The 54,631-nt window shown below is 72.2% G+C and carries 59 protein-coding genes (1 of these 59 running past the window's edge); 19 read left to right on the top strand and 40 right to left on the bottom strand.

Features of this window, described 5'->3' with window-relative positions; translation table 11 throughout:
- The 10 genes from ACF09C_RS12340 to ACF09C_RS12295 all read right to left on the bottom strand — a co-directional run.
- Positions 1–275 carry the 5' portion of an Lsr2 family protein gene (locus ACF09C_RS12340; protein WP_362015693.1) on the bottom strand. The gene continues 61 nt to the left of window position 1, outside the view, so only the first 275 of its 336 coding nucleotides appear in the window; the start codon lies at positions 273–275; its stop codon lies off the left edge, out of view.
- A gap of 202 nt (positions 276–477) precedes the next feature.
- The gene (locus ACF09C_RS12335) at positions 478–1,005 is read right to left on the bottom strand and encodes an amino-acid N-acetyltransferase (protein ID WP_392091322.1); all 528 of its coding nucleotides are present in this window, start codon (positions 1,003–1,005) and stop codon (positions 478–480) included.
- Between the two features lie 9 nt (positions 1,006–1,014).
- On the bottom strand, positions 1,015–1,497 hold the full coding sequence (locus tag ACF09C_RS12330; RefSeq protein ID WP_392091321.1) for a BlaI/MecI/CopY family transcriptional regulator: 483 nt from the start codon (positions 1,495–1,497) through the stop codon (positions 1,015–1,017).
- Positions 1,498–1,650: 153 nt separating this feature from the next.
- The gene (locus ACF09C_RS12325) at positions 1,651–1,827 is read right to left on the bottom strand and encodes a hypothetical protein (RefSeq protein WP_362414199.1); all 177 of its coding nucleotides are present in this window, start codon (positions 1,825–1,827) and stop codon (positions 1,651–1,653) included.
- Between the two features lie 14 nt (positions 1,828–1,841).
- Complete coding sequence (locus ACF09C_RS12320) at positions 1,842–2,465, bottom strand: hypothetical protein (protein WP_392091426.1); 624 nt, start codon at positions 2,463–2,465, stop codon at positions 1,842–1,844.
- A gap of 120 nt (positions 2,466–2,585) precedes the next feature.
- Complete coding sequence (locus tag ACF09C_RS12315) at positions 2,586–3,392, bottom strand: type III pantothenate kinase (protein WP_362015704.1); 807 nt, start codon at positions 3,390–3,392, stop codon at positions 2,586–2,588.
- Positions 3,392–4,405, bottom strand: coding sequence for a carboxylating nicotinate-nucleotide diphosphorylase (gene nadC / locus ACF09C_RS12310; protein ID WP_392091320.1), 1,014 nt, complete (start codon positions 4,403–4,405; stop codon positions 3,392–3,394). Before nadC ends, ACF09C_RS12315 begins: the two co-directional genes overlap by 1 nt.
- Positions 4,402–6,096: an L-aspartate oxidase gene (locus tag ACF09C_RS12305; RefSeq protein ID WP_392091319.1), complete on the bottom strand. Its 1,695-nt coding sequence runs from the start codon at positions 6,094–6,096 to the stop codon at positions 4,402–4,404. The genes nadC and ACF09C_RS12305 overlap by 4 nt, the downstream gene beginning before the upstream one ends.
- A complete protein-coding gene (gene panC / locus ACF09C_RS12300) occupies positions 6,093–7,139 on the bottom strand; it encodes a pantoate--beta-alanine ligase (protein ID WP_392091317.1) in 1,047 nt (348 codons plus the stop codon). Before panC ends, ACF09C_RS12305 begins: the two co-directional genes overlap by 4 nt.
- Positions 7,136–8,062 (bottom strand): Rossmann-like and DUF2520 domain-containing protein, encoded by a 927-nt coding sequence (locus ACF09C_RS12295; protein ID WP_392091316.1) that lies wholly within the window; start codon positions 8,060–8,062, stop codon positions 7,136–7,138. The genes panC and ACF09C_RS12295 overlap by 4 nt, the downstream gene beginning before the upstream one ends.
- 124 nt (positions 8,063–8,186) lie before the next feature.
- Here ACF09C_RS12295 and ACF09C_RS12290 point away from each other — a divergent pair, with 124 nt between their 5' ends.
- The gene (locus ACF09C_RS12290) at positions 8,187–9,428 is read left to right on the top strand and encodes a threonine aldolase family protein (protein WP_392091315.1); all 1,242 of its coding nucleotides are present in this window, start codon (positions 8,187–8,189) and stop codon (positions 9,426–9,428) included.
- A 36-nt stretch (positions 9,429–9,464) separates the two neighbouring features.
- Here ACF09C_RS12290 and ACF09C_RS12285 read toward each other — a convergent pair whose 3' ends face one another.
- Positions 9,465–9,683 (bottom strand): hypothetical protein, encoded by a 219-nt coding sequence (locus ACF09C_RS12285; RefSeq protein WP_392091314.1) that lies wholly within the window; start codon positions 9,681–9,683, stop codon positions 9,465–9,467.
- Positions 9,684–9,783: 100 nt separating this feature from the next.
- Between ACF09C_RS12285 and ACF09C_RS12280 the strand changes: the two genes are divergently transcribed.
- Positions 9,784–10,872, top strand: coding sequence for a DUF5937 family protein (locus ACF09C_RS12280; protein WP_392091312.1), 1,089 nt, complete (start codon positions 9,784–9,786; stop codon positions 10,870–10,872).
- 184 nt (positions 10,873–11,056) lie between these two features.
- Here the strand turns inward: ACF09C_RS12280 and ACF09C_RS12275 are convergent, their stop codons facing one another.
- Both ACF09C_RS12275 and ACF09C_RS12270 read right to left on the bottom strand, forming a co-directional pair.
- A complete protein-coding gene (locus tag ACF09C_RS12275) occupies positions 11,057–11,731 on the bottom strand; it encodes a response regulator (protein WP_392091311.1) in 675 nt (224 codons plus the stop codon).
- A gap of 18 nt (positions 11,732–11,749) precedes the next feature.
- Entirely contained in the window at positions 11,750–12,955 is a 1,206-nt protein-coding gene (locus tag ACF09C_RS12270) for a sensor histidine kinase (RefSeq protein ID WP_392091309.1), read from the bottom strand.
- 97 nt (positions 12,956–13,052) lie between these two features.
- Between ACF09C_RS12270 and ACF09C_RS12265 the strand changes: the two genes are divergently transcribed.
- Both ACF09C_RS12265 and ACF09C_RS12260 read left to right on the top strand, forming a co-directional pair.
- Positions 13,053–14,063 (top strand): SAM-dependent methyltransferase, encoded by a 1,011-nt coding sequence (locus tag ACF09C_RS12265; RefSeq protein WP_392091308.1) that lies wholly within the window; start codon positions 13,053–13,055, stop codon positions 14,061–14,063.
- Positions 14,064–14,124: 61 nt separating this feature from the next.
- Positions 14,125–15,267 (top strand): NADH-quinone oxidoreductase subunit D, encoded by a 1,143-nt coding sequence (locus tag ACF09C_RS12260; protein ID WP_392091306.1) that lies wholly within the window; start codon positions 14,125–14,127, stop codon positions 15,265–15,267.
- Between the two features lie 66 nt (positions 15,268–15,333).
- On the opposite strand, the gene ACF09C_RS12255 is transcribed toward ACF09C_RS12260, so the two are convergent.
- From ACF09C_RS12255 to ACF09C_RS12235, 5 genes are all read right to left on the bottom strand, one after another.
- On the bottom strand, positions 15,334–15,822 hold the full coding sequence (locus ACF09C_RS12255) for a GNAT family N-acetyltransferase (protein WP_392091305.1): 489 nt from the start codon (positions 15,820–15,822) through the stop codon (positions 15,334–15,336).
- Positions 15,819–16,868: a hypothetical protein gene (locus ACF09C_RS12250; RefSeq protein WP_392091304.1), complete on the bottom strand. Its 1,050-nt coding sequence runs from the start codon at positions 16,866–16,868 to the stop codon at positions 15,819–15,821. The genes ACF09C_RS12255 and ACF09C_RS12250 overlap by 4 nt, the downstream gene beginning before the upstream one ends.
- A 120-nt stretch (positions 16,869–16,988) precedes the next feature.
- A complete protein-coding gene (locus tag ACF09C_RS12245; RefSeq protein ID WP_392091302.1) occupies positions 16,989–17,966 on the bottom strand; it encodes an ABC transporter substrate-binding protein in 978 nt (325 codons plus the stop codon).
- A gap of 74 nt (positions 17,967–18,040) precedes the next feature.
- Positions 18,041–18,700 carry an ABC transporter permease gene (locus tag ACF09C_RS12240; RefSeq protein ID WP_392091300.1) on the bottom strand — a complete coding sequence of 220 codons (660 nt, stop codon included), beginning with the start codon at positions 18,698–18,700 and terminating at the stop codon, positions 18,041–18,043.
- A gap of 2 nt (positions 18,701–18,702) precedes the next feature.
- Positions 18,703–19,389 carry an ABC transporter permease gene (locus ACF09C_RS12235; RefSeq protein ID WP_392091299.1) on the bottom strand — a complete coding sequence of 229 codons (687 nt, stop codon included), beginning with the start codon at positions 19,387–19,389 and terminating at the stop codon, positions 18,703–18,705.
- Positions 19,390–19,532: 143 nt separating this feature from the next.
- Between ACF09C_RS12235 and ACF09C_RS12230 the strand changes: the two genes are divergently transcribed.
- Complete coding sequence (locus tag ACF09C_RS12230; protein WP_392091297.1) at positions 19,533–20,672, top strand: ABC transporter ATP-binding protein; 1,140 nt, start codon at positions 19,533–19,535, stop codon at positions 20,670–20,672.
- Here ACF09C_RS12230 and ACF09C_RS12225 read toward each other — a convergent pair.
- Entirely contained in the window at positions 20,659–21,771 is a 1,113-nt protein-coding gene (locus tag ACF09C_RS12225; RefSeq protein WP_392091295.1) for an alpha/beta hydrolase, read from the bottom strand. The two genes, ACF09C_RS12230 and ACF09C_RS12225, sit on opposite strands and share 14 nt — an antisense overlap.
- A 169-nt stretch (positions 21,772–21,940) precedes the next feature.
- On the opposite strand from ACF09C_RS12225, the gene ACF09C_RS12220 reads away from it, so the two are divergent.
- The 6 genes from ACF09C_RS12220 to ACF09C_RS12195 all read left to right on the top strand — a co-directional run bounded on the left by ACF09C_RS12220 (position 21,941) and on the right by ACF09C_RS12195 (position 26,890).
- Positions 21,941–23,782, top strand: coding sequence for a phosphatidylglycerol lysyltransferase domain-containing protein (locus tag ACF09C_RS12220; protein WP_392091294.1), 1,842 nt, complete (start codon positions 21,941–21,943; stop codon positions 23,780–23,782).
- Between the two features lie 88 nt (positions 23,783–23,870).
- Complete coding sequence (gene folP / locus ACF09C_RS12215; protein ID WP_392091293.1) at positions 23,871–24,734, top strand: dihydropteroate synthase; 864 nt, start codon at positions 23,871–23,873, stop codon at positions 24,732–24,734.
- On the top strand, positions 24,731–25,189 hold the full coding sequence (locus ACF09C_RS12210; protein WP_392091291.1) for a nuclear transport factor 2 family protein: 459 nt from the start codon (positions 24,731–24,733) through the stop codon (positions 25,187–25,189). Before folP ends, ACF09C_RS12210 begins: the two co-directional genes overlap by 4 nt.
- A gap of 201 nt (positions 25,190–25,390) precedes the next feature.
- The gene (gene folB / locus ACF09C_RS12205; RefSeq protein ID WP_361676937.1) at positions 25,391–25,750 is read left to right on the top strand and encodes a dihydroneopterin aldolase; all 360 of its coding nucleotides are present in this window, start codon (positions 25,391–25,393) and stop codon (positions 25,748–25,750) included.
- Complete coding sequence (gene folK / locus ACF09C_RS12200; protein WP_362414247.1) at positions 25,747–26,346, top strand: 2-amino-4-hydroxy-6-hydroxymethyldihydropteridine diphosphokinase; 600 nt, start codon at positions 25,747–25,749, stop codon at positions 26,344–26,346. The genes folB and folK overlap by 4 nt, the downstream gene beginning before the upstream one ends.
- A 52-nt stretch (positions 26,347–26,398) precedes the next feature.
- Positions 26,399–26,890, top strand: coding sequence for a DUF3180 domain-containing protein (locus ACF09C_RS12195; RefSeq protein ID WP_392091289.1), 492 nt, complete (start codon positions 26,399–26,401; stop codon positions 26,888–26,890).
- A gap of 3 nt (positions 26,891–26,893) precedes the next feature.
- Here the strand turns inward: ACF09C_RS12195 and ACF09C_RS12190 are convergent, their stop codons facing one another.
- The 7 genes from ACF09C_RS12190 to dacB all read right to left on the bottom strand — a co-directional run bounded on the left by ACF09C_RS12190 (position 26,894) and on the right by dacB (position 34,736).
- The gene (locus ACF09C_RS12190) at positions 26,894–27,424 is read right to left on the bottom strand and encodes an SMI1/KNR4 family protein (RefSeq protein ID WP_392091288.1); all 531 of its coding nucleotides are present in this window, start codon (positions 27,422–27,424) and stop codon (positions 26,894–26,896) included.
- Positions 27,425–27,458: 34 nt separating this feature from the next.
- The gene (folE, locus tag ACF09C_RS12185) at positions 27,459–28,064 is read right to left on the bottom strand and encodes a GTP cyclohydrolase I FolE (protein ID WP_362015758.1); all 606 of its coding nucleotides are present in this window, start codon (positions 28,062–28,064) and stop codon (positions 27,459–27,461) included.
- Positions 28,065–28,163: 99 nt separating this feature from the next.
- Positions 28,164–30,185 carry an ATP-dependent zinc metalloprotease FtsH gene (ftsH, locus tag ACF09C_RS12180; RefSeq protein ID WP_362414255.1) on the bottom strand — a complete coding sequence of 674 codons (2,022 nt, stop codon included), beginning with the start codon at positions 30,183–30,185 and terminating at the stop codon, positions 28,164–28,166.
- A gap of 164 nt (positions 30,186–30,349) precedes the next feature.
- Positions 30,350–30,889, bottom strand: coding sequence for a hypoxanthine phosphoribosyltransferase (gene hpt, locus ACF09C_RS12175; RefSeq protein ID WP_362015860.1), 540 nt, complete (start codon positions 30,887–30,889; stop codon positions 30,350–30,352).
- Positions 30,890–30,930: 41 nt separating this feature from the next.
- A complete protein-coding gene (gene tilS, locus ACF09C_RS12170) occupies positions 30,931–31,947 on the bottom strand; it encodes a tRNA lysidine(34) synthetase TilS (protein ID WP_392091286.1) in 1,017 nt (338 codons plus the stop codon).
- Positions 31,948–32,143: 196 nt separating this feature from the next.
- Positions 32,144–33,274, bottom strand: coding sequence for a zinc-dependent metalloprotease (locus tag ACF09C_RS12165; RefSeq protein ID WP_392091285.1), 1,131 nt, complete (start codon positions 33,272–33,274; stop codon positions 32,144–32,146).
- Positions 33,275–33,302: 28 nt separating this feature from the next.
- Positions 33,303–34,736: a D-alanyl-D-alanine carboxypeptidase/D-alanyl-D-alanine-endopeptidase gene (dacB, locus tag ACF09C_RS12160; RefSeq protein WP_392091283.1), complete on the bottom strand. Its 1,434-nt coding sequence runs from the start codon at positions 34,734–34,736 to the stop codon at positions 33,303–33,305.
- Positions 34,737–34,838: 102 nt separating this feature from the next.
- Here dacB and ACF09C_RS12155 point away from each other — a divergent pair, with 102 nt between their 5' ends.
- Both ACF09C_RS12155 and ACF09C_RS12150 read left to right on the top strand, forming a co-directional pair.
- The gene (locus ACF09C_RS12155) at positions 34,839–35,333 is read left to right on the top strand and encodes an inorganic diphosphatase (protein WP_003968257.1); all 495 of its coding nucleotides are present in this window, start codon (positions 34,839–34,841) and stop codon (positions 35,331–35,333) included.
- Between the two features lie 150 nt (positions 35,334–35,483).
- Positions 35,484–37,130 carry a threonine/serine exporter ThrE family protein gene (locus ACF09C_RS12150; protein WP_392091424.1) on the top strand — a complete coding sequence of 549 codons (1,647 nt, stop codon included), beginning with the start codon at positions 35,484–35,486 and terminating at the stop codon, positions 37,128–37,130.
- A gap of 112 nt (positions 37,131–37,242) precedes the next feature.
- Here the strand turns inward: ACF09C_RS12150 and ACF09C_RS12145 are convergent, their stop codons facing one another.
- Positions 37,243–37,950, bottom strand: a complete 708-nt coding sequence (locus tag ACF09C_RS12145; protein WP_392091281.1) for a DedA family protein — start codon at positions 37,948–37,950, stop codon at positions 37,243–37,245.
- Positions 37,951–38,110: 160 nt separating this feature from the next.
- On the opposite strand from ACF09C_RS12145, the gene ACF09C_RS12140 reads away from it, so the two are divergent.
- From ACF09C_RS12140 to ACF09C_RS12130, 3 genes are all read left to right on the top strand, one after another.
- Positions 38,111–38,479, top strand: a complete 369-nt coding sequence (locus ACF09C_RS12140) for a YbjQ family protein (protein WP_392091280.1) — start codon at positions 38,111–38,113, stop codon at positions 38,477–38,479.
- A gap of 94 nt (positions 38,480–38,573) precedes the next feature.
- On the top strand, positions 38,574–39,863 hold the full coding sequence (locus tag ACF09C_RS12135) for an ion channel protein (RefSeq protein WP_392091278.1): 1,290 nt from the start codon (positions 38,574–38,576) through the stop codon (positions 39,861–39,863).
- A gap of 20 nt (positions 39,864–39,883) precedes the next feature.
- Complete coding sequence (locus ACF09C_RS12130) at positions 39,884–41,302, top strand: glutamate decarboxylase (RefSeq protein ID WP_392091277.1); 1,419 nt, start codon at positions 39,884–39,886, stop codon at positions 41,300–41,302.
- A 23-nt stretch (positions 41,303–41,325) separates the two neighbouring features.
- Here the strand turns inward: ACF09C_RS12130 and ACF09C_RS12125 are convergent, their stop codons facing one another.
- From ACF09C_RS12125 to ACF09C_RS12095, 7 genes are all read right to left on the bottom strand, one after another.
- On the bottom strand, positions 41,326–42,387 hold the full coding sequence (locus ACF09C_RS12125) for a WD40/YVTN/BNR-like repeat-containing protein (RefSeq protein WP_392091276.1): 1,062 nt from the start codon (positions 42,385–42,387) through the stop codon (positions 41,326–41,328).
- 458 nt (positions 42,388–42,845) lie between these two features.
- Complete coding sequence (locus tag ACF09C_RS12120) at positions 42,846–43,610, bottom strand: ABC transporter permease (RefSeq protein ID WP_392091274.1); 765 nt, start codon at positions 43,608–43,610, stop codon at positions 42,846–42,848.
- A complete protein-coding gene (locus tag ACF09C_RS12115) occupies positions 43,607–44,593 on the bottom strand; it encodes an ATP-binding cassette domain-containing protein (RefSeq protein WP_392091272.1) in 987 nt (328 codons plus the stop codon). The genes ACF09C_RS12120 and ACF09C_RS12115 overlap by 4 nt, the downstream gene beginning before the upstream one ends.
- A gap of 78 nt (positions 44,594–44,671) precedes the next feature.
- The gene (locus ACF09C_RS12110; RefSeq protein WP_392091271.1) at positions 44,672–45,349 is read right to left on the bottom strand and encodes a PadR family transcriptional regulator; all 678 of its coding nucleotides are present in this window, start codon (positions 45,347–45,349) and stop codon (positions 44,672–44,674) included.
- Between the two features lie 72 nt (positions 45,350–45,421).
- Positions 45,422–45,976: a DinB family protein gene (locus ACF09C_RS12105; RefSeq protein ID WP_392091270.1), complete on the bottom strand. Its 555-nt coding sequence runs from the start codon at positions 45,974–45,976 to the stop codon at positions 45,422–45,424.
- Between the two features lie 110 nt (positions 45,977–46,086).
- On the bottom strand, positions 46,087–47,544 hold the full coding sequence (locus ACF09C_RS12100) for an aldehyde dehydrogenase family protein (RefSeq protein WP_392091268.1): 1,458 nt from the start codon (positions 47,542–47,544) through the stop codon (positions 46,087–46,089).
- A gap of 123 nt (positions 47,545–47,667) precedes the next feature.
- On the bottom strand, positions 47,668–48,540 hold the full coding sequence (locus tag ACF09C_RS12095) for a helix-turn-helix transcriptional regulator (protein WP_362414285.1): 873 nt from the start codon (positions 48,538–48,540) through the stop codon (positions 47,668–47,670).
- A gap of 287 nt (positions 48,541–48,827) precedes the next feature.
- Between ACF09C_RS12095 and ACF09C_RS12090 the strand changes: the two genes are divergently transcribed.
- Positions 48,828–49,328 carry an ATP-binding protein gene (locus ACF09C_RS12090; protein WP_392091267.1) on the top strand — a complete coding sequence of 167 codons (501 nt, stop codon included), beginning with the start codon at positions 48,828–48,830 and terminating at the stop codon, positions 49,326–49,328.
- 87 nt (positions 49,329–49,415) lie between these two features.
- On the opposite strand, the gene ACF09C_RS12085 is transcribed toward ACF09C_RS12090, so the two are convergent.
- From ACF09C_RS12085 to rpmG, 5 genes are all read right to left on the bottom strand, one after another.
- The gene (locus ACF09C_RS12085) at positions 49,416–49,628 is read right to left on the bottom strand and encodes a DUF397 domain-containing protein (RefSeq protein WP_315892628.1); all 213 of its coding nucleotides are present in this window, start codon (positions 49,626–49,628) and stop codon (positions 49,416–49,418) included.
- A 174-nt stretch (positions 49,629–49,802) separates the two neighbouring features.
- On the bottom strand, positions 49,803–50,042 hold the full coding sequence (gene rpsR, locus ACF09C_RS12080; protein WP_392091266.1) for a 30S ribosomal protein S18: 240 nt from the start codon (positions 50,040–50,042) through the stop codon (positions 49,803–49,805).
- A 4-nt stretch (positions 50,043–50,046) separates the two neighbouring features.
- Positions 50,047–51,234: a CobW family GTP-binding protein gene (locus ACF09C_RS12075; protein WP_392091265.1), complete on the bottom strand. Its 1,188-nt coding sequence runs from the start codon at positions 51,232–51,234 to the stop codon at positions 50,047–50,049.
- Positions 51,234–51,500, bottom strand: a complete 267-nt coding sequence (locus ACF09C_RS12070; protein WP_392091264.1) for a type B 50S ribosomal protein L31 — start codon at positions 51,498–51,500, stop codon at positions 51,234–51,236. The genes ACF09C_RS12075 and ACF09C_RS12070 overlap by 1 nt, the downstream gene beginning before the upstream one ends.
- Before the next feature lie 6 nt (positions 51,501–51,506).
- On the bottom strand, positions 51,507–51,671 hold the full coding sequence (rpmG, locus tag ACF09C_RS12065; protein ID WP_019888385.1) for a 50S ribosomal protein L33: 165 nt from the start codon (positions 51,669–51,671) through the stop codon (positions 51,507–51,509).
- Positions 51,672–51,744: 73 nt separating this feature from the next.
- On the opposite strand from rpmG, the gene rpmB reads away from it, so the two are divergent.
- Both rpmB and rpsN read left to right on the top strand, forming a co-directional pair.
- Complete coding sequence (gene rpmB, locus ACF09C_RS12060; RefSeq protein ID WP_361855885.1) at positions 51,745–51,981, top strand: 50S ribosomal protein L28; 237 nt, start codon at positions 51,745–51,747, stop codon at positions 51,979–51,981.
- Positions 51,981–52,286, top strand: a complete 306-nt coding sequence (gene rpsN, locus ACF09C_RS12055) for a 30S ribosomal protein S14 (RefSeq protein WP_392091263.1) — start codon at positions 51,981–51,983, stop codon at positions 52,284–52,286. The genes rpmB and rpsN overlap by 1 nt, the downstream gene beginning before the upstream one ends.
- Before the next feature lie 65 nt (positions 52,287–52,351).
- On the opposite strand, the gene ACF09C_RS12050 is transcribed toward rpsN, so the two are convergent.
- A complete protein-coding gene (locus tag ACF09C_RS12050) occupies positions 52,352–54,430 on the bottom strand; it encodes an FUSC family protein (RefSeq protein ID WP_392091262.1) in 2,079 nt (692 codons plus the stop codon).
- Between the last annotated feature and the right edge of the window lie 201 nt (positions 54,431–54,631).

Genomic DNA, 54,631 nt, shown 5'->3' with positions numbered 1-54,631 from the left:
ACCGGGTAGCCGTTCTCCTTGGCCCACGCACGGATCTTCGCGGTGTCCGGGCCCGCACCGGGCGCCACCCGGCCCTTGCCGCGCGTACCGGCGCTGCGGCCACCGGTGCGACGGCCGCTCTTGGTGTACGGCTCAAGGAGGCCGCGGAGCTTCTCCGCGTTGGCGGTGGTGAGGTCGATCTCGTAGGTCTTGCCGTCCAGCGCGAACGTCACGGTCTCGTCCGCCTCGACACCGTCGAGGTCGTCGACAAGAAGGACCTGAACCTTCTGTGCCACCGGATTTCCTTTCATCGAAAATGCAGTACGCGGAAAGGAAACCGCTTTTCCCGGAAAAACACAAACCCCTGGGAGAGGTTCAGAAGCCCGGCAACGCGGGAAACGTGCGCGATTCGGACATAGAGGTTCCGAGTGGGTTCCGACGGGGTTCCGTGACGGTTCCGCGCAGGTTCCGGAGCCGGTATCAGAGCGATCGTTACGATCAGAGGTGCAGAAGCATCCGGCTGTTGCCCAAGGTGTTCGGCTTCACTCGTTCGAGACCGAGGAACTCCGCGACACCCTCGTCATAGGAACGCAGGAGCTCGCTGTACACATCTCCGTCGACCGGAGTCTCACCGATCTCCACGAAGCCGTGCTTCGCGAAGAAGTCGACTTCGAAGGTCAGGCAGAATACCCGGCGTACCCCGAGCCAACGCGCGGTGTGCAGCAACTTCTCGAGCACGTGATGTCCGACACCGGCGCCCTTGAACTCGGGATCGACGGCGAGAGTACGGACTTCGGCGAGGTCTTCCCACATGACGTGGAGTGCGCCGCAGCCGACCACGACGGCGTCCTCGTCGCGTTCGGCGACCCAGAACTCCTGGATGGCCTCGTAAAGCGTCACGGTCGCTTTGTCGAGCAGGATGCCCCGGCTGACGTACGGATCGACGAGGCGGCGTACGGCGGCGACATCACTGGTGCGGGCGCGACGAACGGTGACGGCTTTTGCGGCGGCTTGGGACGACGGCATGGGGGGACGTTATCGCCCGGCGTCGTCCGGGCCGTCGGCAGCCTCGCCGCCGGCCTCCTCCGCGGCCGCGGGGGCGGTCGCCGGCGGGCTCGCGGGGGGTTCCTCCGCAGGTGGGGCGGGGGGCTCGGGGGCGTTGTACCCGACGACGCGGATCGCGTCGCCGAGGGCCTCGCGCTGCTCGCTGGACATCATGCCGAAGAACGCGACAAGGGCCGCCGCGGGGTTGTCGCTCTGGGCCCAGGCCTCGTTCATCAGTGCGGCCGAGTAGGCGGCGCGGGTGGAGACCGCCGTATATCGATAGGCGCGCCCGTCGACTTCCCTGCGCACCCAGCCCTTCTGATGGAGATTGTCCATTACGGTCATGACGGTGGTGTAGGCGATGGACCGTTCCTGCTGGAGATCCTCCAGGACTTCCCTGACGGTCACCGGGCGGTTCCATTGCCAGACGCGTGTCATGACGGCGTCTTCCAGCTCTCCCAATTGTCGGGGCACACCGCCACCATAGTCCGCGAACCGGTAATGGCCGGTTATTGACGGAGGAAACGCAACAAAAAGGACGTACGACCGGAAAGTGGTCGTACGTCCTTCGGGTGTCGCTCGGTTGTTCTTCGGGCGTCCTCCCGCCGCGGGCGGGGGCCGCGCGGGCTACGAGGCCGCGCCGTCCGCCTGACGGGTGGCCTCGGCGCGGGCGAGGGCGGCGTCCACGGCGGCGTCCTCCTTGGCCTTGTTGGGGCCGCCCTGGCTCTTCACGATCGTGACGACGAGCGCGGTGAAGAACACGGCCATCACGACGGGGGGCAGGAGCGCGGATACGTAGTCCATGGCCACCAGGGTAGCTATCCGGCGGCGCGTTCCTCGGGCGGGGGCGGAGGTACGGGGCGTCGGCACGGCGGGAACACCTCGGAGGGCTTGGGCGCGGGGCGCTTGGCCGGGGCGGGCGTCGCGGGCGGCTTCGGGGTGGCGGGGCGCTTGGGTTCGTCGGCGGCCCGGCCGCCGGGGAGGGCGAGCAGCCGGGCGCGGGGCGCCGGGGGCTGCGCCGGTGCGGGCAGTACGGGCCTGGGCGGCACGGGCGCCGGCGCCGCCTGGGAGAGGCGGGCGAGGCGGGCGCGCACGGAACGCTCCGCGAGGACCTGGCAGCGCTCCAGGAGCGCGGCGGCCCGGGGGTTGGCCCGCAGCGCGCGCAGGGCCGCGAGGTCGTCGGCGCCGGGGTCGTACCCCGCGCCGAGGGCGTCCTGGAGGAGTTCCAGATAGCCGGTGAGCGAGCCGGGCAGGGTCTCGCGGTACCTGGTCAGGTCCGCGAGGAGGAACGCCCGGAGCCGGCCTGCCTCGCGGACGGCGTCGTCCACGGACTCGGCGAGGCGCAGACAGTCCTGGACGTCCTCGTCCTGAAGGGGGGCGGGGTTGAGGGCGGTGGCAAGGGCGCGGCGGACCACACGCAGCTCGTCCGCGCTGAACGCCATGCCGCCCCGGGATCCGTATGGCGTGGGCATGAGGTGACGATACGCGCTAATCGGACAAATTTCGTCTTACCGATCATCCCCGGGCGCGGCGCGCGGCGACCGCTCCGCGCCGCGCCCCGGCTACAGCCGGGAGACGTTGCGTTCGTACACCAGGCGCAGGCCCACCAGCGTCAGCCAGGGCTCGTGCTCGTCAATCTGGGTGGAGTCGCCGAGGACCATCGGGGCGAGGCCGCCCGTCGCGATCACCGTCACGGTCGAGGGGTCGCCGTCCCGGCCCACGAGTTCCCGCTTCATGCGGGAGACCACGCCGTCGACCTGGCCCGCGTACCCGTAGACGATGCCCGACTGCATCGCCTCCACCGTGTTCTTGCCGATCACGCTGCGCGGCCGGGCCAGCTCGATCTTGCGGAGCATCGCGCCCTTGACGCCCAGCGCCTCGACCGAGATCTCGATGCCGGGCGCGATCGCCCCGCCCGCGTACTCGCCGCGCGCGGTGATCGCGTCGTACGTCGTCGCCGTACCGAAGTCGACCACGATCGCCGGGCCGCCGTAGAGCTCGACCGCCGCGACCGCGTTGATGATCCGGTCCGCGCCGACCTCCTTCGGGTTGTCCGTGAGGATCGGCACGCCCGTCTTGACGCCGGGCTCGACGAGGACGGCCGGGACGTCGCCGTAGTACCGGCGGGTGACCTCGCGCAGCTCGTGCAGCACCGAGGGGACCGTCGCGCAGATCGCGATCCCCTCGATGCCGTCGCTCAGCTCGACGCCGAGCAGCGGGTGCATGCCCATCAGGCCCTGGAGCAGGACCGCCATCTCGTCGGCGGTACGGCGCGGGTCGGTCGAGATGCGCCAGTGCTCGACGATCTCCTCGCCGTCGAAGAGGCCGAGGACCGTGTGCGTGTTGCCGACGTCGATGGTGAGCAGCATCAGGCCCGCACCTCGCGCAGGTCGAGGCCGATGTCGAGGATCGGGGAGGAGTGCGTGAGCCCGCCGACCGCGAGGTAGTCCACGCCCGTCGCCGCGTACGCCGCCGCGTTCTCCAGGGTGAGGCGGCCGGAGGACTCCAGGACCGCGCGTCCCGCGACCAGGGCGACGGCCTCCTCGGTCTCCAGGGGGGTGAAGTTGTCCAGCAGGATCAGGTCCGCGCCCGCGTCCAGGACCTCGCGGACCTGGTGCAGCGTGTCGACCTCGACCTCGATCGGCACGTCCGGGAACTGCTCCCGTACGGCCTTGAAGGCCTGCGCGACGCCGCCGGCGGCCACCACGTGGTTGTCCTTGACCAGCGCGGCGTCCGACAGCGACATACGGTGGTTGACCCCGCCGCCGCAGCGCACCGCGTACTTCTCCAGGGCGCGCAGGCCCGGCGTGGTCTTGCGGGTGTCGCGCACGCGGGCCTTGGTGCCCTCCAGGACGTCCGCCCACGCGCGCGTGGCGGTGGCGATGCCGGAGAGGCGGCACAGGATGTTCAGCGCGCTGCGCTCGCCGGTGAGCAGGTCACGGGTGCGGGTGGTGACGCTCAGCAGCGTCTGTCCCGCCTCGACCCGGTCGCCGTCCTCGACGTGCCGCTCGACCTCGAAGGTGTCGGTGCAGACGATGGACAGCACGGCCTCGACGATCCGCAGGCCGGCGACCACGCCCGCCTCGCGGGCGGTGAAGTCCGCGGTGGCGACGGCGTCCTCGGGGACGGTCGCGACGGTCGTCACGTCCACGCCGCCGTCGAGGTCCTCCTCGATGGCCAGGTGGGCGATGTCCTCGACCTGGACCGGGTCGAGGCCGGCGTCGGCGAGGAGCTGGGCGAGCGCCGGGTCGAGGCCGCTCTCGTAGACCTCGTCGGCGCAGCCGCAGCCGTCACCGCAGCCGCCGGTGTCCTCGGTGGGCGCGCTGATCTGGATGAGGGGGACGTCCACGGGCTGCGGACGTGCTTCTTCGGGCGTGCTCACGACTGCGGCTCCTCGGGGGCTTCGGGTGTGACGGGGGGAAAGTCTGCGGTGGGGGTACGGCGGACCACGAGCCGCCGGTCCGAGGTGAGGCGCACGACCAGATGGCGCTGCCACTCCTCGACGCGCTCGGGGTGGTCCTCGCGCCAGTGGCAGCCGCGGGTCTCCTCGCGCTCCAGGGCGGCGGCGACCAGGACCCGGGCGACGCACAGGAGGTTGGTGGTCTCCCAGGACTCGACGCCCGGCTCGGCCGTCTTGCCGAAGTGGTCCTCCGCCGCGGAGAGGCTCAGCGCCTCCAGGGCGTCGGCGGCGGCGCCGAGGCTCGCGGCGGACCGCAGCACTCCGGCGTCCGCGCTCATGATCCGCTGGATGCGGACCCGGGTCTCCGGGGCCAGCAGCGGCAGCACGGTCGCGCCGGCGGAGACCACCGGAAGGCCCTCGCGGTGCGGGCCGCGCACGGCGATGTCGTCGGCGATCCGCTCGGCGAAGACCAGGCCCTCCAGGAGCGAGTTCGAGGCGAGCCGGTTGGCGCCGTGGACGCCCGTGCAGGCCACCTCGCCGCACGCGTAGAGGCCCGGGACCGTGGTCCGGCCCGTCAGGTCGGTGCGGACGCCGCCGGAGGCGTAGTGGGCCGCGGGGGCGACCGGGATCGGCTCCGTGACCGGGTCGATGCCGTGGGCCCGGCAGGCGGCCAGGATGGTGGGGAAACGCTGCTCCCACATCTCGGCGCCGAAGTGCCGGGCGTCCAGGTACATGTGCTCCGCGCCCTGCTCCTGCATCCGGCGCATGATCGCCTTGGCGACGATGTCGCGGGGGGCGAGCTCGGCCAGCTCGTGCTGCCCGAGCATGAAGCGGACCCCGTCCGCGTCCACGAGGTGGGCGCCCTCGCCCCGTACCGCCTCGGAGACCAGCGGCTGCTGCCCCTCGGAGTCGGCACCGAGGAAGAGCACCGTCGGGTGGAACTGGACGAACTCCAGGTCGGAGACCTCGGCCCCGGCGCGCAGGGCGAGCGCGACGCCGTCGCCGGTGGAGACGGCCGGGTTGGTGGTGGCCGAGAAGACCTGGCCCATGCCGCCGGTGGCGAGGACCACGGCGGGGGCGTGGACGGCGCCGACACCGTCGTGCTGGCCCTCCCCCATGACGTGCAGGGTCACGCCCGCGGTGCGGCCGTCGGCGTCCTTGAGGAGGTCGAGGACGAGGGCGTGCTCGATGGTGCGCAGCCCCCCGTCCCGTATCGCCTCCACGAGGGCGCGGGAGATCTCCGCTCCGGTGGCGTCGCCGCCCGCGTGGGCGATCCGGCGGCGGTGGTGGCCGCCCTCGCGGGTCAGGGCGATCTCGCCGTCGGCGGTCTTGTCGAAGTCGGCGCCGGTGTCGATCAGCCGGCGGACGGCGTCGGGGCCCTCGGTGACCAGGAGCCGGACGGCCTCGGTGTCGCAGAGCCCGGCGCCCGCGACGAGCGTGTCGTCCAGGTGCTGCTCCGGGGTGTCGCCCTCGCCGAGCGCGGCGGCGATCCCGCCCTGCGCCCAGCGGGTGGAGCCGTCGTCCAGGAGGGCCTTGGTGACGACGACCGTGCGCAGTCCGGCGGCGGTGCAGCGCAGGGCCGCGGTGAGCCCGGCGACGCCGGAGCCGACCACGACGACGTCGGCGTCGATGGACCAGCCGGGCGCGGGCGCGTGCAGCCGTATTCCAGTCACTTGGTGGCTCCGAACATCAGCGGGATGTTGTCGATCAGCCGCGTGCTGCCCACGCGCGCGGCGACGGCGAGGAGCGCCTCGCCGGCGTGGTCGTCGGCGACCTCGGTGAAGTCGGCCGGGTCGACCAGGGCGAGGTAGTCGAGGGTGAGCGGGGGCTCGGCCTTCGCCGCCTCGTCGACGACGGCGCGGGCCGCGGCCCGTACGGCCTCGGCGCCACCGCCCTCGGCCGCCTGCGCGACCGCGTGGGCGTCGGCCGCGGCACGGGCCTCGCCGAGCCGGGAGAGCCCCTCGGCGCGGGTCCCGGCCCGGTTGTGGGCGCCGGGCAGCGAGTCGGCACGCGCGCGCAGCGCGTGCTGGGCGGCGAGCCGGTCGCTCGCGGCGAACAGGGCGCGGGACAGGGCGAGGGCGGTGCGGCGCTCGCCGGCGGAGAGGTAGCGGTTGCGGCTGGACAGGGCCAGGCCGTCGGTCTCGCGGACGGTCGGCACGCCGACGATCTCCGCCGGGAAGTTCAGGTCGCGGACCATCCGCCGGATCAGGGCCAGCTGCTGGGCGTCCTTCTGGCCGAAGAAGGCCAGGTCGGGGCGGGTGAGGTGGAGCAGCTTGGCGACGACGGTGAGCATGCCGTCGAAGTGGCCCGGCCGGGAGGCGCCTTCGAGGCGCTCGCCCATGGGGCCCGCGCTGATCCGGACCTGCGGCTCGCCGCCGGGGTACACCTCGTCGACGGAGGGCGCGAAGACGGCGTCGGCGCCGGCCTCCTCCGCCGTCCTGAGGTCCGCGTCCAGGGTGCGGGGGTAGCGGTCGAGGTCCTCGCCCGCGCCGAACTGCAGCGGGTTGACGAAGACGGTGACGACGACGAAGCCGTCGGGGCCGACGGACTCACGGGCCGTACGGACGAGGGTGGCGTGGCCGTCGTGGAGCGCGCCCATGGTCATGACGACGGCGCTGCGGCGGTCGGTGGAGCTGTTTTCGGCCACGCCCGGGCCCGCCGCGAGGGCGTGCAGCTCGTCCGCCGTACGGACCAGGGCGAAGGTGGTCGATGTCATCGGTCGGTCTCCCCGTCGGCGAGCACACCCAGCAGGTCCTCGGCCAGCTCGGGCTTGAGCAGGCCGTGCGCGAGCGCCCGGTCGGCGGTCGTGCGGGCCATCGCCAGATAGCCGGCGACGGTGCCGGGCGCGTGCTTGCGCAGCTCGGCGACATGGGCGGCGACCGTGCCCGCGTCACCGCGCGCGACGGGGCCGGTGAGCGCGGCGTCCCCGGAACGCAGCGCGTTGTCCAGGGCGGCGCCCAGGAGCGGGCCGAGCATGCGGTCGGGGGCGGCCACCCCGGCCTCGCGGAGCAGGTCCATCGACTGGGCGACCAGCGTGACCAGGTGGTTCGCGCCGAGGGCGAGGGCCGCGTGGTAGAGCGGGCGGGCCTCCTCGGCGATCCACTCGGGCTCGCCGCCCATCTCGATGACCAGGGCCTCGGCCGCGAGCCGCAGCTCCACGGGCGCGGTCACCCCGAAGGAGCAGCCGGCCAGGCGCTGGACGTCCACGGAGGTGCCGGTGAAGGTCATGGCGGGATGCAGGGCCAGCGGCAGGGCGCCGGCCCGGCGGGCGGGGTCGAGGACCTGCACGCCGTACCGCCCGGAGGTGTGCACGAGCAGCTGACCGGGGCGTACGGCACTGGTGTCGGCGAGTCCCTCGACCAGGCCCGGCAGGGCGTCGTCGGGGACGGTCAGGAGGACCAGCTCGGCCCGGGCGAGCACCTCGGCGGGCGGCACGACCGGCACGTCGGGGAGCAGTTCGGCGGCGCGTCGCCGGGACGCGTCGGAGACCGCGGAGACGGCGACGGGCCGGTGGCCCGCGAGCTGCAGGGCGGCGGCGAGGGCGGGTCCCACCCGGCCCGCTCCGACGACTCCGACGGTGAGTCGCGCGGGTCGGTCCTCGGCTCGGGGTTCTGCTCGGGACTCAGCTGGATGGTTCACGCGGCAACGGCCTTCCGTTCCAGTCCGCGGGGGGTACCGGACGATTTCTGGTCATGCTACGCCAGCGTTTCGTCCTCCTCCGTGGCTGTCCACAGGGTGTGGGCGGCGGTGTGATGATCGACCCATGGACGACGTCGTGGACCAGAACGTGGACGAGGGCATGGGCGAGCGCAGGGTCGAGGGCGTGGCCGAGGACGCCGACGGCCGGCCGGAAGAGCCGGCGGACGCGGCCGGAACCCGCCGCCACCAGGCCGAGGTGTGGGGCGCGGCCGCCCGGAAGCTGGCCCACTCACCGGTCGAGGGCACGGTGGGCGACCGGCTGCGGGCGCTCGCCGACTGGGCCGGGACCACCGAGGACGACGGCGGCCCGCTCGACGCGTACGGCGACGGCCTGGTCGAGGAGGTCGAGCGGCGGGTGGCCGAGGAACTCGGGCTGCCCGCCGCGGTGTTCTTCCCGACCGGGACGATGGCGCAGCAGGTGGCACTGCGCTGCTGGGCCGGGCGGACCGGCAGCCCCGTCGTCGCCCTCCACCCGCTCGCCCACCCGGAGGTCCACGAGGGCGGCGCGCTGCAGTCGGTGAGCGGGCTGCGGACGGTCCACCCGACGGACGAGCCCCGGCTGCCCACGGCGGACGAGGTACGGGACCACCCGGAGCCGTTCGGGACGCTGATGCTGGAGCTGCCGCTGCGGGACGCCGGGTTCGTACTGCCGACCTGGGACGAGCTGGTGGAGGTCGTGGAGGCGGCCAGGGAACGGGATGCGGTGGTGCACGTGGACGGCGCGCGACTGTGGGAGTGCGCCCCGCACTTCGGGCGCGGCCTGCGGGAGATCGCGGGGCTCGCGGACAGCGTGTACGTGTCCTTCTACAAGTCCCTGGGCGGTCTCTCGGGCGCGGCGCTCGCCGGCCCGGAGGACGTGATGGAGGAGGCCCGGGTGTGGCGGCACCGGTACGGCGGCCAGGTCTTCCAGCAGTACCCGGCGGCGGCCTCGGCGCTCCGGGGCCTCGACCGGGAGCTGCCCCGGCTGCCCTCGTACGTGGCGCACGCGCGCGTGGTGGCGGCCTGGCTGCGGACGGCCTTCGAAGAGGCGGGCACGGCGTGGTTCCGGGTGCACCCCGAGCCGCCGCACACCCACCAGTTCCAGGTCTGGCTGCCGTACGACCCGGACGTCCTGACGGCGGCCTCCGTGGCGCTCGCGGAGTCGACCGGCACCGTCCTCTTCCGCCGCTGGCGGAGCCCCGGCGCGGGCGGTCCGCCGGGGATGGCGATGGCGGAGGTGACGGTGGGCGAGCCGGGCCTGACCTGGACGGAGGCGGACGTCAGGGAGGCGGTACGGGCCTTCCTGGCGCTGCTGCCCCGACCGTAGGGCGGCGCTGCTGCCCAGGCCGTAGGGGCCCGGGTCTCAGCAGGCCTTCGGGTGGTGCCGGCGGCCCAGGACCGTACGCAGGGCCAGGCGCAGGCGGCCCCGGGCGGGCCGGCCGGCGAGGACCGCGCGGAAGCGGCGGCGGTCGCGGAGCGCACGGTAGGTCGCGACGTCGTGGGTACCGGGCAGCGGCGGCATCCGCTCCCCGTGCTGCGCGGCGCGATAGGTGTCGAAGAGGTACTGGTGCATCGCGTTCATGGACTCGACGATGCTCCGCCGGCCGCCCCGGGTCGCGTCGATTGACGGGCGGCGTCAAACGACGCGACACCACCCACCGGGCTTCCCGCACCATGGGGTGGTGAGCGTGACCATCGACATCACCGGCCTGCCGCACGAGCGGATCGTCTTCGCCCCCTCGCCCCTGGCCGAGCTGGGCGCCGCGCTGCACGCGCTCTGCGAGCCCGGCCACCACCCGGGCCTGCACGGCTGGGCCACCACCACCTGCGCGAACCTGAAGCCGGAGCTCGCCGACCGGCTCCACGAGGCCGACTTCATGTGGCGCTCCACCCGGTCCGACTTCCTGCTGACCGCCCAGCCACGCGCGACGCTCGCGGAGGAGCTGGACGACCTGGACCGCATGGACGACGAGAAGTTCGTGGGCGCGGCCCTGGAGATCTCCTGCAACTCCCAGTACGGCGAGGGTGTGCCCTCCCCGCTCGTCGACGCCCACGCCCGCTGCCGGGTCCTCGACCTGGCCGCGGCCCGCGGCCCGCGCCAGGCCGCGTTCGTGGCACGGATGCTGGCCGACCCGCCCGGCATGCGCGCGTGGATCCGCCGGCTCCTGGAGGACTGCGACACGGCGTTCTTCGCCGACACCTGGGACCGGGTCCGGGTCCAGCTGGCCGCCGACGCCCGCCACAAGACCGAACTGCTGCGGCGCAAGGGCCTCACCGAGGCGCTCGCGGCCGTCTCGTCGGCGGTGAGCCTGGAGGAGGACGCGCGCGGCACCCGGATCGTCGTCGACAAGCTCGTGCACGGCCGTACGACCGCCCAGGGCTCGGCGCTCACGTTCCTGCCGACGGCCTTCGGCAGGCCGCACCTCTTCGCGCTGCACGCGGCGGGCTGGCAGCCGGTGGTGCAGTACCCCGTCTCCACCCGCGAGATCGCCGGAACCGCGCCCGTGGAGACCGTCAAGCTCCGCCTGGAGGCCGTCGCCCACCCGATGCGGATGCGGATGTGCCGCAACCTCGCCCGCGCCTCGTACACGACGAGCGAGCTGGCCGACGCGTACGGCATCTCCGCACCGGAGGTCTCCCGGCACCTCGCGGTCCTGAAGAAGGCGGGGCTGCTCACCACCCAGCGGCGCGGCCGCTACGTCATGCACCAGCTCGACGTGACCGTCGTCGCCCGCCTGGGCAGCGACTTCCTCGAGGCGGTCCTGCGCTAGGGCCTGTCCGGCGGATCAGGGCCGGATAGGACGCGGCGTCTGGTGCGGTGCATCGCAAGGCGCCGGAGCGTCTCGATAGCGGAGCTATCGGGGCGTTTCGGCAACGCGGCGGGGCGCCGTGCCAGGCGTCGCGGCCCCGGTCATGATCCGCCGGACAGGCCCTAGCCGAGTGGGGCGCGGGCGCTCAGGCCGCGCCGCCGCCCGCCCGGACCAGGCCCGTCTCGTACGCGAGCACCACGACCTGCACGCGGTCGCGCAGGTCCAGCTTGGTGAGGATGCGGCCGACGTGCGTCTTCACCGTGGCCTCCGAGAGGACGAGCCGGGCGGCGATCTCGCCGTTCGACAGGCCCTGGGCGACCAGCAGCATGACCTCGCGCTCCCGGTCGGTGAGCCGCTCGATCTCCTTGTGCTGGGGCTCCTTGCCCGAGGACGGCAGCATCGGGGAGAAGCGGTCCAGGAGGCGGCGGGTCGTGGACGGGGCCACCACCGCGTCGCCGCTGTGCACGGAGCGGATCGCGCCGAGCAGCTCGGCCGGCGGCACGTCCTTCAGCATGAAGCCGCTCGCGCCCGCCTTGAGCCCGGAGAAGGCGTACTCGTCCAGGTCGAAGGTGGTCAGGATCAGGACGCGCGGCGCACCGGGCTCCGCGCAGATCCGCCGGGTCGTCTCGACGCCGTCCAGCTTCGGCATGCGGACGTCCATGAGGACGACGTCCACGGCCGTCGAGCGCAGCACCTCCAGCGCCTCCACGCCGTCGCCCGCCTCGGCCACGACCTCCATGTCCGGCTGAGCGGCGAGCACCATGCGGAAGCCGGTGCGCAGCAGCATCTGGTCGTCGACGAGCATCACGCGGATGGACATGAAGATCCTTAGGGGTCGTCAGTGAGCGGGCTTGAGGGGGAGCAGGGCGCTGATGCGGAAGCCGCCGCCGGGACGCGGTCCCGCGTCCAGGGTGCCGCCGACCATGCCGACCCGCTCCCGCATGCCGATCAGGCCGTGGCCCCGGCCGTCGGCGCCCCCGTCCTCGTACATCTCGTGGGTCGCGCCCCGCCCGTCGTCCTCCACGAGCAGCCCGAGACCGTCGTCGAAGTAGACCAGGCGAACGCTCGCACCGGCGTCGGGACCGCCGTGCTTGCGGGTGTTGGTGAGGGCTTCCTGCACGATCCGGTACGCGGTGAGCTCGACACCGCTCGGCAGCGGGCGCGGGGTGCCCTCGATGCGGAAGTCCACGGTCAGACCGGCGCTGCGGACCTGCTCGACCAGGTCCTCGATCTGCTCGACGTCCGGCTGGGGCACGTACTCGCCGGCCTCCTTGTGCTCGCCGGTGCGCAGGATGCCGAGCAGCCTGCGCATCTCGGCCAGCGCCTGCCGGCCGGTCGAGGAGATCGTCTCCAGGGCCTGCTTGGCCTGGTCGGGCGAGGAGTCGAGGACGTACGCGGCGCCGTCGGCCTGGACGACCATCACCGACACGTTGTGCGCCACGACGTCGTGCAGCTCGCGGGCGATCCGGGCACGCTCGGCGGCCACGGCGACCTTGGCCTGCGCCTCGCGCTCCTGTTCCAGGCGGGTGGCACGCTCCTCCAGCTGCGCGAAGTACGCGCGGCGGGTGCGCAGGGAGTCGCCGAGCACCCAGGCGAGGGCGAACGGCACGGTCATGATGACGGTGAAGAAGACGTGCGCCGCCGTGGAGTTGATCTCCTCCTGGTCCGGCCAGCGCAGCTGGGAGAGCGTGGCGGCGCTGAGACCGCCGGCCAGGGCGAGCCGGGAGGCCCAGCGCGGGCCGTCGTGCGCGGCGACCGTGTAGATGATCACGAGCATCGCGAAGTCGGCGAAGAACGGCATGAGCCCGAAGCCCAGCTGGGCGAGGCCGATGACGACCGTGAGCACGAGCATCTTCTCGGGCGCGCGCCGGCGCAGCGCCACGACCAGGCACAGCAGCGCGGCGACGACGCCGTACGCGGCGGGGTTGTCGACCGTCGGGTAGCTCGAGCCCACCCACAGCAGGGAGAGCCCGAAGAGGACGACGGCCCAGAAGCTGTCGACGCCCGTCGGGTGTCTGCGGATGAAGTCGTAGAGGCGCTGCACGTGACCCAGCGTAGGGAAGGCGGATAGGTGCAGGGGTCAACCGTGGGGTCGATCCTTGACGCGAGGGCCGTACTCCCCAAGGTGGAGACTGGGGCTCGTGACGGATGAGACGTGTCAGTGGCAGGGGTGGCGTGCGGCCACGGAGCGGGCGCTGTACGGCCCGGGAGGCTTCTTTCTGCGCCCCGAGGGCCCCGCGGGTCACTTCCGCACCTCGGTGCACGCCTCCCCGCTCTTCGCGGGGGCGATCTCGCGGCTGCTCGTGGAGGTGGCGGAGGAGCTGGACACGGACGAGGTCGCGTTCGTGGACATGGGCGCGGGGCGCGGCGAGCTGCTGACGGGGGTCCTGACGGCGGCGCCTTCCGCGGGGACACGGGTACGGGCGTACGGCGTGGAGCGCGCGGAGCGTCCGGCGGGGCTCGACCCCCGGGTGGAGTGGACGGACCGGCCGCCGGAGGGCGTCCGGGGGCTGCTCTTCGCGAACGAGTGGCTCGACAACGTGCCGGTGGACGTGGCGGCCGTGGACGACTCGGGGACCGTGCGGTACGTCGAGGTGCGGGCCGAGGACGGGGCGGAACGGCTCGGGCGGGCCGTCGAGGGCGCGGACGCGGAGTGGCTGGAGGCGTGGTGGCCGCTGGCGGAGCCCGGCGCGCGGGCGGAGATCGGGCGCCCGCGGGACGAGGCGTGGGCGGCGGCGGTCGGCTCCCTGGCGGCGGGGCGGGCGGTGGCGGTGGACTACGGGCACGTACGGGAGTCCAGGCCGCCGTTCGGGACGCTGACCGGCTTCCGGGGCGGGCGGGAGGTCACGCCGGTGCCGGACGGTTCGTGCGACGTGACGGCGCACGTGGCGATGGACGCGTGCGCCTCGGCCGGCGGGGGTGGGGGGCTCTCGGGTGGGCTCGGGTCGCTCGTGACGCAGCGGGAGGCGCTGCGGGGCCTTGGCGTGAGCGGCGCCCGTCCGCCCCTGGCCCTCGCGTCGACCGACCCGGCCGCCTACGTGCGGGCGCTCGGCGCGGCGGGCGAGGCGGCCGAGCTGACCGCGCACGGCGGCCTGGGGGACTTCCTGTGGCTGACGCGGCGGGTGCCGGTCCCGCACGGCGACGGGGCCTGACGGGGTACCGCCCTTCGGGACGGGGCTCCGTTACCCCGGGGGTGGCAGGGATACTGTCCCCATGACGGAGACGACGGTCGGAATCGGCGGGGCGGCGGAGAGCACCGACATGGTGCTGAACATCGGGCCGCAGCACCCCTCGACCCATGGCGTGCTCCGGCTGCGGCTGGTTCTCGACGGTGAGGTGATCCAGCGCGCCGAGCCGGTCATCGGCTACATGCACCGGGGCGCCGAGAAGCTCTTCGAGGCGCGTGACTACCGGCAGATCGTCATGCTCGCCAACCGCCACGACTGGCTCTCCGCCTTCTCCAACGAGCTGGGTGTCGTCATGGCCGTCGAGCGCATGCTCGGCATGGAGGTCCCCGAGCGCGCCGTCTGGACGCGGACGCTGCTCGCCGAGCTGAACCGGGTGCTCAACCACCTGATGTTCCTCGGCTCGTACCCCCTCGAACTGGGCGGTATCACCCCGGTCTTCTACGCGTTCCGGGAGCGCGAGGAGCTGCAGGCCGTGATGGAGGAGGTCTCCGGCGGCCGGATGCACTACATGTTCAACCGGGTCGGCGGGCTCAAGGAGGACCTGCCCGCCGGGTGGCTCGACCGGGCGCGCGCGGCCGTGGCCGACGTCCGGTCGCGGATGGACGTGTACGACAAGCTGGTCCTCGGCAACGAGATCTTCCGGGGCCGTACCCGTGGCGTCGGCGTCCTGACCGCGAAGGCCGTGCACGCGTACGGCGTCTCGGGACCCATCGCCCGCGCCTCCGGGGTCGACTTCGACCTGCGGCGGGACGAGCCGTACCTGGCCTACGGCGAGCTTCAGGACACGCTCACGGTCGTCACCCGCGAGGAGGGCGACTGCCTCGCCCGCTTCGAGTGCCTCCTGGAGCAGACCCACAACTCCCTGGACCTCGCGGACGCCTGTCTGGACCGCATGGCCGAGCTGCCGCAGGGACCGATCAACCAGCGGCTGCCGAAGGTGCTCAAGGCCCCGGAGGGGCACACGTACGCCTGGACCGAGAACCCGCTCGGCATCAACGGCTACTACCTGGTCTCCAAGGGCGAGAAGACGCCGTACCGGCTGAAGCTGCGCTCGGCGTCGTTCAACAACATCCAGGCGCTGACCGAGCTGCTGCCGGGGACGCTCGTCGCCGACATGGTCGCGATCCTCGGCTCGCTCTTCTTCGTCGTCGGGGACATCGACAAGTAGCAGACGGGTGGCGGGTGGCCGGAGCGGCGGGTGGCCGGAGCGGCGGGTGGTCGGAGCGGCCGGTGGTCAGACGGCCTCGGCGCGCATGACCACGAAGTCCCTGCCGTCCTTCTCCGGGCGCTGCCGGTCGACCACGGTCCAGCCCCAGCGTTCGTAGCGCTCGCGCAGTCCGGGCACGTCGAGCGTCATCAGCAGGCGGGGCGCGGGCGCCTCCGCGAGGAGGGCATCGTGCAGCGCGCGGCCCAGGCCGCGGCCCTGATGGGCGGGGGCGACGACGAGTTCGGCGAGTTCGAAGGCCTCCTCCGCGCCGCCCGTGAGCGCGGTGTCGAGCCAGCCGGCGGCGAAGCCGGTCACCGCTCCCTCGGCGTCGAACGCGGCGACGCAGCGGAAGCCGGGCTGCCGCGCCTGCGCCCTGCCGAGCAGCCGCTCGACCGTGCGCAGCGCCCCGCGCGGGGGCTCGTGCCAGGGCGGGCCGCAGAAGGCCTGCGCGCACAGGGCGATCCACTCGTCCCGGCGCGCGGCCAGGTCCTCGGCCGCGAGCGCCCCGATCGTCAAGAGCCGACCACTCCGCGCAGCTCCGCCACATCGAGCTGCTCGGTCTCGTCGTGCGCGGTGAGGTCGATGACCTTGCCGATGGCCCGGTGTTCGGGGGTGCGGCGCACGACGGTCGCGAGGACCTCCTCGCCGACCACGTCGGCCAGGTCCGCGTCCTGTACGGCCTCGATGGCCGCCGCGGCCTTCTCCGCGCCCTGTTCGTTCTGCGCGGCCTCTGCGGCCTGCGTGCCGAAGAAGTCGAAGCCGCCTTCGGGGCGGACCACACGGCGCGCGGCGTAGGGGACGATCGCGGAGGCGGCCGGGACGGCCCGTACCGCGGGAACGGCGGCGGGGACGGCCGCGAGGGCGGGTACCGCGGCGGACGACGGTCGAGCGTGCTGCTCGCTCCCGGCGGCCGCCGCGTGCTTCCCCTGCGGCTCCTCCGACTCCCGGGCGCGCTCGGCGAGATCGCGGCTGCGGGCGGCCTCGGCCGTACGGCGGGCCTCCTGGGCGGCGGCGTTGCGCGCGAGGTTGCGCAGGGCGTCGGCGGCCTTGCGGTACGCGTCCGGGGTCAGCGTGGATCCGGCGGCCGGCAGCTCCTTGGCGGGGGTGGTCGACTCCAGGGCGAGCTGTCTGCGGCCTTCGAGGGCGCTGGCCCGCTCGGTCTCGGCGGTCGCGTACCGGCGCAGCAGCGCGGCGTGTTCGCCGCGGAGCCCGGCGAGTTCGACCCGCTTGGCGCGCAGCTTGGCGTCGAGCTTGGCCCGCAGCTCGCGCGACTCCTCCAGGTCGGCCTCGAGCTCGGCTATCCGCTCCTCGGTCTTCCACTGGTCCGCCGCACGGGCCCGGGTCAGCTCAGCGACCTGGCGGCCGGCGCTCCGGTCCCAACTGCGCATGATGACGCCACCGGTGACCGCCGCAGCCGCCGCGGCGGCCACGAGCAGCCGCAGCACCACGGGATCGGCGAGCAGCCAGGCGCCCGCGGCACAGACGACCGACGCTCCGGCGACCGCGGAGGGCGGCAGAAGCTTGTGCAGAGGAGGTGAATGGCGGTGGCGTCCACGTGGCATGGCCTGAAATTTACCGTGCGTAGGCGGTGTATGGGGTGTCGGCCCGGCAATCTCTTGGCCACTTCTCGTCGTCGTGGCCGAGCCCCGGCGCGGACCGGGCCGACTCCCCTCACCTGGGCCTTACTTCTTGACCAGGCCCTTCGACTCCAGATACGTCTTCGCCACGTCCTCGGGCTTCGCGCGCTCGGCGTCGACCTTGCGGTTCAGTTCGGCGAGATCGGCCGTGGTGAGGACCTTTGTGATCTTGTCGAGAGCGGCTGCGATCTCGGGCGATCCGGCGTCCTTCGCATTGACCACCGGCAGCACATTGTCGGCGTTCTGGAGCTTCTTGTCGTCGTCGAGGAAGACAAGGCCGAAGGAGTCGATCGTGGCGTCCGTCGTGGTGGTCAGCACCAGCTGGTCCACGCCGTCCTTGACGGCCTGCTTGGCCTGCGGCGTGCCGACTCCCTTGGGGTCGATCCCGGTCACGTCGATGCCGTAGGTCTTCTTCAGACCGGGCGCGCAGAACGGCCGTATCTCGCATTCGTCGCCGGCCGCGATCTTCACCTTCAGCTTGGACGCGCCGAGGTCGGAAAGCGTCTTCAGCTTGTTCTTCTCGGCGAATTCCTTGGAGACCGCGAAGGCGTTCTGGTCGACGGCCTCGCCGACCGCGAGGACCTTCAGACCGCGCGGCTCCGCGAGCTTCTTCAGCGCCTCCACCGTGGCGGTCGCGTCACCCGACGCCACCGGCTTCTCCTCGGGCGCCTTCGGACCGTTCACCTTCGCATTGAGGAATTCCGCGATCGTCGCCGCGTATTCCGGTACGACGTCGATCTCACCCTTCTCCAGGGACGGTTCGTACAGCTCACGGTTCTTGACCGTGGTGATGGTCGCGTCGTATCCGGCGTCCTTCAGCACCTGCGCGTAGAGCTCCGCGAGCACCTTGGACTCGGTGAACGCGGCGGCGCCCACCACGAGGGAGCCCTTGGCCGAGCCGGACGCGCCGCCGCTGCCGCCCGCCTTCCCCTGCTCCAGGCTGTCGCCGCCGCACGCGGCGAGCGAGACGGTCAGCGCTGCCGTACCCAGTACCGCACCCGCGATGCGCGAGGTCCTGCTCACGAGATCACTCCTAGTCGTCGTTCGTTGCGTGTCACAAGCTTCGTTCCGAGCCGAGCAAGCCGGGCAGTACGGGGTCAGGCGCGCCGGCCGAGGAGGCGGTCCGCTCCGACCAGGGCGACCTCCACGACGAGGGCGAGCAGCGCCACGAGCAGGGCGCCGGCGACCACCTGCGGGGTGTTGTAGGTGTTGAAACCGGCGGTGATGATCCGGCCCAGGCCCCCCTGGCCGACCATCGCCGCGATCGTCGCGGTGGCGACGACCTGCACGGCGGCCGACCGCAACCCTGTCATGACCAGCGGCCTGGCGAGGGGCAGTTCGACCTTGCGGAAGACCTGGCCGCCCGACATGCCCATCCCCCGCGCGGCCTCCACCACCGCCCGGTCCACCTCCCGCATGCCCACGTACGCGTTGGTGAGCAGCGGGGGTATCGCGAAGAGCACCAGCGCGATGACCGTGGGCACGTATCCCGCGTTGCGCAGCGGCGACACCATGAAGAGGGCCAGGACCGCGAAGACGGGGATCGCCCGCCCCACGTTGGAGATGTTCACGGCGAGCGCGCCGCCCTTGCCGAGGTGTCCGAGCCAGAGACCCAGCGGCAGCGCGATCGCGCAGGCGAGCAGCAGCGCGACCCCGCTCACGTACGCGTGCTCGGCCAGCCGGTGCCACACCCCGCCCTCGCCCGCCCAGTTGGCGCCGGTCGTCAGCCAGTTCCAGGCGTCCGCCACGATCCCCATGCTCACTCGCCCCCCGGCGCCGTGCGTATCCGGGTCCACGGGGTGAGCAGCCGCTGCACGCCCAGGAGCAGCAGGTCCGCTGCCACCGCGAGCAGGACGCACAGCACCGAGGCCGCGAGCACCTGCGCCTTGAAGAACGTCGGCAGCGCGTCCTCGATGAGGTTGCCGAGGCCGCCGCGTCCGACGATCGAGCCGACCGTCGTGAGCGCGATCGTGGAAACCGTCGCCATGCGTATTCCGGCCATCAACGCGGGCAGCGCGAGCGGGAGTTCGACCTCCCAGAGCAGCCGCCCCGAGCCGTACCCCATGCCGCGCGCGGCCTCCCGCGCCTCGGCCGGCACCGCGTCGAGGCCCGCCACCGTGTTCCGCACGAGAATCGTGAGGGAGTACAGCACGAGGCCCGTCACCACCAGGGCGGCCGAAAGACCGAAGAACGGCAGCAGCAGCGAGAACATCGCCAGCGAGGGCACCGTGTACAGCAGCGTCGTCAGGCCGAGCACAGGACCGGCGAACCGCGGCCTGGCCCGGACGAGGAGCGCCAGCGGGAAGGCGACGGCGATGCCGATGAGGACGGACACGGCCGTGATGCCCACGTGCTGGAGCAGCGCGTCGGTCAATTCCTGGCTGCGCGTGCGCAGATACTCCCCGCAGATCCAGTCGTTCGTCACCAGACAGTTCGCCGCGCTCATGTACCCTCCCCCCGGTCATTCGCCGTTGCCGAACGTATGTCTGACCGACCCTATCCCCCGGCACCGACAATCTCCGAGGACCGCCACATTCCGGCAACACGCCCTTCACACGCACCCGTCACCCAGGCGTCAGAATGGGGAACATGATCCGGTTCGAGCATGTGACCAAGCGGTACGCGGACGGCACGACCGCCGTCGACGACCTCTCCTTCGAGGTCGCCGAGGGTGAACTGGTGACGCTCGTCGGCCCGTCCGGCTGCGGCAAGACCACCACCATGAAGATGGTGAACCGGCTCATCGAGCCGACCGAGGGCCGGATCCTCCTGGCCGGCGAGGACATATCCGCGGTCGACCCCGTCCAACTGCGCCGCCGCATCGGCTACGTCATCCAGCAGGTCGGCCTCTTCCCGCACCGCACGGTCCTCGACAACACCGCAACCGTCCCGCACCTGCTCGGCGCCCCGCGCGCCCGGGCCCGCGCCCGCGCCGCCGAACTCCTCGACCTGGTGGGCCTCGACCCGAAGACCTACGGCAACCGCTACCCCGAGCAGCTCTCCGGCGGACAGCGCCAGCGCGTCGGCGTGGCCCGGGCGCTCGCCGCCGACCCGCCCGTGCTCCTGATGGACGAGCCCTTCGGAGCGGTCGACCCGGTGGTCCGCGAGCACCTCCAGAACGAGTTCCTCCGCCTGCAGTCGCAGGTCCGCAAGACGGTCCTGCTCGTCACCCACGACCTGGAGGAGGCCGTCCGCCTCGGCGACCGCATCGCCGTGTACGGCCAGGGCACCATCGAGCAGTTCGACACCCCGGCCCGCGTCCTCGGCGCCCCCGCCACCCCCTACGTCGCCGACTTCGTCGGCGCGGACCGCGGCCTCAAGCGGCTCTCGGTCACCGCCGTGGACTCCGCGGCCCTGGAGGACGTCCCGGTGCTCCGCGCGGGCGAGGCCCCCACCACTGACGCCCCCTGGTCCGTCGTCCTCGACGCCGACGGCCGGATCGAGGGCTGGGTCGCGGCGGACGAGCCCGGCCGCACCCGCCCCGCCCCGGAGCCCGTACCGCTCGGCGCCTCCCTCCGGGAGGCCCTGGCCGCGCTGCTGCAGCAGGACACCGGCTGGCTGCCCGTCACCGACCCCGCCGAAGGAGGCCGTTACGCCGGCGTGCTCACCCCGTCCGCCGTCCACCGCGCCCTGCGCGCGGCGTCCCCCGCACCGGAACCGGCACCGGCATCGGAACCGGACCGCGCCACCGACGGCGAGGCGCCCGCCAAGACGCTCACTCCGCGCTGAGGCGCCCGCTCATCCACACCAGGCCCGGCGGGATCTCCCGGTTCCAGGTGTTGAAGTTGTGGCCGCCGCTGTCCAGCGTGATCGAGGAGACCCGCGCCGGGGCCTTGACCTTCTTGATGAAGTCCAGGGTCCCGCGCAGGTTGCCCTCGCCCTGCTTCGACGTCGTCACCAGGAACGACGAGTTCCCCTGCCGCACGTGGTCCAGGCTCCACAGCAGGTTCGCCCGCTTGCGCGCCTTGTCGTCGCGGTGGAAGAGATCGCCCGTCGTCACGTCCTCGGCCGCCTGGTAGTACGCCGAGAACCCGGCGCCCGCCACGAACCGGTCCGGGTGGTGCAGCGCGATCTTCAGCGCGCAGTAGCCGCCCGTGGAGTTCCCCATGAACCCCCAGTTCCGCGCCTTCGTGCCCACCCGGTACGACTCCGAGACCGCCTTCGGCAGGTCCTGGGCGAAGAAGGTCTCCGTCTGCGGGCCGCCCGGGATGTCCACGCACTCGGTGTCCCTCGGCGGCGCCACCGTCGGCCGCAGCATCACCAGGATCATCGGCCGCATCTTCTTCTCCTTGGCCTGGAGGAAGGCGGTCTTCGGGTACTTCAGCCCCTTGAGAAGGTTCTCCGCCGTACCCGGGTAGCCCGTCAGCACCACCGAGGCCGGGAACGTCTTCTTCTCGTACCCCTTCTGGAAGTACTCCGGCGGCAGGTACACGTACGCCGGCGAGCTGATCCCGGACTTCTCGCCCGCGACGACGACCTTCTGTATCTGCCCGCCGACCGACGGCTTGGAGCCGCCCGGCACGTCGAGCGCCTGCGTACCGACGACCTTCAGGTCCTTGGAGCCGGCCGAGTGGTCGACGACCACGCCCATGTCCTGCTCCTGGCCGAAGAGGTCCGCCCACGACCCGTAGAAGAGGAACGAGTTGTTCGCCGCGAGGCCCACCGAGGCGAACAGCGCGAGCTGGGTCGCCAGGAGCAGCCCGATCCGGCCGAGAACGGCCCGGACACCGCCCCGGGCCAGGCGTGGCCACAGCCAGACCGTGGCCACGAAGAACACCACCGCCAGCGCGACCGCGAGGGCCAGGACCTTGTTGCTGGTGAGACCCATGAGACGCCCGAGCCCTCTTCCTGAGAAATACCTGTGAGTAGGAGTGAACCCGCTCCCCCGCGAAGCCGTCCTAGAAGGCGCAAAACCTCCGGACCGGCCCCGCCCCTGACCACCGCGCGGCCACCGGAGATTCGAATCATTCGCGGAGCCACGGGAAGCACGGGAAGCGATGTCTGTCACGGTAGATGGGGACAAGTCAGGATTGGTTCCGATTCGGGTGCGCCGGATTCTGCGCGGACCACGCCCCGAAAAGGTGCCCTCCCTCGTCGGCACGGCCTGCACCTTCATCGGCCTGATCGACATCGCGGCGGGCGTCTTCCCCCGCTTCCGCGCCAGCCGGATGCACGCCCTCGCCGAGGTCCTGCCCGGCACGCTCGGACCGCTCTCCGCGGCCCTCTCCCTCAGCGTCGGCGTCCTCCTGCTGCTCCTCGCCCACGGCCTCAAGCGCCACAAGCGCCGCGCCTGGCGAGCCGCCGTCGTCCTGCTGCCGCTCGGCGCCGTCGCGCAGTTCGTCTGGCGCCACTCGATCCTCGGCGCCCTGCTCTCCCTCGCGCTGCTCGCCCTGCTCGTACGCCACCGCGGCCAGTTCGCCGCCCTCCCCGACCCCCGCAGCCGCTGGAAGGCGCTCGCCAACTTCGTCCTCATGGGCGCCGGCTCGATCCTGCTCGGCCTCGTCATCGTCAGCGCCCACCCGCGCCGCGTCGTCGGCGACCCCAGCCTCACCGACCGCCTCGAACACGTCCTCTACGGACTCTTCGGCTTCGAAGGCCCCGTCGGCTACACCCGCGGCGTCGACTGGACCGTCGGCTACTCCCTCGGCGCCCTCGGCATGCTCACCGCCCTCACCACCATCTACCTCGCCTTCCGCCCCGAACACCCCGCCGCCCGGCTCACCGAGGACGACGAGACCCGCCTGCGCGCCCTGCTCGCCAAGCACGGCAGCCGCGACTCCCTCGGCCACTTCGCGCTCCGCCGCGACAAGGGCGTCGTCTTCTCCCCCAGCGGCAAGGCCGCCGTCTGCTACCGCGTCGTCTCCGGCGTCATGCTCGCCAGCGGCGACCCCATCGGCGACGTCGAGGCCTGGCCCGGCGCCATCGAACGCTTCATGGACGAGGCCAAGGCCCACTCCTGGACCCCCGCCGTCATGGGCTGCTCCGAGACCGGCGGCGAGGTCTGGACCCGCGAGACCGGCCTCGACGCCCTCGAACTCGGCGACGAGGCGGTGGTGGACGTCGCGGATTTCTCCCTCTCCGGGCGCGCCATGCGTAACGTGCGCCAGATGGTGAAGCGGATCGAACGCAACGGCTACACCACCAAGGTGCGCCGTGTCCGCGACCTCAGCGACGGCGAGCTCGCCCGCGTCCGCCGCGCCGCCGCCGACTGGCGCGGCACCGACACCGAACGCGGCTTCTCCATGGCCCTCGGCCGCATCGGCGACCCCGGCGACGGAGACGCGGTCATAGCCACCGCCCACAACACCGACGAGGACGGCGCCACCTCGCCCTACGGCGACCTGAAGGCGATCATCCACTTCGTCCCCTGGGGCACCGACGGCATGTCCCTGGAACTCATGCGCCGCGACCGCTCCGCCGACCCCGGCATGAACGAGCTCCTCATCGTCGCCGCCCTCCAGGAGTCCCCGCGCCTCGGCATCGAACGCGTCTCGCTCAACTTCGCCATGTTCCGCGCCGCCCTCGCCCGCGGCGAGAAGATCGGCGCCGGACCCGTCCTGCGGCTCTGGCGCGGACTCCTCGTCTTCCTCTCCCGCTGGTTCCAGATCGAGTCCCTGTACAAGTTCAACGCCAAGTTCCGGCCCCGCTGGGAACCCCGCTTCGTGGTCTACCGCAAGAGCCGCGACCTGCCCCGCATCGGCTTCGCCGCCATGCAGGCCGAAGGCTTCGTCAACCTCGAACTGCCCCGCCCCTTCGCCCGCCGCAGGGCCGCCGCCGAACCCCGCGTCTGCGCCCACATCGTCGCCCCGCAGACCGACCGCGAGGTCCGCGCCGCGTGAGGCCATGCGGCCCGCACGGCGTGAGGTTCCGGCCGCCGGCCCGAGGCCCACAGGGCCCGACCGGCGGCACGGGCCCTACGCTGGGCATATGAGTACGTCGATCGGCCGGGGCACGGCCCTGGGCCTGCCGGAGTGGGACCGCTGCGCGGTCATGGGCGTCGTCAACGTGACCCCGGACTCCTTCTCCGACGGCGGCCGCTGGTTCGACACCACCGCCGCCGTCAAACACGGCCTCGACCTGGCCGCCGAGGGCGCCGACCTCGTCGACGTCGGCGGCGAGTCCACCCGCCCCGGCGCCAGCCGGGTCGACGAGGACGAGGAACTGCGCCGGGTCGTGCCCGTCGTCCGCGGCCTCGCCGCCGAAGGCGTCACCGTCTCCGTCGACACCATGCGCGCCTCCGTCGCCCGCGCCGCCGTCGAGGCGGGCGCCGCACTCGTCAACGACGTCAGCGGCGGCCTCGCCGACCCCGCCATGGTCCCCGCCGTCGCCGCCGCCGAGGTCCCCTTCGTCGTCATGCACTGGCGCGGCTTCAGCCAGGACATGAACAGCCTCGCCGTCTACGACGACGTCGTCACCGACGTCGTCACCGAACTGCGCCGGCGCATGGACGCCGTCGTCGACGGCGGCATCGCCCCCGAGCGAATCGTGATCGACCCCGGCCTCGGCTTCGCCAAGCTCGCCCCGCACGACCTGGCCCTCGTCGCCCACCTCCCCGAACTGCGCGCCCTCGGCAGGCCCCTGCTCGTCGCCGCCTCGCGCAAGCGGTTCCTCGGCCACGTCCTCACCGCCCACGAGGGCGCCGCCCCACCACCCGCCCGCGAACGGGACGCCGCCACCGCCGCCGTCTCCGCCATCGCCGCCCACGAGGGCGCCTGGGCCGTCCGCGTCCACGAAGTCAGGGCCACCGCCGACGCCGTCCGCGTCGCCAGGGCCGTCGAGGGAGCCAGGTGACCCACCAGACCGACACCGCGGCGGTCGAGGCCGCGAACACCGCCTTCTACGAGGCGATGGAGACCGGCGACTTCGAAGCGGTCACCGCGCTCTGGCTCGACGACGGCGCCAGCCCCATCTCCTGCGTCCACCCCGGCTGGCCCGTGCTCTCCGGACGCGGCGAGGTCCTCCGCTCGTACGCCCTGATCATGGCGAACACCGAGTACATCCAGTTCTTCCTCACCGACGTCAAGATCTCCCTCGGCGGCGACGTGGCCGTCGTCACCTGCACCGAGAACATCCTCAGCGGCGGACCCGCCGAGGACGGCGCCGAACTCGGCCCCCTCGTCGGCCAGCTCGTGGTCGCCACCAATGTGTTCCGCCGCACATTCGAGGGCTGGAAGATCTGGTCCCACCACGGCTCCCCCGTCCTCACCGAATCCGACGACGAAGAGGACGACGAGCCCGGCGCCTGACGGGATCCGGGGGCCGATCGGGTGAGCCCGGGGATTGGAATCCGGCCCTCTGGGTAGGGGCCGCACCCAGTCCCCTGTGGCCGCCGCCCGAACCCCCATGGGCACGTGCTGTCGGCGCCCGCAGGTAGATTCGATGCTGGACACCCGGCCGTCCGCACCCGGCTGCGTGGCCACGGAACTACGACAGCAGGAGTGATTCGCGTGGATCGTGTCGCGCTGCGCGGCCTCAAGGCCCGAGGACACCACGGCGTCTTCCCCAAGGAACGCGAGGAAGGCCAGACCTTCATCGTGGACCTCGTCCTCGGCCTGGACACCCGCCCCGCGGCCGCCGACGACGACCTCACGAAGACCGTCCACTACGGCGTCGTCGCCGAGGAGGTCGTCGACGTCGTCCAGGGCGAGCCCGTGGACCTCATCGAGACCCTCGCCGAGCGGATCGCCCAGCAGTGCCTCAAGCACCCCGGCGTCCAGGAGGTCGAGGTCGTCGTCCACAAGCCGGACGCCCCGATCACCGTCCCCTTCGACGACGTGACCATCACCATCACCCGGAGCCGAGTATGAAAGCCACGCACAGCGACCCGACCGTGCAGCCCGTACCGGCCTCCGTCGTCGAGGCCGTCGACGCCGCCGATGTGACCCTGTCCAACCCGAAGTGGGCCGTCATCGCCCTCGGCGCAAACCTCGGCAACCGCCTGGAGACCCTCCAGGGCGCCGTCGACGCCCTGGAGGACACCCCGGGCCTCCGGGTCAAGGCCGTCTCCCCCGTGTACGAGACCGAGCCCTGGGGCGTCGAGCCCGGCTCCCAGCCCTCGTACCTGAACGCGGTCGCCCTCGTGAAGACGACGCTGCCGCCCAGCTCCCTCCTGGAGCGCGCGCACGCCGTCGAGGAGGCCTTCCACCGCGTCCGCGAGGAGCGCTGGGGCGCCCGCACGATCGACGTCGACATCGTGGCGTACGCCGACGTGGTCTCCGACGACCCCGTCCTCACCCTGCCCCACCCCCGCGCCCACGAGCGCGCCTTCGTCCTTGCCCCCTGGCACGACGTGGACCCCCAGGCCCAGCTGCCCGGCCTCGGCGCGATCGCCGACCTCCTCACGGCACTCGGCCACGAGGGAGTCGTGCCGCGCGCCGACCTGGAACTCCGTCTGCCCGAGTAGTCGTTAGGCTCGGGGAAGACCGCCCGCGAGACGACGACACGAAGGACACCCGGTGAAGCAACTGCGGCTCAAGGTTCTGGCCGGACTGTTCATCGTGGCCGGAGTCCTGTCCTGGGGCGCGGCGCGCCTCTGGGACGCCGTCGGCACCCTGCCGAGCGTGCCGCTCGCGGCCCCGATCGTCCTCGCGTCGATCGCGGCCGTCCTCACGGCCACGGCCCTCTCCATCCGCGCCCGCCTGAAGGCCCAGCGCGAGCGCCGCCCCGGCGCGAAGGGCGTCGAACCTCTGATGGCGGCCCGCGCGGTGGTCTTCGGCCAGGCGAGCGCCCTCGTCGCCGCCCTGGTCGCCGGCATGTACGGCGGCGTGGGCGTCTTCCTCCTGGGCTCCCTGGACATCCCGTCCCGCCGCGACCAGGCCATCTACGCGGGCTTCTCGGTCCTGGCCGGCTTCGCGGTCATCGCCGCGGCCCTCTTCCTGGAGCGCGTCTGCAAGCTCCCGGAGGACGACAACGACTCGAACGGCAAGGGCGCGGCCCCGGTGTCGTAGGGCTCAGCGGCAGAGCTCGTCGAGGTCGTCGGAGAAGCTCGGAAACTCCGCCCGGACCTCACCGATGATCTCCCGTGCGCCCCGCCGCGGCGTCGTGGCATGACGCTCGGCGAGCGCCCCCAGCTCCGCGTCCGGCCGCGCCTCGCGGTGCTCGTGCAGGGCGGCCTCCCGAGGCCCGAACCCGTCGGCGAGCACCCACAGCAGGTCGGACAGGTTCCCCGCGACCAGACCGCGCTCGCCCTCCGAGTCCAGGAACACCACGGGCTGCTCGGCCAGCGCCCGCCCCTCCCGCACCCACCAGAACGCCGCGAGCCCCCCGCTCCCGTCCTGCCCGAAGACCCGGTAGGCCCCGCCGTCGAGCTCCTCGTTGCCCGTCCAGGCCCGCAGCCAGTCGGTGGTCTCCTCGGCGGAGTCGAAGGCGTCGTACATCTCGAAGTCGACACCCTCCCCCTCGTCCCCGTACCCGAACTCGAACCGGGCCACCTCGGCCAGGGCGGGCGGGAAACTGCGGTCGTCAACGGTCGTCTCGATCATGCCCGGAGGCTAACCGGGACCACTGACAACGGCGCTATCGCGCCATGATCAGGCTCATCGCCTCGTTGCGGGTCGCGGGGTCGCGGAGCTGGCCGCGGACGGCCGAGGTGATGGTCTTCGCGCCCGGCTTGCGGATGCCGCGCATCGACATGCACATGTGCTCGCACTCGAAGACGACGATCACGCCGCGCGGCTCCAGGATCTCCATGAGCGAGTCGGCGACCTGCGTGGTCAGCCGCTCCTGGACCTGCGGGCGGCGGGCGTAGACGTCGACGAGACGGGCCAGCTTGGACAGGCCGGTGATCTTGCCGGAGGTCGAGGGGATGTAGCCGACGTGCGCCACGCCCCTGAAGGGGACGAGATGGTGCTCACATGTCGAGTACACCTCAATGTCCTTCACGAGCACCATCTCGTCGTGCCCGAGGTCGAACGTGGTGGTCAGGACGTCCTCCGGCTGCTGCCGCAGGCCCGCGAATATCTCCTGGTACGCCCGCGCCACCCGCGCAGGCGTCTCCCGCAGGCCCTCGCGGTCCGGGTCCTCGCCGACCGCGATGAGGAGCTCTCGTACGGCGTTCTCGGCGCGCTTCTCGTCGAACTCGCCGATCGTGCCCTCGCCGTCCAGTGTCACCGGGTCGGTCATCTGTGCCTCGTTCCGTCATGAACTCATGGCGCGAAATGTGCCGCGCCCCCACAGGCTAAAACCTGTGGGGGCGCGGCTTCCATTCCGGGTGGGCGGAGGTCAGGCCTCCGGGGCCTCCTCGGGGGCGACCTCGATCGCCTTGGTGGTGTCCACCGGGGCGCTGCCGTTCGCGCCGTTCGTCAGGGCCAGCTCCTTGGGGGAGAGGACCGGCGGACGGGTCGACGGCGTGCGGCGGGACGAGCCCGTCCAGGCCGGGCGGGCCGGGCGCTTGACGATCGGGGCGAAGATCTCGGCGATCTCCTCCTTGCCCAGCGTCTCCTTCTCCAGGAGCTGCAGGACCAGGTTGTCGAGGACGTCACGGTTCTCGACGAGGATCTCCCACGCCTCGTTGTGCGCGGTCTCGATGAGCTTCTTGACCTCTTCGTCGACCAGCGCGGCGACCTCTTCCGAGTAGTCGCGCTGGTGCGCCATCTCACGGCCCAGGAACGGCTCGGTGTTGTCGCCACCGAACTTGATCGCGCCGAGCCGCTCGGTCATGCCGTACTGGGTGACCATCGCGCGGGCGGTGGCCGTGGCCTTCTCGATGTCGTTCGCCGCGCCCGTGGTCGGGTCGTGGAAGACGAGCTCCTCCGCCGCGCGGCCGCCCAGCATGTACGCCAGCTGGTCGAGCATCTCGTTGCGGGTGGTCGAGTACTTGTCCTCGTCCGGGAGCACCATCGTGTAGCCCAGGGCACGGCCGCGGGACAGGATCGTGATCTTGTGGACCGGGTCGGAGTTCGGCGAGGCCGCCGCGACCAGGGCGTGACCGCCCTCGTGGTACGCGGTGATCTTCTTCTCCTTGTCCGACATGATCCGGGTCCGCTTCTGCGGGCCCGCGACCACGCGGTCGATCGCCTCGTCCAGGGAGTGGTTGTCGATCAGCTTCTTGTCCGAGCGGGCGGTGAGGAGCGCCGCCTCGTTCAGGACGTTGGAGAGATCGGCGCCCGTGAAGCCCGGGGTGCGGCGTGCCACGGCGCCCAGGTCGACGTCCGGGGCGACCGGCTTGCCCTTCTGGTGGACCTTGAGGATCTCCAGACGGCCCTGCATGTCCGGGCGGTCGACCGCGATCTGGCGGTCGAAGCGGCCGGGGCGCAGGAGGGCCGGGTCGAGGATGTCGGGGCGGTTCGTGGCGGCGATCAGGATGACGCCGCCCTTCACGTCGAAGCCGTCCATCTCGACGAGCAGCTGGTTGAGGGTCTGCTCGCGCTCGTCGTGGCCGCCGCCGAGGCCGGCGCCGCGGTGGCGTCCGACGGCGTCGATCTCGTCGACGAAGACGATCGCCGGGGCGTTCGCCTTGGCCTGCTCGAAGAGGTCGCGGACACGGGAGGCGCCGACACCGACGAACATCTCGACGAAGTCGGAGCCGGAGATCGAGTAGAACGGCACGCCGGCCTCGCCCGCGACGGCGCGCGCGAGGAGGGTCTTGCCGGTTCCGGGCGGGCCGTAGAGGAGCACGCCCTTGGGGATCTTGGCGCCGACGGCCTGGAACTTCGCCGGCTCCTGGAGGAACTCCTTGATCTCGTGGAGTTCCTCGACGGCCTCGTCCGAGCCGGCCACGTCGGCGAACGTGGTCTTCGGGGTGTCCTTGGTGATGAGCTTGGCCTTGGACTTCCCGAAGTTCATGACTCGGGAGCCGCCGCCCTGCATCTGGTTCATCAGGAACAGGAAGACGACCACGATGAGAACGAAGGGCAGCAGCGAGAGCAGCACCGACAGGAAGGGGCTCTGCCGCTCGGGGGAGACGGTGTAGCCCTTGTCGAGGTCGCCGGCGGCGGACTGCTCCTGGAGCGTGGTGGTCAGGTTCGCGCCCTGGTCACCGATGTAGCTCGCCTGGATCTTGGTGCTGCCGCCGTACTTGTTCTTGTCGGCGTCCTTCTTGAGTTCGACCTTGATGACCTGCTCGTCGCCGGTCGTCAGCTTGACCTGGTCGGCCTGCTTGTCATTGATCGCCTGGACGACCTTGCTGGTGTCCACCGTCTTGTAGCCCTCGGACGAGCCGACGACCTGCATCAGCACGACCACGGCGAGGACGGCCAGCACGATCCACATGACCGGCCCACGGAAGTATCGCTTCACGTCCATCCATACGGAGCGAGTAGTACGCCCCGTCCCTCCTGCCCGTAGGTAAATGCTGCTGTGAGAGCTGCTATGAGAAAAAGCTGTTCTTCGGACGGTACCTCAGCCAGGTGGCCCGTGACCGCCTTCCCTTGCTCCAACGGCGGGAAGGCGGGACGGGTTCCCGTGCGTCAGCCTCCGTAGACGTGCGGCGCGAGTGTGCCGACGAAGGGGAGGTTGCGGTACTTCTCGGCGTAGTCGAGGCCGTATCCGACGACGAACTCGTTGGGGATGTCGAAGCCGATCCACTTCACGTCGATCGCGACCTTCGCGGCGTCGGGCTTGCGCAGCAGGGTGCAGACCTCCAGGGAGGCCGGCTCGCGCGAGCCGAGGTTCGACAGCAGCCAGGACAGCGTCAGGCCGGAGTCGATGATGTCCTCGACGATCAGGACGTGCTTGCCCTTGATGTCGGTGTCGAGGTCCTTGAGGATGCGGACGACGCCCGAGGACTGGGTGCCGGCGCCGTAGGAGGAGACGGCCATCCAGTCCATGGTGACGGGGGTGGACAGCGCGCGCGCCAGGTCCGCCATCACCATCACGGCGCCCTTGAGGACACCGACGAGGAGCAGGTCCTTGCCCGCGTACTCCGCGTCGATCTTCGCGGCCAGCTCGGCCAGCTTCGCGTCGATCTCTTCCTTGGTGATGAGCACCGACTGGAGGTCGGTGCCCATGTCCTTCTCGTTCACCCGGGTCACTTTCGTTGCAGCTTGCGTCAGCCTTGCCGAATGACCAGTCTGCCACCCTGGCGCCGTGCCTCGACGCGGCCGGGCAGATTGATGGCGCCTTGTCCCCGCCAGCCGGTGATCAGCCGGTCGACCTCCTCGATGTGCCGGGCGAAGAGGGAGCCAGCGGGGGCGCCCTCGGCGATCATGGCGCGGCGCAGGATGCGGCGGCGGACGGCGGGCGGGAGTCCGAAGAGTTTGGCGCATTCGAGTCGGCCTGCCTCGTCGCGTACGGCGGCTTCGGCGTCCGCGGCCCAGGAGTCGAGGGCGTCGGCGTCGTCGCGGGAGAGCTGGGCCGTACGGGCGAGGGCTTCGACGACGCCCTTGCCGAGGGCCTTCTCCAGGGCGGGGAGGCCTTCGTGGCGGAGCCGGGAGCGGGTGTAGGCGGGGTCGCTGTTGTGGGGGTCGTCCCAGACGGCGAGTTCCTGGGCGACGCAGGCCTTGCGGACGGTCTGCCGGTCGAGCTCCAGGAAGGGGCGGCGGTAGCGGCCGGCGGCGCCGGAGACGGCGGCCATGCCGGACAGCGAGCGGATGCCGGAGCCGCGGGCGAGGCCGAGGAGGACGGTTTCGGCCTGGTCGTCGCGGGTGTGGCCGAGCAGGACGGCGGTGGCGCCGTGGCGCTCGGCGGCCTCGTCGAGGGCGGCGTAGCGGGCGTCGCGGGCAGCGGCTTCGGGGCCGCCTTCCCTGCCGACGGTGACGGCGACGGTCTCGACGGGGTCGAGGCCGAGCGCGGTCATGCGTCCGGCGACCTCGGCGGCGCGCTGGGCGGAGCCGTCCTGGAGGCCGTGGTCGACGGTGATGCCGCCGGCGCGGACGGCGAGTTTGCGGGCCTCGAAGGCGAGCGCGGAGGCGAGCGCCATGGAGTCGGCGCCTCCGGAGCATGCGACGAGCACGAGAGGGTGGTGCCCTGCGGTCGCTTCGGGGTCGGTCTGGTGCTCGGTGAGAACGTCGTGGAGTACGCGGCGGACCGCCAGGCGTATCGCCGCGACCGCAGGATGGGGACCCATGTCCGGTGCCCTTCGTGAAGGAGTGGGGTGCCTCGGTCGGAGTCTTAACGGTCGGAAGAGGGGGTTCGGTCACTCAGAGTGCGTCGATGGTGACAGAACATGGCCGTTACCCGAGCATTGCACGCCCCACCCTCCGTCTACGGTCCCTCGGATGGGTGATTGGGGGTGTCTTCTTCCGTCGTACGTCGCACCCGTCTCAGGAGTCTGCCTTACGGTGCACCCTCGCCACCCAGTCGGCCGGTTTGGCGATCTCGGCCTTGGTGGGGAGCGTGTTGGGGGAGGTCCAGACGCGGTTGAAGCCGTCCATGCCGACCTCGTCGACGACGGCGCGGACGAAGCGCTCGCCGTCGCGGTACTGGCGCAGTTTGGCGTCGAGGCCGAGGAGCTTGCGCAGGGCGAGGTCGAGGCGGGAGGCGCCGCGGGCGCGGCGCTGCTGGAACTTCTCGCGGATCTCGGCGACGGAGGGGACGACCTGGGGGCCGACGCCGTCCATGACGTAGTCGGCGTGGCCTTCGAGCAGGGACATGACGGCGGTGAGGCGGCCGAGGATCTCGCGCTGCTCGGGGGTCTGGACGATCTCGACGAGGGAGGGGGACGGTTCGCCCTGTTCTCCTTCGGGGCGGCCGCCGGCGAGGGCCTGGGCGGCTTCGCGGAGGCGTTCGACGACGGTGGAGGGGTCGACCTCGGTGGCGCCGAGGAAGGACTGGATCTCGCCCTGGAGGTGGTCGCGGAGCCAGGGCACGGCGGTGAACTGGGTGCGGTGGGTCTCTTCGTGGAGGCAGACCCAGAGGCGGAAGTCGTGCGGGTCGACGGCGAGTTCGCGTTCGACGTGGACGATGTTGGGGGCGACGAGGAGGAGGCGGCCGCCGCCGTTGTCGCCCGCGGGCAGGTCGCGGGTGGCGGGGGCGAAGGTCTCGTACTGGCCGAGGATCCTGGAGGCGAGGAAGGACAGGAGCATGCCGAGCTCCACGCCGGTGACCTTGCCGCCGACGGCGCCGATCACGGAGCCGCCGGGGGTGTTGGAGCGGCGTTCCTGCATCTTGTCGAGGAGGGGCGAGAGCAGTTCGCGGAAGCCGGCGACGTTGGCCTTGATCCAGCCGGCGCGGTCGACGACGAGGACGGGGGTGTCCCGTGGTTCGTGGCCGTCGGGGATCATCCGGGTGAACGCCCGCACGTGTTCTTCGGAGGCCTTGGCGTGCCGGCGGAGTTCCGCGACGACCTCGCGGGCCTCGTCGCGGCTCACCTCGGGGCCCGCCTTCACCAGTCGGGTCGCGGTCGCGACCGCGAGATTCCAGTCGACCATCTCGGCTCCACCGATGCTCGTCATGCGTCAACCGTACGTTCTCCGGGCCCGATCAGGGCAGGTTCGGGACGGTTCCTGAGGGGGGCGCCAGCGCGGCGGAGAGCCGGTCCAGGGCGGGCTGGGCCTGGTACGGGGAGGGGGTGCGGCCGGCGAGGAACGCGAAGGCGAGCAGGCGGCCGTCGGCGGTGACGACGGTGCCGGCGAGCGTGTTGACGCCCCTGAGGGTGCCGGTCTTGGCGCGGACGAGGCCGGCTCCGCCGAGAGCGGGGCCGGAGTCGAAGCGGTCTTCGAGGGTGCCGCTGAAGCCGCCGACGGGCAGGCCGGTGAGGACGGGGCGCAGCGCGGGGCGGGCGGGGTCGGCCGCTCGGGTGAGGAGGCCGGTGAGCAGGGCGGCGGAGAGCCGGTCGTCGCGGGAGAGGCCGCTGCCGTCGGCGAAGCGGGCGCCCGCGGTGGACAGGCCGAGGGCGGCGAGTTCGGCCTGGACGGCCTTGCCGGCGCCGGCGAAGCTCGCGGGCTGCTTGCGGGCGAGGGCGGTCTGGCGGGCGAGTGCCTCGGCGAGGTCGTTGTCGCTGAGGGTGAGGGTGCGCTCGACGAGGGCGGAGAGCGGGGCGGACTCGGTGCGGGCCAGCGGGGCGCTCGTGGTGCCCGCGGCGGGCTTGGGGGCGCGGCCGGGGGTGGGGGCGCCCTTGACCTTCGTACCGGCCTGGGTGAGGAGCTCGGCGAAGGCGGTGGCGGCGTCCGCGGCGGGGTCGTCGCTGCGGACGGCGCGGCCGTGGTCGATGCCGTCGGGGCGGCCCGCGTTGAGCATCAGGGCGGTGACGGGGGCGAGGTTCTCGTTGCGGCCGATGGGGTGCCGGGCGGGGCCCTGGTAGAGGCTCGTGTCGTAGGTGAGGCGTACGGCGGTGACGCCCCGGGCCTTGAGGGCGCGGGCGGTGTCGCCGGCGAGGGTCTTCAGGCGGGCCCGGTCGAGGGTGGGGTCGCCGCCGCCGACGAGGGTGAGCGTGCGGCCGTCCGGGCCGGCGACGACGGTGGTCGGGATGCGGTGGTCGGGACCGAGGGCGGAGAGGGCGGCGACCGAGGTGGCGATCTTGATGGTGGAGGCCGGGGTCATGGCCGTGCCGGCGCCCTCGCCGTACAGCTGCTCGCCGGTGGTGGCGTCGACGACGGAGGCGGTGCGCAGCGGGCCGAGGCCGGGGTCGGCGAGGAGCGGGACGAGGACGGCGGCGAGGTCACCCGGCTGGGCGGTGCCGGCGGTGTCGAGGGCGCGGAGCACTCCGGGGGCGCTGGGGGCCGGGGCGGGACGGCGCGGGGCGGCGGGGGGCGCGTGATGTGCGCCACCTGTCGGGGTCGCGGCGGCCGCCCGGGCGCGCTCGGCCTTACGCTGGCCGTTGTCCCACGGTCCGGCGGCGGTCACCGCTCCGGCGGCCAGGGCCAGACCTAGTACGGCAGAGCACGCGGTGAGCTGCCAGGTCCTCGGCTCCGGCATTGCTGACCAGCCCCTTTCGCGATCACACACAGGCGTGAGGGACACTTAATCACTGCGCGTTGCCGCAAGCATTCACATGTGTTGATTCAGGAGGAGCCACCCGTGGAGTTCGACGTCACCATCGAGATCCCGAAGGGGTCGCGGAACAAGTACGAGGTCGACCACGAGACGGGTCGCATCCGCCTGGACCGTCGCCTCTTCACCTCGACCAGCTACCCGGCCGACTACGGCTTCGTCGAGAACACCCTCGGCGAGGACGGCGACCCGCTGGACGCGCTCGTCATCCTGGACGAGCCGACGTTCCCCGGCTGCCTGATCAAGTGCCGCGCCATCGGCATGTTCCGTATGACGGACGAGGCCGGCGGCGACGACAAGCTGCTGTGCGTGCCCGCCTCGGACCCGCGGGTCGAGCACCTGCGCGACATCCACCACGTGTCGGAGTTCGACCGCCTGGAGATCCAGCACTTCTTCGAGGTCTACAAGGACCTGGAGCCGGGCAAGTCGGTCGAGGGCGCCGACTGGGTCGGCCGCGCCGAGGCCGAGGCCGAGATCGAGGCCTCCTACAAGCGCCTGGAGGCGCAGGGCGGCGCCCACTGAGTGGGTCCCTGCTGAAGCTGTGACGGGCGGTGCACCTCGTGCGGGTGCGCCGCCCGTCTCGCGTGCTGCCGTAGGCCCGTGCCCATACTGCAGTCGTATGCCGGTGCCCATACTGGGCAGACGGCGCGCATGGGAGTGAGGGCGAAGAGAGTGGTCGTGGAGGCGGACGGCCCGGAGGACCGGAAGCCGCAGTCGGACGAGGCGCGCAGCGCGTTCGTCCCGCCCGCCGGGGTGGAACCGCCGGTGGTCGTGGAGGAGGAGCATCCGACCTCCGAGTTCGCCGTTCCCGAGGGGCTGACGGCGGAGCCGCCCGAGGAGCCCGAGGGTTCCGCGTTCGCCCCGCCGTCGACGCACTCGGCCAGGCAGGCCCAGGCGGCGTTCACCCCGGCGCACGGGATGCCGCTGGTGCGGCTGCCGGTGGACGCGCCGTGGCAGGACCGGATGCGGACGATGCTGCGGCTGCCGGTGGGCGACCGGCCGATGCCGGAGACCGCGCCCAAGGAGGACGGGGCGGGGCCCGCGGTGGGCCGTGTGCTCGACCTGACCCTGCGTATCGGTGAGCTGCTGCTGGCGGGCGGGGAGGGCGCGGAGGACGTCGAGGCGGCGATGTTCGCGATCTGCCGCAGCTACGGCCTGGACCGGTGCGAGCCGACGGTGACGTTCACGCTGCTGTCGATCACGCACCAGCCGTCGCTGATGGACGACCCGATCACGGCGAACCGGACGGTGCGGCGGCGGGGCACGGACTACACCCGGCTGGCCGCGGTCTACCAGCTGCTCGCCGACATCAACGCGCCGGACCACGACGTCACGCCGGAGGAGGCGTACCGGCGGCTCGCGGAGATCCGGCGCAACCGGCACCCGTATCCGGGCTGGGTGCTGACGCTGGCGGCGGGTGTCCTCGCGGGGGCGGCCTCGGTGCTGCTCGGCGGTGACTTCACGGTGTTCTGCGTGGCGGCGCTCGGCGCGGTGCTCGGCGACCGTCTCGCGTGGCTGTGCGCGGGGCGCGGGCTGCCGGAGTTCTACCAGTTCCTGGTGGCGGCGATGCCGCCGGCCGCGATGGGGGTGCTGCTGACGCTGCTGCACGCCGATCTGCGGCCCTCGGCGGTCATCACGGGTGGTCTGTTCGCCCTGATCCCCGGTCGTGCTCTGGTGGCGGCCGTGCAGGACGGTCTGACCGGCTTCTACATCACGGCCTCGGCCCGGCTCCTGGAGGTCGGGTACTTCTTCGTGGCGATCGTGGTGGGTGTGCTGTCGGTGCTGTACGTGGCCGTGCAGTTCGACGCGCAGCTGAACCCGGAGGGGGCGCTCAGTCCGGTCGAGCGTCCGGTGGTGCAGATCCTGGCGTCGATGGTGCTGTGCGCGACGTTCGCCATCCTGTTGCAGCAGTCGCGGGCGACGGTGCTGTTCGCGACGTTGAACGGCGGGGTGGCGTGGGTGGTCTACGCGTCGATCGCGGTGACGGCGGGCGGCTCGGCGGTGATGGCGACGGCGGTGGCGGCGGGTCTTGTGGGTCTCTTCGGCCAGCTGATCGCCCGGTACCACCACACGTCGTCGCTACCGTACGTGACGGCGGCGATCGGTCCGCTGCTGCCGGGTTCGGCGACGTACTTCGGGGTGCTGTCGATCGCCCAGAACAATCTGGACCAGGGCTTCGCCAACCTGGCGAAGGCGGCGGCCCTGGCGCTGGCGATCGCGATCGGCGTGAACCTGGGAAGCGAGCTGGCCCGCCTCTTCATGCAGGCTCCGCGCGCGGCTGCGGCGCGGCGTGCGGCGAAGCGGACCAGGGGCTTCTGACGGGCCCGGCGGGGCCTCGGGAGCGCGGGACGCGCAGGACCCCGGGGCCGGGACGGGCCTCGGGGTCCTGGACGTGCTCACAGGAGCCCGGGGCGGGCTCCGCGGGGGTGGGTCAGCGCTTGGCGTGGCGGCCGCGGCCCGGGTTCGGGGTGCCGGGGGCGTCGTGGCCGTGCTCGTCGTCCTGGGCGGCCTTGGCCTTCTTCGACTGCGAGCGGGCGCGGAGGTACTCGATCACGATCGGGACCACGGAGATCGCGACGATCAGGATGAGGATCGCCTCGATGTGCTCGTGCACGAAGTCGATCTTGCCGAGGGAGGCGCCGAGGATGGTGACGCCGGCGCCCCAGAGCACGCCGCCGATGATGTTGAACGTGATGAACGAGCGGTAGTTCATCCGGCTGACACCGGCGATGATCGGCGTGAACGTCCGCACGATCGGCACGAAGCGGGCCAGGATCAGCGACTTCGGGCCGTGCTTCTCGAAGAACTCGTGCGCCTTCTCCACGTTCTCCTGCTTGAAGAGCTTGGAGTCGGGGCGCTTGAAGAGGGCGGGGCCGACCTTGCGGCCGAAGAGATAGCCGACCTGGTCGCCGATGATCGCGGCGGCCACGATGAGCGTGCAGACGAGCCACAGCGGCTGGTCCAGCTTGTTCGTGGTGACCAGCAGGCCGGTGGTGAAGAGCAGCGAGTCGCCGGGCAGGAAGAACCCGATGAGCAGGCCGGACTCGGCGAAGACGATGACGAGGACACCGATCAGACCGAAGGTCTGGATCAGATAGTCCGGGTCCAGCCAGCTCGGTCCGAGGGCAAGCGTATTCACGGGGTTCCGGGCTCCTGCGGTCGGTGGGGGCGAGGGGGACGGCTGCCCCAAGGTACCAACGCATTCCCACCGGCCCGGGTTCCACGGGCCCCCGGTGGGCGTTCCCGGGATGCGACGGCGGGCGGGCGGTCCGAGGCTGGTGGCCAGGAGGTGGATGCGGATGGGCATCGAGGAGTACGGCGGCGGCCAGGGGCCGCACCCGGACGTACTGGTCGTCACCACGAACGACGTACCCGGCTACGAGGTCCGGCAGGTCATCGGCGAGGTCTTCGGACTGACCGTGCGCTCGCGCCATCTGGGCAGCCAGATCGGCGCGGGGCTGAAGTCGATGATCGGCGGAGAACTGAAGGGTCTGACGAAGACCCTGGTGGAGACCCGCAACCAGGCGATGGAGCGTCTTGTGGAGCAGGCGAAGGCGCGCGGCGCCAACGCCGTGCTGATGTTCCGCTTCGACGTGACGGAGGCGGCCGACGTGGGGACGGAGGTCTGCGCGTACGGGACGGCGGCGGTGATCGCCCCGCGTGGGTGAGGCCTGATGCCGGAGGACGGCACCCTCGACACGGAGGGACGACACCCCCAACTCTCAGGGTGTTGTGCGGCATTTGTGCACTTATGGTGGGGCGGTGGCCACCGATACCCCGTCGTCCGAGCCCCCGCCCCACGTCCCCCGGACGCCCTCCCGAGCTCTGCTGCCGCAGGTGCTGCCCGCGCTCGTCGTGGGCGTGCTGGCGGCCCTGCTCTACCTGGGGATCACGTGGATCTCCGAGGAGTTCGAGCACGTGCTCTGGGACACCCTTCCGGACGCGCTCGGGATCGGCGGCTACTCGTCCCTGTGGATGATCGTCATGCTGACCGCGACCGGCATCGCGGTGGGGCTCATCATCTGGAAGGTCCCCGGTCACGCGGGGCCCGACCCCTCCGAGACCGGCCTCGGCGGCGCCCCGCTGGCGCCCTACGTCGTTCCCGGCCTGCTGCTCGCGGGCACGCTCACGCTCGCCGGCGGCGTCAGCCTCGGCCCGGAGAACCCGATCATCGCGGCGAACATCGCGCTCACCTACTGGCTCGGCAGCAAACTGCGGCCGAACGCACCGGGCGCCTTCTGGGTCGTGCTGGCCTCGTCCGCCACCATCGGCGCCCTCTTCGGCACCCCGGTGGCCGCCGCCCTGGTCATCTCCGAGGCGCTCGTCCACCAGCCGGGCCCCGGCTCGCTCTGGGACCGGCTCTTCGCACCGCTCCTCGCCGCCGGGGCGGGGTCCCTGACCACGTCCCTGCTCTCGCACCCCACCTTCGACCTGTCGCTCCCCCAGCTGACCGACCCCGGCTGGGGCGACCTGCTCGCCTCGCTGATCGTGGCCACCCTGGCCGCCTGCTTCGGCCTCCTGTGCTGTTACGGCCTGCCCTACGTCCACCGCGCCTTCCGGCGGCTGAAGCACCCGATGCTGATGCTGCCGACCGGCGGTCTGGTCCTCGGCCTGCTGGGCGCGCTCGGCGGGTCTCTGACGCTCTTCAAGGGCCTGGACCAGATGAAGGAGCTCGCCGCGAACCTCGGCGGCTGGTCCTCGGGCGAGCTGGCCAGAATGGCCGTCGTCAAGCTCGTCGCCCTGCTCGTCGCCTCCGCCTGCGGCTTCGTCGGCGGCCGGATCTTCCCCGCCGTGTTCATCGGCGTCGCCTTCGGCATGCTCGCCCAGGCCCTGGTCACGGAGATCCACCCCGCGGTCGCCATCTCCTCGGCCGTGCTCGGCGTGCTGCTCGCGACCACCCGGCAGGGCTGGGTGAGCCTCTTCGTCGCCGCCGTCCTCGCCTCCTCCCCGGCCATGCTCTCGATCCTCTGCCTGGCCTCCCTGCCCGCCTGGCTGGTCGTCACCGGCCGCCCCCAACTCGAACTCGACGAGCACGGCGCCTCGCTGCGCTGACCACCCCCCAAGGAGTTCCCATGGCGTTGCACAAGGGCCCCGACAAGCCCCAGGCCGAGCCGGACCGGCACCTCGCCCTCAACCCGTTCTTCGGTGAGGCCAACCCGGTCGGCGGCATGACCGAGGCCCCGCCCCGCCACCGGCTCCCCGACGGGCCGCTGCCGCCCATGAGCGCCTATCAGCTCGTCCACGACGAGCTGATGCTCGACGGGAACTCCCGGCTGAACCTCGCCACCTTCGTCACCACCTGGATGGAGCCCCAGGCCGGTGTCCTGATGGCCGAGTGCCGCGACAAGAACATGATCGACAAGGACGAGTACCCGCGCACCGCCGAGCTGGAGCGGCGCTGTGTGGCCATGCTGGCCCAGCTGTGGAACGCGCCGGACCCCACCGCCACCGTCGGCTGCTCCACCACCGGCTCCAGCGAGGCGTGCATGCTCGCCGGCATGGCCCTCAAGCGCCGCTGGGCCAAGCGGAACGCCGACCGCTACCCGGGCAGCGCCCGGCCCAACCTGGTCATGGGCGTCAACGTCCAGGTCTGCTGGGAGAAGTTCTGCAACTTCTGGGAGGTCGAGGCCCGGCTCGTCCCCATGGAGGGCGACCGCTTCCACATGGACGCGGAGTCGGCCGCCGCGCTCTGCGACGAGAACACCATCGGTGTGGTCGCCGTGCTCGGCTCGACCTTCGACGGCTCCTACGAACCGGTCGCGGAGATCTGCGCCGCGCTCGACGCCCTCCAGGAACGGACCGGCCTCGACATCCCCGTGCACGTCGACGGCGCGTCCGGCGCGATGGTCGCCCCCTTCCTTGACGAGGACGTGGTCTGGGACTTCCGGCTGCCCCGGGTCTCCTCGATCAACACCTCCGGTCACAAGTACGGCCTGGTCTACCCGGGCGTCGGCTGGGCGCTGTGGCGCTCGCCCGCCGAACTCCCCGAGGACCTCGTCTTCCGGGTCAACTACCTGGGCGGCGACATGCCGACCTTCGCCCTCAACTTCTCCCGGCCCGGCGCCCAGGTCGTCGCGCAGTACTACACGTTCCTGCGGCTGGGCCGGGAGGGCTACCGCGCCGTCCAGCAGACGACCCGTGACGTCGCCCGCGGGCTCGCCGAACGGATCGAGACCATGGGCGACTTCCGGCTCCTCACCCGGGGCGACCAGCTGCCCGTCTTCGCCTTCACCACCGCCCCCGAGGTCACCAACTTCGACGTCTTCGACGTCTCGCGGCGCCTGCGGGAGAACGGCTGGCTGGTGCCCGCGTACACCTTCCCCGCCAACCGGGAGGACCTGTCCGTGCTGCGGGTGGTGGCCCGCAACGGCTTCTCCGCCGACCTCGCCGACCTCTTCATCGAGGACCTGCGGCGTCTGTTGCCGGAACTGCGGCGCCAGTCAGGACCGTCGATCGAGGACCGGGGGGCCGCCACCTCCTTCCACCACTGACTCCGGGCGTCCGGCGGGCGCTGTCACCGGTGCTCGCCCACACAGGCCAGGGCGAAGCTCGACCAGCGCTCGCCGTCGACCGATATCGCGTACCTGCACGCGGACCCGGAGCGGAGCAGCCCGAGCGGCGTACGGCGGGTGAAGCCCGTGCCCTCGCCCGAGGGCCGGAAGCTCCGGCCGCCGTCGACGCTCACGAACTCCCGGTCCTCCGCGGTGATCAGCACCCGGCCCCCGGGGCCCGGTACGGGCAGGCCCTGGAGCGTGCGCGGCTCGTGGACCGGTCCCGTCGTCCACATCCGCTCCCAGGTGCGGCCGCCGTCCAGGGAGCGGTGCAGGGCGCGCATCGGGTTCTTGACCGGGTTCCCGCCCTTCAACTCGCCCATCTCCGCGGCGTAGACGGCGTCCTGGCCGACCGCGACCGCGGTGTACCAGCCCGGTGCGGTGGTGGGGCTCGGCAACCGGCCGATCGACCAGCTGCGGCCCCGGTCCCGCGAGACGGCGACGGCCGCCCGGCCCGAGAGCGGGTCGGTGCCGGAGACCCACCAGGAGCCGTCCGGCTCGGCGACCTCGGCCGGCCTCGGACCGGGCCCGATCGGCGGCCCCTGGGCGAGCGCCCGCCGCCGGCCGTCCTCCGGGTCGATCACGACCAGCCGCTCCCGCGCGCACTCGTCCCCCGCGAGCGGTCCGGCGGACGGCGGACTCGGCTCGGCGCAGTCGGTGGTGAGGACGGCACCGGCCGGGATCACCGGAGTCGTCCCGCTCGTGCGCGGGTCGACCCGGCGCCAGGTCCGCCCTCCGTCCCGGGTGAACCAGGACCTGCGGGTCTCCGGGCTCGCGCCGCCCTCCTCGATCAGGGCCCGGCCCGGGCCGAGGACCTTCAGGTCGGCGGAGACGCCGTCCATCGGCGCGACCTCGGGCAGCGGGGAGCGCCGCAGCACCCAGGCCTTCGCACCCCGGTCAAGCACGGCCACGGGCTGGCGGCAGAAGCCGCTCTCCGGCGCCCCCGCGTCCTGCACGCAGTCGGCGAGCAGCGCGAACCCGCTGCCGTCCGCCGCGAACCCCGGGCTGTGCGACCACCCGGGCAACCCCTCGGCGGACGGTATGCGCGGCGGGGCGCCGGCCGCCCCGCCCCGACCGCTCCCGCCGGGCAGGCCCGTCGAGGGCGAGGCCCCCGGGACCGACGGGCTCGACCCCGGAGCCCCCGAAGCACCCGACGTACCCGAGGGCCCCGAAGTCCCCTGCGCCGAGGGCCCCGTGCCCCCGTCCCCCGCCCCCTCCCCCGCACACGCCGCCAGCAGCGTCGTCGCCATCGTCGTCAGCGCCACCACAGCGCCCGTCACTCCGCGAAGCCCGCGCATCTCCCGTCCCCCTGTCCCCGAGGCAGACGGTCCACGGTGAACCGTCTGCCTTGGGTACACCGCTCGACGGCTTCGCGTTCCCACTCCCCCGCGACGAGTTCGGAAAAGTGCGCCCCCGCCGCTACGAACCGCCTCCGCCGCGACCCGCCGCCGCTACGAACCGCCTCCGCCGCGACCCGCCGCCGCTACGCGCTCAGGCGCGTGAACCTCCGTACCGCCAGCGGGAAGAAGACCGCGAGCAGCACCAGCGGCCAGACCACCGCCGCCCACACGTGTCCCGGCTCGCCGCCCGGGTTGCCGAACAGGTCCCGTACCGCCGTCGCCGTCGCCGACATCGGGTTCCACTCCACGACCGTGCCCAGCCACCCCGGCATGGACTCGGGCGAGGCGAAGGCGTTGGAGAGGAAGCCGACCGGCCAGACCAGGATCTGCACGGCCATCACCAACTCCGGCCTCCCCGCGAGCATCGCCAGGAAGATCCCGATCCAGAGCATCGCGAACCGGAGCAGGAGCAGCAGCCCCAGCGCCGCCACGAACTCCCCCGGGCCCCCGTGCGCCCGCCAGCCGATCGCGTACCCGACGCCGACCATGAGCAGCAGCCCGGCCGCCGACTGGAGCATGTCGGCGGCCGAACGGCCCACCAGGACCGCCCCGTCGGCCATCGGCATCGAGCGGAACCGGTCGATCACGCCCTTGTTGAGGTCCTGCGTGACGGCCGTCATCGTGGCTTCGAGGCCGAAGACCATCGTCAGCGTCAGCATGCCGGGCACCAGGAAGTCGACGTAGTCGCCCTCGATCCCGCGCCCGCCGCCGACGAGATAGCCGAACATCAGCAGCATCATGATCGGGAAGGCCAGGCCGACCACCATCACGACCGGCTGCCGCGCCCAGTGGGCCAGCTCGCGCCGGGTCATCGTCCAGCAGTCGCTCATCACATACGCCACGCTCATGCCGCCACGCCCTCCGTCGCCTTCTCCTCGCCCGTCTTCCTGCCGGCCGTCTCCTCGTCCCCCGTCAGGTGGAGGAAGACCTCGTCGAGGGTCGGTCGCCGCAGGACGATGTCCTCCGCCTCGATGCCGGCCGTCTCCAGCGCCCGTACGGTCTCCGCGAGGGCCGCCATCCGGTCCGTCACCGGCGCGCTGATCCGCCGCCGGTCCGTGTCGACGCTCACCTCCGCGGCGGGTACGGGCAGCAACCGCGCCGCCTCGACCAGCCGCCGGGCGTCGCGCAGGACCACGTCGATCCGGTCGCCGCCCACCTTCGTCTTCAGCTCGTCCGCCGTGCCGTCGGCGACGACCCGGCCCCGGTCGACGACCGAGATGCGGTCGGCGAGCTGGTCCGCCTCCTCCAGGTACTGCGTGGTGAGCAGGACCGTCGTCCCTCCGCCCACCAGCGAGCGCACCGACTCCCACACCTCGCCCCGCCCCCGGGGGTCGAGCCCGGTCGTGGGCTCGTCGAGGAAGAGCACCTCCGGCTCGGTGATCAGCGAGGCCGCGAGGTCGAGGCGGCGCCGCATGCCGCCGCTGTACTGCTTGACGGGCTTGCGCCCGGTGTCGGTGAGCCCGAACCGGTCGAGCAGCTCGTCGGCGCGCGCGCCCGCCCGGCGGGCCCCCAGGTGGTACAGCCGGCCGAACATCTCCAGGTTCTGCCGGCCGCTCAACTCCTCGTCCACGGCCGCGTGCTGCCCGAGGAGCCCCATCCTGCGCCGCACCTCGGCGGCCTGGCTCCGCGCGTCGAAGCCCGCCACCCGCACCAGGCCCTCGTCGGCCCGCAGCAGGGTGGCCAGGATCCGCACCACCGTGGTCTTGCCCGCGCCGTTGGGGCCCAGCAGCCCGTGCACCGTGCCGCGCCCCACGCGCAGGTCGAGGCCGTCGAGCGCCTGCTTGTCGCCGTACCGTTTCCGCGCGCCCTCGACGACGATCGCGTCCGTCATTCCAGCCTCCCAAGCCAGTAGTCAAACTTGACCACTCGATCGAAGGTATGCCCCGACGGGTCGATTAGTCAAACTTGATTAGAGAGAATTCTTCCGGGGGTTCCGGGTGTTCCGGGGATCTTCCAGCTCCGGGTCGGGCTCGTCCGTGGCGAACGGGTTCTCCTCGCCCTCCGCGAGCACCCCCACGAAGGGCTCGCCCTCACCCGCGAAGGTGTACGCGCCCGCCTCGATCCGCTCGATCAGACCGAGCGTCCACTCCTTGCCGGCGTCGGAGGAGTGCACCCAGAGGTGCATGATCTCCCCGATGTGCCCCAGCTGCTGCGGGCCGCCCTCCGGGGTGTAGTACTCGGTGACGGCCTCGCGCCACTCGTCGAGCGCCCGCACCCGCTGCTTCAGCAGCTCCACGGCCTCCGCCCGGGGGAGGTCGACGATGAAGCCGATCCCCGCGGACAGGACGTCCATCTTCTGGTCGTACGTGGTCAGCGCCTCGCGCAGCAGCGCGAAGTACTCCGCCGTGCCCTCGTCCGTCACCTCGTACTCGGTGCGCGGCGGCCCGCCGGCCGTGCTCGGCGCGATCTCGTACGCGCGCAGCAGGCCCTGCTTGGCCATCTGCTTGAGCGCGTGGTAGATCGAACCGGGCTTGGCGTTGGACCACTCGTGCGCGCCCCAGAACTCCAGGTCGTTGCGGACCTGGTAGCCGTGCGCCCGCCCGTGCTGGCGCACCGCGCCGAGGACAAGCAGCCGGATCGCAGACACCCTCGTACCTCCTAGTCAACCTTGACTAGGGTACGGGCCGTATGCCTCAGGCGTCCTACCCGCCCTGCCCTCCTATCCCCGCTCTCCCGGCTCTCCCCGCTCCTCGGCGATCAGAGTGAAGGAGTCCTTGCCGTCCAGGGACTCCCGGACGATGTCCGCGTGCCCGGCGTGCCGCCCCATCTCCTGGACCAGGTGGAGCAGCATCCAGCGGATCGAGACCCGGCCGTCCTTGGGGAACCAGGGCGCCGGCGGCAGCGGGAAGGTGTCGTCCAGGCTCGGCACCGCGCGCACGAACTCCTCGGTCTCCTTCGCCACGCCCGCCCAGAACGCGAGCACCTCGGGGATGCTCTCCTCCTCCACGAGCCGGAAGCCGTCGCCCCAGCTCTCCCGGCTGCGCTGCCGCTCGTTCGGCCGCTGCTGGGCGAGGCGGAGCCAGACCAGCTCCACCTCGGCGACGTGCTTGATCAGCCCGGAGAGGCTGAGCGCGCTCACGCTGGGGCGGCTCGCCGCCTGTTCCTCGGTGAGACCGAAGGAGGCACGGCGGATCGCGGCCCGCTGGGCCTCGACGAAGTTGAGGAAGGCCCCGCGCTCGTCGCCCTGGGCCTCCGCGGGAACAAGAGCAACCATGATGTCCGCCTTCCTGACGTGAAAAAGAGAGTGGGTGCCGGGGAGTTCCTCTCTCCCGACACCCACCACGTTATGAAGCCTTGCGGACAGCTTCGGTCCTGAATCCCGCACTAGAACGGGAAGCGGCTCCGGCCGTGCTGGATCGAGATCCACTTCTGGGTCGTGAACGCCTCGATCATCGCGTCGCCGTTCAGCCGGCCGACGCCCGAGTGCTTCTCGCCGCCGAACGGCACGATCGGCTCGTCGTGCACGGTGCCGTCGTTGATGTGGATCATGCCGGTGTGGATGCGCTTGGCGACCCGTACGCCCCGCTCGATGTCACCGGTGTGGACGGCGCCGCTCAGGCCGTACGGGGTGTCGTTGGCGATCCGGACCGCCTCCTCCTCGCCGTCGAAGGGGATCACGAGGGCGACCGGGCCGAAGATCTCCTGACTGAGGACGGGCGCGTCGGCCGGGAGGCCGCCGAGGACGGACGGGGAGACCACGTTGCCGTCGGCGGAGCCGTGCAGCAGCGCCGTCGCGCCGGCCGCCACGGCCTGCTCGACGACGGCGGAGACGGACTCGGCCTGCTGGGAGTTGATGAGCGGGCCGATGTGCGTGGCGGGGTCGGCCGGGTCGCCCACGCGCAGCGTCTTCACCTTGGCGACGAACTTCTCGGTGAACTCCGCCTCCACCGTGCGGTCCACCAGGATCCGGTTGGCGGCCATGCAGACCTGGCCCTGGTGCACGAAGCGGCTGAAGACCGCCGCGTCCACGGCGTAGTCGACGTCGGCGTCGTCGAGGACGATGAGGGCGCTGTTGCCGCCGAGTTCGAGGACGGCGTGCTTGAAGTTCTGCGCGCAGACGGTGGCGACGTGGCGGCCGACCTTGTCGGAGCCGGTGAAGGAGATGACCTTCGGGACCGGGTGCGTCAGGAGCGCGTCGCCGATCTCGGCGATGTCGGTGACGACGACGTTCAGCAGACCGGCCGGCAGACCGGCGTCCTCCAGGACCTTCGCGACGAGCGTGCCACCGCAGATCGGGGTGTTCTGGTGCGGCTTGAGGACGACCGCGTTGCCGAGCGCGAGGGCGGGCGCGACGGACTTGAGGGAGAGCAGGAAGGGGAAGTTGAAGGGCGAGATGACGCCGACGACACCGACCGGGAGGCGGTAGACGCGGTTCTCCTTGCCGTCGACCGGCGAGGGCAGGATGCTGCCCTCTGGGCGCAGGGCCAGGTGGATCGCCTCGCGCAGGAACTCCTTGGCGAGGTGCAGCTCGAAGCCCGCCTTCAGGCGCGTACCGCCGAGCTCGGCGACGATCATGTCGCCGAGTTCCTGCTCGCGCTCCTCGACGATCCGCAGCGCGCGCTCGAAGACGAGCCGGCGCGTGTACGGGTTGGTCTCGGCCCACTCGCGCTGGGCGCGCTCGGCGGCGCGGTAGGCGCGGTCGACCTCGTCGGCGGTGGCGACGGTGATCGAGGCGAGCTTCTCCCCGGTGTACGGGTTGAAGTCGATGATGTCCCACGAGCCGCTGCCCGGCTTCCACTCGCCGTCTATGTACTGGTGAGCCAGGTCGGTGAAGTAGGACATGAGGCGAGACCCCTTAACCCGCGGTGGCGGACGCTGTGGCGACCGTGACGGCCGGGACGGCTGTGCACCCCGAGCTTTCCGAGACGGCCGGAAATGCTGATGTCACGTCATCGTACTGACGTCCTACGTGAGTTGAAGGAGTCCCCGGAGAAGATCGCGACTTTCGGCCGGATCGGGACTCTCCTCGGCCAGCCGCTCCATCACGCGCGCGTACTGGGCGACCTCCTCGCGCTTGTCGAGGTACAGCGCGCTGGTCAGCTGCTCCAGATAGACGACGTCGGAGAGATCGGACTCCGGGAAGCTCAGCATGGTGAACGCGCCGCTCTCGCCCGCGTGCCCGCCGTAGCTGAAGGGCATCACCTGGAGCGTGATGTGCGGGTGCTCGGAGATCTCGATCAGATGCCTCAACTGGCCCTGCATCACGGCCCGGTCGCCGTACGGGCGGCGCAGCGCCGCTTCGTCGAGGACGGCGTGGAAGTGCGGGGCGCGCTCGGAGACGAGGACCTTCTGCCGCTCCAGGCGGAGCGCGACACGGCGGTCGATCTCGGCGCGCGGGGCGTCGGGCATGCCGCGGGTGACGACGGCGTGCGCGTACGCCTCGGTCTGCAACAGGCCGTGCACGAACTGGACTTCGTAGATCCTGATGAGCGAGGCGGCGCCCTCGAGGCCGATGTAGGTCTGGAACCAGCCGGGCAGCACGTCGCCGAAACTGTGCCACCAGCCCGCCACGTTGGCCTCGCGGGCAAGACCGAGCAGCGAGCCGCGCTCGGACTCGTCGCTGACCCCGTAGAGCGTGAGCAGGTCCTCGACGTCCCTTGCCTTGAAGCTCACCCTGCCCAACTCCATACGGCTGATCTTGGATTCCGACGCACGGATCGAGTAGCCGGCCGCCTCACGGGTGATGCCGCGCGATTCGCGCAACCGCCTCAGCTGCGAACCCAGCAGGATGCGCCGTACGACGCTTCCGCTCGCTCCGCTCGATTCGACTGCGGTCACGGCTCCAGCCTCTCCTTCGCGGTCACGGGCCCCCGGAGCCCCGGATTCTGCCACTAAACGCTTCAGCGCGTACACATTCGATTACGGAAAGACGGCGACTTCAGGGCGACTTCCTGATCAAGGCGAAACTGATGCGCAGAAGATATGCACAAAATCGGCACGGGGGTGGACAGGTCAGGCGCGTGCACGTGCATCTGCCCTTGCATCCAGTGGTCCCATTCGGAACGATGGACCCCGCGCAACCGCACCACATCCGCGATTCGCCGCGATTCCCGGGAGTGCCTCGCATGGGGACGAATGGATCGACCATGCTCGAGCCGTTACGGCAGGGGCTTCCGCCGATCGATCCCGCCACGGTCTCCAACTCGGCCTCCTGCGCCCTGCCGCCCGCGTACGAAGCGGTGCGCGGCGCACGGAAGTTCACCCGGGCCACGCTCACGCAGTGGGATCTCACCGAACGCTTCGACGACGTCGCCCTGGTCGTCTCCGAACTCGTCACCAACGCCCTGCGTCACGCCCTCCCGTCGGAGTCCCCCGCGGACGAGGGCCGCAACAGCCCTCCGGTCCGCCTGCACCTGATGCGCTGGACGAGCCGTCTGGTCTGCGCGGTGCGCGACCCCAGCCACAAGAGCCCGGAGACGCGCGCGGGGGACGAGGACTTCGCGGCGGAGTCGGGGCGCGGGCTGTTCCTGGTGGACTCCTTCAGCGACAGCTGGGGCTGGCACCCGCTGGCCGGGACGCTCCAGGGCAAGGTGGTGTGGGCGCTCTTCCGGCTCGGACCGGAGTGACGCGCGTAGCCGCACGCACGGGTGGACAGACATACGGGAAGGGCCCCGGCGGGATGCCGGGGCCCTTCCCTCGTGCGTGCGGCCTCATCAGACGAGGTGGTCGAACTCCCCGTCCTTGATGCCGAGAAGCATCGCCTCTATCTCGGCGGGCGTGTAGACGAGGGCGGGGCCGTCCGGGTGGCGCGAGTTGCGCACGGCGACGTTCCCGCCCGGCAGCTTGGCGAACTCCACGCAGGAACCCTGGGAGTTGCTGTGCCGGCTCTTCTGCCACACGACACCGTGGAGCTCCGTGGCCGCCATGCCGTTGTACGCGTGATGCGCGTGCGCATGATGCACTGGTAGCTCCCCGAGACGATTCGTGCAGGTGTCAACTTCCTCGGATCATAGCCGTGTTCATATGCCAATGCATGAGCAGATGCACGTGCACGGGGGGTGGCGTAGCGACTACGCGACTCCGTGCGAGCGGGTCCGGCGTCAGCGAGCTACCGACGAGTACGGCAAGAGTGCCATCTCCCGGGCGTTCTTGACGGCCCGGGCGATCTGGCGCTGCTGCTGGGCGCTCACTCCCGTCACCCTACGGCTTCGGATCTTCCCCCGGTCGGAGATGAACTTCCGCAGCAGGTCGGTGTCCTTGTAGTCGACATAGGAGACGCCGTCGCGATCCAGCGGGTTCCGGCGCGGCTTGGCCGGCTTGCGAGGGGACTTGGGGGGCACGGGGTCAGACCTCCAGGAGGGAGTCGAAGGCGGGCGGGAGCAGCTTCCAGGCCTCGCGCCCGGCGGCGTACTCGGCATCGGTGAGCAGGCAGGAGTCGAGGACCTCGGCGAGGCCCACGCGGTCGAGGCCGGGTGAGGTGAAGACCAGGTGCTGGCAGCGGTCCCCGTGCTCGGGATGCCAGTCCATCGCGGCGGCGGCCCGGCGGACGGGCGGCACCATCTCCCAGGCCGCGTCGGGCAGCGAGGCGAGCCAGGGGCCGACGCCCTCGACGCAGAGCGCGCCGCCCGCCGCGTCCCAGTGGAGCAGGACATCGGGCTTGTCGGCGAGCCAGAACCGGCCGCGGCTACGGGCGGCGGCGCAGGTCAGCTCCTCCAGCGCCGCGTAGAGGCGCTCGGGGTGGAACGGCCGGATGTGGTGCCAGACGAACGTGGTCACCCCGCTGTCGTCCGCGTCCTGGGGCAGCAGCGCGCTGGCCGGGTGCTGGGCGGCCGCGGCGGCCTCGACGTCGAAGCCCGCGAGGGCGGCCGCGGCCAGCTCCCGGCCGGAATCGGCCTGCGGGCCGACCGCGATCCGCCGTGCGGTGGGGTGGAGTTGGTCGAGGAGCGCGCGGTCCGTGTCGTCGGCGGCGAGTTCGCCCTCCGGCGCGTCGACGACCGCGAGGACGGGTGCGTACTCCAGTTGGCGCGCCCAGGTGTCGGCCACGGTCCGCTGGTCGGTGGCGGCGGCCGCGAGCCCGACGTCGGCGAGGTCGTCGCCGTTGCCGAGGCAGGGCAGGACGAGGGCGGGGTCGACGGCGGTGATCACGGCGGTCAGCCGGAGCCCGGCCGCGACCACGACCTCGGCCATCGCCTTCGGCTCGACGGAGTCCCAGAGTTCGACGACGGCGAGCCGGGTGAGCTCGGAGTCGGCCAGCCGCCGCAGCTCGGGGACGAGGTCCTCGCGCAGGGCGCAGCAGGCGCAGTCGTTGACGAGCGGGGTCTCGCCGGTGGACAGGACCCCGGTGGCGTCGCGGACCGTACGGGCGACGGTCCCGGTCTCCGGGGCGGTCGCCAGGTCGTGGTGGAGCGCGACGCTGCCGGGGACGGCGGCGAGGAGCCGGTCCACGGTGGCGCGACGGGCCTCGGAGTGCAGCCCGCCGACCAGGGCGACGGAGAGGGAGGCCACCGGGCCTGCCGGGGGGTGCGTGGGCATCAGCGCGCCGCCTCACGGCGTCCGTACCGCTGCTCGAAGCGCTCCACGCGGCCGGCGGTGTCGAGGACGCGGGCGGTGCCGGTGTAGAAGGGGTGGCTCGCCGAGGAGATCTCGACGTCCACGACGGGGTAGGTGTTGCCGTCCTCCCACACCACGGTCTTCAGGCCGTCGTGGGTGGCGAGCGTGGAGCGGGTGAGGAAGGCGAAGTCGCCGGCCTTGTCGCGGAAGACGACCGGGCCGTACGGGGGGTGGATGCCGTGGCGCATGGGTGCTCAGCGCTCCTCTCGGAAGTCGACGTGCCGGCCCGCGACGGGGTCGTACTTGCGCAGGGTGAGGCGGTCGGGGTTGTTGCGGCGGTTCTTGCGGGTGACGTAGGTGAAGCCGGTGCCGGCGGTCGACCGGAGCTTGATGATCGGGCGGAGTTCGTTGCGGGCCATGATGTGTAGAGTAAATGAAAATGGTTCTCGTTTCCAAAAGAATCCTCGGATTCCCGGGAGAGGTAGGTCACCCTTGTCCGCCCACTGCCAGCTGACCGGCGCACAGCCCGGCTTCGGCAACCGCATCTCGCACTCCCACCGCCGCACGTCACGGCGGTTCGACCCGAACATCCAGAAGAAGCGCTACTGGCTGCCGAGCGAGGGCCGGTACGTCCGGCTGACGCTGAGCGCCCGCGCGATCAAGACCGTCGACACGATCGGGATCGAGGCCGCCGTGGCCCGGATCCGGGCGCGGGGGGTGCGGGTCTGATGGCGAAGAAGAGCAAGATCGCGCGCAACGAGCGGCGGCGACGCGTGGTGGAGCGGTACGCGGAGCGCCGGGCCGAACTGAAGGAGATCATCCGGCGGCCGGCCACACCGGAGGCCGAACGGGAGGCGGCGGTGCGTGAGCTGCGGCGCCAGCCGCGCGACGCGAGCGCGACGCGGATCCGCCACCGGGACGCGGTGGACGGGCGGCCGCGGGGGCATCTGCGGAAGTTCGGGATCTCGCGGGTACGACTGCGGCAGCAGGCACACGCGGGGTTCCTGCCGGGGGTGCGGAAGGCCAGCTGGTAGGCGCTTGGGCCAGCTGGGGTGGCGCTTGGGCCAGCTGGTAGCGGCTTGCCGGGGGCGGTTGCGCGTCAGGGGCGGGGCTGGGGCGCGGGGGTGGGTGTGAGGGACTCCGACAGGTCGTCCAAGGCGTCCAGAAGCAGACCCGCCCCCTTGCGCAGCAGCGGGTCCCCCATCAGCGGCGCGCAGGCCGCGACCGTCTCGCGCAGCTCGTCCCACTCGGGCGCCCTGCGCTCCCGCACCGCCTTGCCGCCCCGTTCCGTCGACCGGCGCAGCGCCTCCGCGAGGGTCGCGGCGGCCGGGACGGGCGGGGCGCCGCGTTCCGGCAGGTGCGCCTCCATCAGCATCGCGACCCGGCCGAACTGGGCCAGCGCGTGCCCCGCGTCGTCGGCCGCCGCCCGTGAAAGGCCGCGGTGGCGCACCGGTTCGTGGGTCGCCCGGTCCAGGGCCTCCTGCCAGGCGATCCGCGCGGCCCGGGTGTTGAGCAGCGCCTCGCGCACGTCGGCGCAGACCGGGCCGGCCGGGTTGGCGTAGTGGGCGACGACCGAGGCGGCGTAACGGCCGTCGGTGACCAGCCAGTCGGCGAGACGGCCGCGCAGCCGGGGTGTCTCCCAGGCGGGGTAGACGGCGTACGCGAGCATCGCGAGGACTCCGCCGAGGAGGGTGAGGACCACCCGCTCGAACACGGTCTGGGTCCAGGCCGTACCTCCCATGCCGAGCAGGAAGACGACGTACGCGGAGACGCACACCTGGCTCGCGGCGTAACCGGTGCGCATCAGCAGGTACATCCCGAAGGCGCAGGCCACGGCGAGCGCGGCGGAGGCGTACACGCCCGGATCGGCGAGCTCGACGACGGCGGTGGCGAGGGCGACGCCGACGAGGGTGCCGCCGAAGCGGGCGACGGAACGGGAGTACGTCTGCGAGAAGTCGGGGCGCATGACCATCACGGAGGCCATCGGGGCCCAGTAGCCGTGGCCGAGGGGGAGGGCGGAGCCCAGGACGTAGCCGGCGGCGGTCACGGCGGTGACCCGGACGGCGTGCCGGAGGACCGGGGAGTCGGGGCGGAGTTCGGCGCGCATGCGGGCGAGGACGACGGGGGTCAGGCGGAGGAGGGTGGGGCGGGCACGGGCCTCGGCGCCGGTTTCCGTACGGGTTTCCGTACGGGGCTCGGCGGTCTCGACGACGTCGTCGAGGAGGGCGGCGAGGCGGACGGCGGCGCGACGGGGGGCGCCGCTGAGGAGGGTGCCGGTGTCGGGGGTGCGCAGGGCGGCGACGGCGGCGGACGGTAGGTCGACGGGCTCGCCGTGCCGGATCGCGTGGGCGGCGGCGTCCAGGACGGCGGCGGCCGCGGCGAGGAGTTCGCGGACCCGGTCGCGTGCCGGGCCCTCGGCGGAGGCGCCGACGGCCGGGTCGGCGAGGGAGGCGAGCACGGGGCGGATGCGCTCGGCGAGGCCGCGCGCGCCGTGAAGTTCGGCGGGGCGGCGGCGGGCCTGGTGGGGTGTCACGGCGGCGGCGCTGCGGGCGGTCATGAGCGGGACCGGGTCGAAGGAGGCGGTGGGGTCGTGGCGCAGGCGCCGGGCGTAGTCCGCCTCGGCGGCGAGGGCGTCGGCGAGCGCGTCGCGCTGGGCGCCCCAGCGGCGGACGGGGAGGAGGACGACGAGGGCCGCCTGGACGAGGCCGCCGACGGCGATCATCGCGGCGTGGCCGGCGGCCTCGGCGACGGAGGTGGGGAGGGTGACGGTGACCAGCATCATCGCGACGTTGGAGGAGGCGATGATGCCGACCGTGGGGCCCGCGGCCCAGGCGAGGCCGGAGACGAACGTCCAGACGGCGAGCAGGGCGAGGAAGAGGGCGGGGTGGGAGCCGGCGCCGGTGACGTAGCCGAGGAAGGTGGAGACGGCGAGGCTGGCGCCCGAGGCGAGGGCGAGGGTGGGGCGGGGGCGCCAGGAGCGCTGGAACGTGGCGATGGCGGCCTGGAAGGCGCCGAACGCGGAGCTGATGGCGGCTCCCGGGCCGAAGAGCGCGAGCGTCGCGCCGACGACGAGGGCGAGGCCGAGGGCTGCGCGGGCGGCGACGAGCGGTTCGAGCGGACGCCGTTCGACGGTGAGCCCGGAACGGGCGGTCGCTTTCAGGGCCCGGAGCCAGCTCATGGCGGGAGCCTATCCGCGAAGCGGTACGAAAGGGTTGATTCCCCCCACTCCACCCCTTCCCGAAACCCCGCCGGCGGCGGGGCGTGCGCCGGGGGGCAGAGGGGTGCGGGGGCGCCGCCGGCGCCAGCCCGGAAGCCCCTGGCGCCATGGTTGGCGTCGACGGCGCCAAGAGGTGCCAGTAATCACGTAAGTGCAGTTCAA

It is taken from the genome of Streptomyces sp. NPDC014870 (assembly GCF_043081505.1).
Taxonomy (GTDB): domain Bacteria; phylum Actinomycetota; class Actinomycetes; order Streptomycetales; family Streptomycetaceae; genus Streptomyces.
Note: the sequence above shows the minus strand (reverse complement) of the source record. Positions and strands in the feature narration are given on the sequence as shown.

Excerpts from the sequence above, each read along its gene's own strand:
- ACF09C_RS12335 (WP_392091322.1), bottom strand. The coding sequence starts at position 1,005 with ATGCCGTCGTCCCAAGCCGCCGCAAAAGCCGTCACCGTTCGTCGCGCC.
- ACF09C_RS12325 (WP_362414199.1), bottom strand. The coding sequence starts at position 1,827 with ATGGACTACGTATCCGCGCTCCTGCCCCCCGTCGTGATGGCCGTGTTC.
- ACF09C_RS12320 (WP_392091426.1), bottom strand. The coding sequence starts at position 2,465 with ATGGCGTTCAGCGCGGACGAGCTGCGTGTGGTCCGCCGCGCCCTTGCC.
- ACF09C_RS12315 (WP_362015704.1), bottom strand. The coding sequence starts at position 3,392 with ATGCTGCTCACCATCGACGTCGGCAACACGCACACGGTCCTCGGCCTC.
- panC (WP_392091317.1), bottom strand. The coding sequence starts at position 7,139 with ATGACATCGACCACCTTCGCCCTGGTCCGTACGGCGGACGAGCTGCAC.
- ACF09C_RS12290 (WP_392091315.1), top strand. The coding sequence starts at position 8,187 with ATGGACGACGTCGTGGACCAGAACGTGGACGAGGGCATGGGCGAGCGC.
- ACF09C_RS12285 (WP_392091314.1), bottom strand. The coding sequence starts at position 9,683 with ATGAACGCGATGCACCAGTACCTCTTCGACACCTATCGCGCCGCGCAG.
- ACF09C_RS12275 (WP_392091311.1), bottom strand. The coding sequence starts at position 11,731 with ATGTCCATCCGCGTGATGCTCGTCGACGACCAGATGCTGCTGCGCACC.
- ACF09C_RS12260 (WP_392091306.1), top strand. The coding sequence starts at position 14,125 with ATGACGGAGACGACGGTCGGAATCGGCGGGGCGGCGGAGAGCACCGAC.
- ACF09C_RS12250 (WP_392091304.1), bottom strand. The coding sequence starts at position 16,868 with ATGCCACGTGGACGCCACCGCCATTCACCTCCTCTGCACAAGCTTCTG.
- ACF09C_RS12240 (WP_392091300.1), bottom strand. The coding sequence starts at position 18,700 with ATGGGGATCGTGGCGGACGCCTGGAACTGGCTGACGACCGGCGCCAAC.
- ACF09C_RS12235 (WP_392091299.1), bottom strand. The coding sequence starts at position 19,389 with ATGAGCGCGGCGAACTGTCTGGTGACGAACGACTGGATCTGCGGGGAG.
- ACF09C_RS12230 (WP_392091297.1), top strand. The coding sequence starts at position 19,533 with ATGATCCGGTTCGAGCATGTGACCAAGCGGTACGCGGACGGCACGACC.
- ACF09C_RS12225 (WP_392091295.1), bottom strand. The coding sequence starts at position 21,771 with ATGGGTCTCACCAGCAACAAGGTCCTGGCCCTCGCGGTCGCGCTGGCG.
- ACF09C_RS12220 (WP_392091294.1), top strand. The coding sequence starts at position 21,941 with ATGTCTGTCACGGTAGATGGGGACAAGTCAGGATTGGTTCCGATTCGG.
- folP (WP_392091293.1), top strand. The coding sequence starts at position 23,871 with ATGAGTACGTCGATCGGCCGGGGCACGGCCCTGGGCCTGCCGGAGTGG.
- folK (WP_362414247.1), top strand. The coding sequence starts at position 25,747 with ATGAAAGCCACGCACAGCGACCCGACCGTGCAGCCCGTACCGGCCTCC.
- ACF09C_RS12190 (WP_392091288.1), bottom strand. The coding sequence starts at position 27,424 with ATGATCGAGACGACCGTTGACGACCGCAGTTTCCCGCCCGCCCTGGCC.
- folE (WP_362015758.1), bottom strand. The coding sequence starts at position 28,064 with ATGACCGACCCGGTGACACTGGACGGCGAGGGCACGATCGGCGAGTTC.
- ftsH (WP_362414255.1), bottom strand. The coding sequence starts at position 30,185 with ATGGACGTGAAGCGATACTTCCGTGGGCCGGTCATGTGGATCGTGCTG.
- hpt (WP_362015860.1), bottom strand. The coding sequence starts at position 30,889 with ATGGGCACCGACCTCCAGTCGGTGCTCATCACCAAGGAAGAGATCGAC.
- tilS (WP_392091286.1), bottom strand. The coding sequence starts at position 31,947 with ATGGGTCCCCATCCTGCGGTCGCGGCGATACGCCTGGCGGTCCGCCGC.
- ACF09C_RS12165 (WP_392091285.1), bottom strand. The coding sequence starts at position 33,274 with ATGACGAGCATCGGTGGAGCCGAGATGGTCGACTGGAATCTCGCGGTC.
- dacB (WP_392091283.1), bottom strand. The coding sequence starts at position 34,736 with ATGCCGGAGCCGAGGACCTGGCAGCTCACCGCGTGCTCTGCCGTACTA.
- ACF09C_RS12140 (WP_392091280.1), top strand. The coding sequence starts at position 38,111 with ATGGGCATCGAGGAGTACGGCGGCGGCCAGGGGCCGCACCCGGACGTA.
- ACF09C_RS12130 (WP_392091277.1), top strand. The coding sequence starts at position 39,884 with ATGGCGTTGCACAAGGGCCCCGACAAGCCCCAGGCCGAGCCGGACCGG.
- ACF09C_RS12120 (WP_392091274.1), bottom strand. The coding sequence starts at position 43,610 with ATGAGCGTGGCGTATGTGATGAGCGACTGCTGGACGATGACCCGGCGC.
- ACF09C_RS12115 (WP_392091272.1), bottom strand. The coding sequence starts at position 44,593 with ATGACGGACGCGATCGTCGTCGAGGGCGCGCGGAAACGGTACGGCGAC.
- ACF09C_RS12105 (WP_392091270.1), bottom strand. The coding sequence starts at position 45,976 with ATGGTTGCTCTTGTTCCCGCGGAGGCCCAGGGCGACGAGCGCGGGGCC.
- ACF09C_RS12100 (WP_392091268.1), bottom strand. The coding sequence starts at position 47,544 with ATGTCCTACTTCACCGACCTGGCTCACCAGTACATAGACGGCGAGTGG.
- ACF09C_RS12090 (WP_392091267.1), top strand. The coding sequence starts at position 48,828 with ATGGGGACGAATGGATCGACCATGCTCGAGCCGTTACGGCAGGGGCTT.
- ACF09C_RS12085 (WP_315892628.1), bottom strand. The coding sequence starts at position 49,628 with ATGGCGGCCACGGAGCTCCACGGTGTCGTGTGGCAGAAGAGCCGGCAC.
- ACF09C_RS12075 (WP_392091265.1), bottom strand. The coding sequence starts at position 51,234 with ATGCCCACGCACCCCCCGGCAGGCCCGGTGGCCTCCCTCTCCGTCGCC.
- ACF09C_RS12070 (WP_392091264.1), bottom strand. The coding sequence starts at position 51,500 with ATGCGCCACGGCATCCACCCCCCGTACGGCCCGGTCGTCTTCCGCGAC.
- rpmG (WP_019888385.1), bottom strand. The coding sequence starts at position 51,671 with ATGGCCCGCAACGAACTCCGCCCGATCATCAAGCTCCGGTCGACCGCC.
- rpsN (WP_392091263.1), top strand. The coding sequence starts at position 51,981 with ATGGCGAAGAAGAGCAAGATCGCGCGCAACGAGCGGCGGCGACGCGTG.
- ACF09C_RS12050 (WP_392091262.1), bottom strand. The coding sequence starts at position 54,430 with ATGAGCTGGCTCCGGGCCCTGAAAGCGACCGCCCGTTCCGGGCTCACC.